The organism is Dyella sp. (assembly GCF_035685805.1).
In the GTDB taxonomy this organism is placed as follows: domain Bacteria; phylum Pseudomonadota; class Gammaproteobacteria; order Xanthomonadales; family Rhodanobacteraceae; genus Dyella_A.
In genome coordinates this window covers 1-56,626 of sequence record NZ_DASSAB010000010.1, presented here as the reverse complement: position 1 = coordinate 56,626, position 56,626 = coordinate 1, and the positions used below count along the sequence as shown (strand labels likewise).

Below are 56,626 nucleotides of genomic sequence, written 5' to 3'. Positions count from 1 at the left end.
TCGCGGCGTGGGACAAGGTCATGAACCTGGATCGCTACGACCTGCGCTGAGGCGCGAGCCGGCACGGCCGGTCGATGAAGGCACGAGGGGCACGGGTGGCGACACCCGTGCCCCTCGTGCTGTACGCCCGTCGACTCAGTGCTTGCGGGGTACGTCTTCCGCCGGCGCGATCTCCTCGTGCGGCTCCACCAGCGGACCGGTGATCACCGGCGCGACCATGTGCGGGTCGTCCGCATCGGGCAGCGCCACATCGGGGATGGCATCGTGCGATGCCGCCGACTCGGCCGGCAGGTCCTGCGGCGGATCGAGCAGCGGATCACGCGCTGCCAGCCGCCCCGCTTCCACCAGTTGCTGGATGCGCATGAACACCTCGGCGCGACCGAACGGCTTCTTCATGAAGTCGTCCGCGCCGAAGCGCTGCACGTAGAACTGCTCGGTCGCCTGCAGGTTGCCGCTGATCATCACGATCGGGATGCCGCGCGTCTCCGGCTCGCGGCGCAGCGTGCGCAACACCGCGAAGCCGTTCATGCCCGGCATCACGATATCCAGAAAGATCAGGTCCGGCTTCTGGCTGCGGGCGATCGCCAGCGCCGTCTCGCCGTCGCCGGCCTTGGATACCTCGTAGCCATCCTGGGCCAGCATTTTCCCCAGCACCGCGCGAATCGTGGGCGAGTCATCCACCACCAGCATGCGCGCGCCGCGCACGGCCTGCACGCGCGCGTTCTGCTGCCTGCGCTCGCCGGCGTTCAGCAGCCGCTTGAACAAATCGAAACCCGACATTGCGTCACTCCCCGTCATGCCCCCGCGCGTAGTCTCACGGCAGCTGCCCCCGTGCGCAATCGGCGGGGGCTGGCCGCGTGCGCGCCGACGCACTAATCGCCGGCGTCGGGGATGCCCTTGAGTCGCCGCAACGCGGCGCGGTCGTGCTTGCCGGGCCGGCCCTGCGGATGCAGCGCCGAGGCGCCGATCAGCCGACGCTGTTCGCGCGCCGCCTCGCGCGCCAGCCGGCTCGCCTCGGTCTCGCGATAGAGCGTCTGCGCCACGGTCGCCGGGCCACGCTGGTCCGCAAGGCCCAGTACCTCCACCTGCATCCGTTCCTCGCCGCGACGCACGTCGAGCCGGTCGCCGGCCCGCACCGCCCGCGAGGGCTTGCAGCCGGCACCGTTAAGTTCGACCCGGCCGCCCACCACGGCCTGCTTGGCCAGGCTGCGCGTCTTGAAGAAACGCGCGGCCCACAGCCACACGTCGATGCGGATTTCGGCTGCGGGAGAAAAAGTCGCTTCGCTCATCGCGGCATTATCGTGCCGTCGCGGGTCCGCTGGCACGCACGCAAACGCCCTGCATGCGTCATCCGCCCATCAGCATGTTGGCCAGCGGCACGGTCGCGAGCGAGAGCACGATGCCCGCTCCCAGCACGGTATTGGCCAGGCGCGGCTCCAGCTCGTACTGATCGGCCAGAATCGCTGCCGAGATCATCGGCGCCATCGCCGCCTGCAGCACGCCTACCGACAGGGTCAGCCCGTCCACCCCGAGCGCGCGACCGAGCGCCCATCCGGCCAGCGGCGCCGCGGCGAGCTTCCAGGCCAACCCGCTCGACAGCGCGCCGAGCTGTCCGCGCTCCAGGTGCAGCTTGAACTGCAACCCGACCGAAAACAGCGCCAGCGGAGTCAGTGTCTGCCCCAGCGGCATCAGCAGCTGGTCCAGCGTCGCGGGCCAGCCACCGCACAAGCCGGCGACGACCCCGATCAGCAGTGCGATGAATGCCGGGAACGTGACGATGCGCCGCACCACCAGCGCCGCGCTGGGCGTGCGCCCGGAATACAGCGACGCCACCACGATGCCGCCGGCAGCGAGCAGCGGAAAGCAGCCCAGCTGGTCGGCCACGACAGCCAGCGCCAGCCCGGGCTTGCCGTGCATCGCCTCCACCATCGGGTAACCCATGAACGAGGTATTGCCCAGGCCGCACACCAGGGTCAGCGCACCGATGCGCCCGCGCGGCCAGTGCAGCATGCGCCCCAGCACCGCGAACAGCAGCCACGCACCGAAGAAAGTGATCCACATGGTGGCGATCGGAAACCAGGTGTGCCGGTCGAAGTGCACGCGCGGGATCATTGCCAGCACCAGCGCCGGCAGCGCGATATTGAGCACCCACCAGTTCAGCCCCTGCACGATGCCGGCGGGCGGGCGGGCGAACCGCGCGACCAGCGCCCCCAGCGCCAGGCACACGAACAACAACAGCAACGCACTCATCGACAACGGCACACGGTGGCTGGCGGAACGCCCATTAGACGCGATGCGACACGAAGCCGGAAGGCCGCGCCGGGCCACCGCGTGCACGCTGGGCGATAATCGCGCGCTTGTGTGCTGGCCCGGACTGCCGATGACCGACTCCTCCCACCGCGTGCACGGCCTGGCCGGCGACGAGATCGCCCCGGACTGGCCCGCCCTCACCGTCGCCGAGGTCGACACCGTGCTGGACGCGATCCCGCAGCTGGCGTCGCCGTGGCGGATCATCTGGCACAGCCCGCGTCCGCTGTCGGCCGCCTGCCTGGTGCAGACCGGGGGCGGCACGGTGTTCGTGAAGCGCCACCACCACAGCGTGCGGAACGCCGCCGCGCTGCGTGAGGAGCACGGCTTCATCGCCTGCCTGCGAGGCGGTGGCATGCCGCTCGCCCGCCTGTTTGCCGACGCGCATGGCGAGACGGCCATCGAGCGCGGCGACTGGGTGTACGAAGTGCACGAACAGGCCCGCGGCATCGACCTGTACCGCGAGACGATCTCCTGGTCGCCGCCCGCGCGGTCGGCGCACGCCTTCACCGCGGGCCGGATGCTGGCGCAACTGCATCGGGCGGCGGAGGGCCGCGCCGCCGCGCAACGCAGTACGCACGTGCTGGTGGCGCGCAGCGAGCTGGTCACCGCAGTCGATCCCGTGCAGGCGCTCGACGCGCAACTCGGCGAACGCCCCGGGCTTGCGCAGTTCCTGCGCGGTCGCAACTGGCGCGACGACCTGGCCGCGGTCTTTGCGCCGTGGCAACGGGCGCAGCCTGCGCTGGCCCGGCAGCCGCGGCTGTGGACCCATGGCGACTGGCACGTCTCCAACCTGTGCTGGAGTGGCGCGGACGACGGCGCGGAGATCACCGCGGTGCTCGACTTCGGGCTGGCCGCCGCCACCTTCGCGCTGTTCGACCTGGCGACCGCGATCGAGCGCAACGCGATCGCCTGGCTGGAGCTCGACACCGGCGACGCCGTGCACGTCGACATCGCGCTCGCGCTGATCGCCGGCTATCGGCAGGTGCGGCCGCTGGATCGTTCGGACGTCCATCTGCTGGCCGAGCTGTTGCCCGTGGTGCATGTGGATTTCGCGTTGTCTGAAGTGGAGTACTTCCACGCGGTGACCCAGGACAGCCACGCTGCCGCTGTCGCCTACGACACCTTCCTGCGCGGCCACGCCGCCTGGTTTTCCACGCCGCCCGGACAGGCCCTGCTGGGGGCCATTCGCGCCGCCGCCTGACGCAGCGCCTGCGTTTCGTGTTTCAATGCGCGCCTTGAAGCGGGGGTGCCCGGCATGACGCCGGGCTGAGAGAGTCCCTTGGAACCTGATCCGGCTAGCACCGGCGTAGGGAGCTTGCAGCACCATCGCGCACGTCCGTGCGTCGGTGGTGCGCCGTCGCTTCGTCCTGCCCTTTCGAGACGACGACGACCATGAATTCCCTGCACCGCCATCCCCTCGCTGCCGCTCTGATTTCCGCGATCGCCCTGGCCGCGGTCGCCCCGTCGCATGCCGCCGACGACGCCGGCCACGACCCCGCCCAGGCCAGGCGTCTCGGTGCAGTGCAGGTCACCGCCAACGCGGACAAGGGTTACCGCGCCGAGAGCGCGCAGGTGGATACCTTCGGCAGCTTCGGCAACGCGCCGCTGCACGACACGCCCGCGTCGGTGACGGTGATCACCCGCGACCAGATCGACGACCGCCAGCCGCGCACGCTCAGCGAGCTGGCCCGCGCCGATGCCGCGGTGGGCGACAACTACGCGCCGGTGGGCTACTACCAGGATCTGGCCATCCGCGGTTTCGTGCTCGACCTGGCTACCGCCTATCGCCTCAACGACATGACCATCAACGGCGAGCAGCTCACGCCGCTGGAAGACAAGCAGCGGGTGGAGATCCTCAAGGGCCTGGGCGGACTGGAAGCCGGCATCGTGGCGCCGGGCGGCCTGGTCAACTACGTCAGCAAGCGCCCGGCCGACGTGCGTACCGCCACGCTGGGCACCGACTCGCACGGCTCGCGCTACGCCGCGGTGGACATGGGCGGCTGGCTGAGCCCCACGTTCGGCGTGCGCGTGAACGCCGCACACGAAGACACCCACTCCTACGTCCGGCACACGCCCGGCCGGCGCAGCTTCCTCTCGCTGGCGGCGGACTGGAAAATCAGCGAGCGCGCCACGCTGGAGCTGGACAGCAACTACCAGACCAGCGGCCAGCGCTCCGTCTCCGGTTACCAGCTGCTCGGCGGCACCACCATCCCGGCGCACCCGAGCAACACGCGCCTGCTCGGCTACCAGCCGTGGCAGCAGCCGGTGGGCATCCATTCCAGCAACACCACCGCGCGCTTCAACTACCGCTTCAGCGAGCAATGGAGCGCGCAGCTCTCGGCCGGCCACAGCCACACGGTGATCGACGACAACGTGGCCTTCGCCTACGGCTGCTTCTACGCGCCGCAGTGCGCCACCGGTGAGTACCCCGGCCAGTTCTTCGCCCCCAATGGCGACTACGACATCTACGATTTCCGCAGCCCCGACGACACCCGCCAGAACGACGAAGTGCGCGCCGTGATCAAGGGTGGCTTCGACACCGGCAGCCTCAGCCACGAAGTGAGCCTGGGCGCCAGCGCCTTCCGCCGCACGCTGGACCAGCGGCCCTACGTGTACGACTACGTCGGCACCGGCAACATCGACCAGATCGACCCGCCCTATTTCGCACCCTCGCCGAACCAGCCCGGCCCCTCGGCGCGCACCTTCACCAGCTGGCAGCGGGCCCTGTTCGCGCTGGATCGCGTGCACTTCGGCACGCAGTGGCAGCTGCTGGCGGGCGCCCGCTTCGTGCGGCTGGACGAGCGCGCCTGGGATGACACCGGCCTCGTGCTCGAGCGCCACACGCGCCTGAGCAAGACCCTGCCTCAGGCCGCGCTGCTGTGGCAGCCGAGCGCCCCGCTCACCGTGTACGCCAGCTACAGCGAGAACCTGTCGCTGGGCGCCGAGGCGCCGTACTGGACCACCAACGGCGGCGCGATCCTGGCCCCGGTGCACTCGCGCCAGCTCGAAGCGGGCGTGAAGTACGAGTGGAGCGATACGCTCAGCCTGCAGGGCGCGCTGTACCGCATCCGCCAGCCGTATCAGTACGCGCAGCCGGACAACTCGGCCTACGGCTTCACGTTCGTGCAGCACGGCCAGCAGGTGCATACCGGACTGGAGCTCCAGGCCGCCGGACGGGTGAACGACAGCCTGCGCCTCACCGCCAGCGTCAACCTGATCCAGGCCCGCGCGCGGGACACCGGCACGCCGGCGTACGAAGGCCACCAGATCGTCAACGTGCCGCGCCTGCGTTCGGCCGTCTATCTGGACTACCGCCTGCCGGTCGCGGCCAACATCGGCCTGCTCGGCGGCTGGCGCTATGCCAGCGCCAACCCGGCCACGCCGGACGGTCGCGCCCGCGTGCCTGCGTACAACGTATTCGATGCCGGCCTGCGCTACACCACCGACTGGAGCGGCCACCCGATGACCTGGCACCTGAGCGTGGACAATGTGTTCAACACCTTCTACTGGCGCGACACCGGCGGTGCCTTCGGTGATACCTACCTGTTCACCGGCGCGCCGCGGCTGGCACGGCTGTCGGTCACGGTCGGGTTCTGAGCATGAACTGGGTCGAGCTGGTGGGCGCGTTGATCAGCGCGTGGGCGGTCTGGCTCACCGCCCGGCGCCGCCCCTGGTGCTGGCCGGTGGGACTGGCCTCGGTGCTGGTCTACGGCGGCATCTTCGTCGATGCCAGGCTCTACTCCGACGCCCTGCTCCAGCTCGCCTTCGCCGGGCTCATCGTCTACGGCTGGCGGCGCTGGCTGCGTCACCTGGGCGACGACGGGCGGGTGCAGGTGGCGCCGTTGCCGTTCGCCCAGGCGGCGTGGCACGTCGCCGTCGGCATGGCCGGCGCGCTGGTTCTCGGCTACGCCATGCATCGCTGGACCGACGCCGCCCTGCCCTGGCTGGACGCCGCGCTGACCAGCTTCAGCCTGGTCGCGCAGTGGTGGCAGGGGCGTCGCCACGTGGCGGCATGGTGGCTGTGGATTGCGGTGGACGTGATCTACGTGGGCGAATACGTCTACAAGCACCTGCTGATCACCGCCGTGCTCTACGCCGGCTTCATCGCGCTGGCCGCGATGGGACTGCGCCAATGGCGGCAGGCGGAACCGGCCGCCGCGCCATCGGCGGCATGAGCGCAGCGCGCCGCCGCGGCGTGCAAAGATACCGCCTCCCCAGCAGCAGCGTTCTTCATGTCCTCAAGCTCTTATGATTTTCGTCAGTTCCAGGCCGAACTGGCTGCACTGGACGCCGCCAAGGCCAGGGAGCAGGCCACCGTCACACCACCCGCCACCGCACCGGCCAGCACGACCGTCGCACCGGCGCCACTGAAGAAAAAGCGCGGCCGGCCCAGCACCAAGGCGGCCGAAGCCGAACGGATCGCCCGGGCGCGGGACGAGTTCCTGGCGCTGCGCACGCGCCATCAGCTGACCGTTGCCGACGTGGTGGCCTTTTTCCCCGAGGAAGAAGGCGTGGCCTATCTGCAGGCTCTGCTGGCCCAGCCCCAGCCGCGCCGGCGCCGCCGCAAGACCGATCCGGCAACGCCGGCAGAGTGAGCCATCAGCGGGCGTCGCCGTCGCTTTCCAGAAACCGGTAACCCACGCCCGGCTCGGTCTTGAGCCACTGCGGCGCGGCCGGGTCATCGCCAAGTTTCTGGCGCAGGCGACCGATCACGATGCGCAGGTAATGCGTGTCCTGCACGTGGCTGGCGCCCCACACGTCGCGCAGCAACTGCTGCTGGCTGACCACCCGCCCGGCATGGCGCAACAGCAGCGCGAGCACGGCGTATTCCTTGCGCGTGAGCGCCACCGGCTCGCCATCCAGCGAGACCTCCCGCCGCAGCTGGTCCACCACCAGATGACCGTCGTCGTACCGGGCGGGCGTGTCGTCGGCACCGGCCACCACGCGGGTGCGCAGCAGCGCACGCAGGCGGGCCATCAGCTCCTGGATGCCGAACGGCTTGGTCACGTAGTCATTCGCACCGTGGTCCAGCGCCCGGACCTTCTCTTTCTCGGCGTCGCGTACCGACAGCATCAGCACCGGCACGTTGCTCCACTGGCGCAGCTCGGCCAGCACCTCGTGGCCCTCGCGATCGGGCAGCCCCAGGTCGAGCACGACCAGATCCGGCGACTGCGTGGCCGCCAGCGCAAGCCCTTCGGCGGCAGTCGCCGCAAGCAGCACGTGATAGCCCTCCGCGCGCAGGCCGATGTCGAGGAAGCGCCGGATCTGCGCCTCGTCGTCGATCACCAGCACGCGGGGCGCGGCGGCGCTCACGGGCCCGGCTCCGGCGCGGGCGGCAGCGGCAGCGTCACGCGCAAGGTGGTGCCGCCGCCGGTGCCCGGCAGCGCCTCCACGCTGCCGCCGTGCGCACCGATCATGCCGCGGCAGATCGACAGCCCCAGCCCGGTGCCCTTGTGGCCGCGATCGCCGCGCGAGACGGAATAGAACAGATCGAAAATGCGTGCCCGCTCCTCCTCGGGTATGCCCGGGCCCCGATCGCTGACGGTGATCTGCAACTGTTCGCCGGCCACCTGCAGCGTCACGCGCACGGGCTCCTCCGGCGGCGAGAAATGAGCGGCGTTCTCCAGGATGTTGAACAGCGCCTGCTCGATCAGCGCCGGATGCACGTACAGCAGCACCGTGGCGCTCGGCAGCGTGGTCTCCACCCGCAACGCGGGATGGAACCGGCGCAACCGACCGACCGCGGTGAGCACGATCTCGCTGGCGTCGACCCAGTCCCGGTTGAGCTTGAGCGTGCCGTGGCCGAGCCGGGTCATGTCGAGCAGGTTCTGGATGTAGCGGTCCAGCCGCTGGCCCTCCTCCAGGATCGATTCCATCAGCTCGCGGCGTTCCTGCGGCGGCAACTGCGCGTCGTAGCTCGACAGCGTACCGGCGGCGCCGATCATCGCCGCCAGCGGCGAGCGCAGGTCGTGCGACACCGACGACAGCAGCGCGCTGCGCAGCCGCTCGGTCTCGCCCTGCACGCGCGCCTGCTCCAGCGCCTCGGCCAGCTCCGCACGCTCCAGCGCCAGCTGCATGTCGCGCAGCATCGCCCGCGCCAGTCCACGGCGCGCGTCGTTAGGTTCCATTTCTTCCCCGCGCAGGGCCAGCGCGACCACCGCGCGCGCCGGCGGCACGTCGGTGAGCGGCAGGAACCAGTACGCCGATACGGGTGTGCCCGGCACGTGCGCTCCGGCCGGCTGTGCCTGTTGCCGGCTCCACAGCGCCGCCGCCAGGTCGGCACCGCTCCATTCCGGCGGCGAGGGCACCGCAACCGCCGTCTCGAGCGGCCCACCCGCGTCAGCCACCAGCAATATCGCTGCGCGTGCCTCCAGGGCCTGCGCCAGGGCGGCCGTACCAGCCGCACGAATGCCTGCGATGTTCGCCGTGCGCGCCAGTTGCTGACCCAGGTCCAGCAGCGTGCGCGCCTGCCACTGTGCGGCCCGCAGCGTGGCGACCTGGCGGGCGAGCCGGGTGGCCAGGTGGCTGCACACCAGCGCCACCAGCAGGAACAGCCCCACCGCCAGCACGTCGTCCGCACTGGCGATCGCCAGCGTGAAGCGGGGCGCGGTAAAGAAGAAGTTGTAGCCGACAAAGCACAGCATGGCGGTATACACGGCCACCGCCATGCGCGTGCGCACCGCCACCACCAGTACCGCGGTGAGGAACACCGGCGAAAGGTTGGCCACCGACAGGTAACGCTGCGCCGCGAAAGCCAGCGCAAACGCCAGCCCCGCCACCGCGGAGGCGAACAGGTAGTCGCCAAGCGTGCGCCAGCGGGGCGAGGGCGGCGCCCTGGTGAAGTCGAACATGCGGCCGGACCCGAGGGAGGTGGCCCACGTTAGTGCATCCGCTGCACCGGCGCGAAGTCTTGTCGACGCCGCCCACCGATGCCCTGCATGCGCCGGCATCGGCGTCAGATCTCCACCTGCGCGCCCAGCTCGATCAGCCGGTTGCCGGGAATGCCGAAGAAGGCCGTGGCCGGCATCGCGTTGCGCGCCATCAGCACGAACAGCCGATCACGCCACGACGCCATGCCGGCGCGGCGGGCGTCGGGCACGATCGACTCACGCGAGGCGAAGAAGGTGGTATCCATCAGGTCGAAGGCGACCCCCTCGCGCACGCACTGGGCCATGCGCGCGGGGATGTCGGCGTCCTCGTCGAAACCGAACCGCACGACCAGCCGCGAAAAGCTGGCATCCAGCGGCTGCCACTGGAATTGTTCGTCCGGCTCCGCGCGGGGCGTGTCCAGCGTTTCGGCCGTGAGCAGCACGTTGCGCTCGTGCAGCACCTTGTTGTGCTTGAGGTTGTGCAGCAACGAGTGCGGCACCACCGTGCTGCTGGCGGTGAGGAACACGGCGGTGCCATGCACCCGCACCGGTGGGTGCTCTTGCAGGGTGGTCAGGAACGGCGCCAGCGCCACGCCGCCGCGCTGCACCTCGCGCAGCACCAGCTCGCGGCCGCGGCGCCAGGTGGTCAGCAGCACGAACACGCCCAAGCCCAGCGCCAGCGGAAACCAGCCGCCGGAGGCGACCTTGATGATGTTCGCGCTGAAGAACGCCAGGTCCACGGTGAGCAGCGCCAGCCCCGTGCCCAGCAGCGCGGGCAGTCGCCAGCCCCACTGGAACCGCGCCACCACCAGCGCCAGCAGCGTGGTGATCACCATCGTGCCGGTCACCGCGATGCCGTAGGCCGAGCCGAGGTTGTCGGAGGAGCGGAAACCCAGCACCGCCAGCACGATCAACACCAGCAGCGCGCGGTTGATAAATGGCACGTAGACCTGCCCCGACATCTCGTGCGAGGTGTGCACCACCCGCATGCGCGGCACGTAGCCGAGCTGCATCGCCTCGCGGGTCATCGAGAACGCACCGGAGATCACCGCCTGCGAGGCGATCACGGTGGCCACCGTGGCCAGCGCGATCATCGGGTACAGCAGCGCCCGCGGCACCAGGTGATAGAACGGGTTCGCAACTGCCGCCGGATCCTCCAGCACCAGCGCCCCCTGGCCGTAGTAGTTCAGCACCAGCGACGGCAGCACCAGGTTGAACCAGGCCAGCCGGATCGGCCCCTTGCCGAAATGGCCCATGTCGGCGTAGAGCGCCTCGGTGCCGGTAACGGCCAGCACCACCGCACCCAGCGCGAAGAACGCCTGCGCGTGGTTGTGCATGAAGAACCCCACCGCGTAGGTCGGGGACAGTGCCTGCAGCACCGCCGGGTGCCGGACGATACCGATGACGCCAAGCGTCGCGATGCTCGCGAACCACACCACGCAGACCGGTCCAAACACGGCGCCGATCCGCGCGGTGCCGTGCTTCTGCAGCCAGCACAGCGCCACGATCACGCCGATCGTGATCGGCACCACGTAGCGCTCCAGGTGCGGCGCGGCCACCTTCAACCCCTCCACCGCGGACAGCACCGAGATGGCGGGCGTGATCACGCCATCGCCGTAGAACAGTGCCGCACCGAAAATGCCCAGCACGGCGATCACCAGGCGCAGGCGCGGCACCTCGCGCGCGCTGCGCTGGGCCAGCGCCATCAGCGCCATGATGCCGCCCTCGCCCTTGTTGTCCGCGCGCATGATGAACAGCAGGTACTTCAGCGAGACCACGATGATCAGCGACCAGAACACCAGGCTCAGCGCACCGAGCACGTTGTCCGGCGACGGCGCTACGCCATGCGGGCCGAACACCTCCTTGAGCGTGTAAAGCGGGCTGGTGCCGATGTCGCCGTAGACCACGCCGACCGCACCCAGCGCGAGCGCCGCCACGCGGCGGTTCGAGGACGTTTGCATTGCCAACACTCCCAGCTGACGGCAACGCTGCCGTCGCGCACGGATCGCCGGCAGCGGCGGAGGCTGCACGGCGACATCAAGACCCTTGCCGGCCCATCCGCGAAGGCGGGGCCGACCCATCTGCAAGGCGCACACGATAGGAACCGGCGCATAAGAAAGGGGTAGCGCACCGGCGCGGTGGCATAAAAACCGCGTAAAAAGAGCGCTCCCCTCGCCTGTGCCCGGAGACCCGTCATGCCGATGACCCTCGCCACCGTCAGCGTTGCCCTTCCTGCACCGGTCGCGCACGACGGGGGCACCGTCGCCACGGGCATCTTCAAGCGGCCGGTCGATGGCCCGGTGGCGGTGCGCTGGCTCAACCTGGCCGGCGACGGACAGGCGGACCTCGTGCACCACGGCGGCGCCGACAAGGCGGTCTACGCCTACTCGCTCGACCACTATCCGTGGTGGTGCGGGGAGCTCGACCGCGAGACCCTGCCGCACGGCCAGTTCGGCGAGAACCTCACCATCGCCGGGCTGGACGAGGCGAAGGTGTGCGTGGGCGACCAGTTGCAGATCGGCGGTGCCCGGTTCGAGGTGACGCAACCGCGGGTGCCGTGCTTCAAGCTGGGCATCCGGCTGGGCGACCGGGACATGCCCCGGCGCTTCGCCGAATCATTGCGCAGCGGCGTCTACCTGCGCGTGCTGCGCGAGGGCAGCATCGAGGCCGGACAGCCGGTGGAAGTGATCGCGGAGGATGGCGAGCGGATCGCCATCCGCGCCCTGTTCGAGGCGTATTTCCGACCCAACGATTGCCGCGCCCTGGCCGTGCTCGAACAGGCGCTGGCGGTGCCGGCCCTGTCGGACGAGTGGCGGCGGCAGATTACCCGGCGGCTGCAGCGCCGCCGCGAGTGACTCGCGTGCAGCGTGTGCCGGCCGTCAGCCGGCGCGCTTTTTCGCTGCGGGCTTGCGCTTGTCCGCGGCCTTGGCCGGCTGCGTCGCGCGATAGGCGTTCATGATCGCGGGCAGCAAACCGGGAAAGCGCTGGTTGATCTCGCTGCAACGCGTGGTGTTGAGCATCTCCACGCCCTGCCGCTCGCTGCGCACCAGGCCTGCCTCGCGCAGCGTGCGGAAATGCTGCGACAGGGTCGACTTGGGGATCGCCCTGTCCACCACCTGCAGGAACGTGGAGCAGGTCTGTGCGCCTTCGGCAGCGGCCATGTCGGCATAGATCGCCGCGCGCACGGGGTCGGAGAGCGCATGCAGGATGCCCTCCACGGTGATGTCGTCGATCGATGGATGGACCAGCGGTTTCATGCCGCGATGCTAACAGCGCTTGACTCTTTGTTCCATTGTTCGTATTTTACGAACGACGGGACTACAGGACTCTGCATGAACCTCCTGCAGCCCGCTACCCCCGCTCTCTAAGCCATCTCGCTTCATCTTCCCCAAGGACACATCGTCATGAGCAAGCTCACTGGAAAGGTCGCCCTGGTCACCGGCGCATCGAAAGGCATCGGCGCGGCCATCGCCCGTTCGCTGGGCGCCGAAGGCGCGTCCGTCATCGTCAACTACGCGTCCAGCAAGGCCGGCGCCGATGCCGTGGTCGCCGACATCACCGCAGCGGGCGGCAAGGCGGTGGCGGTCAAGGGCGACGTGTCCCAGGCCGCGGATGCCGCGGCCCTGGTGGAGGCGGCCATCGCCCGGTTCGGCCGGCTCGACGTGCTGGTGAACAACTCCGGCGTGTACGAGTTCGCGCCGCTGGAGGCGATCACCGAAGAGCACTTCCATCGCCAGTTCAACGTCAACGTGCTGGGCCTGCTGCTGGTGACGCAGGCTGCCGCGGCGCGGATGAACGACGGCGGCAGCATCGTCAACATCGGCTCGGTCGTCTCGCGCATCGTGCCGCCGGCCAGCGCCGTCTACACCGCGACCAAGAGCGCGGTGAACGGCATCACCGGCGTGCTCTCGCGCGAGCTCGGTCCGCGCAGGATCCGCGTGAACGCGGTGAACCCCGGCATCGTGGAGACCGAGGGTACCCACACCGCGGGTTTCATCGGCTCGGACTTCGAGGCCAGCGCGATCACGCAGACGCCGCTGGGTCGCACCGGCCAGCCGCAGGACATCGCCGGCATCGTCACCTTCCTGGCCTCGGACGACTCCTACTGGCTCACCGGCGAGGAGCTGTACGCCGGCGGCGGCATGCGCTGACCGCAACGTCCGACCTTGGGCGCGGCGGGGACGCAGCCGGTGAGATCCCCGCCGCCGCACGCTGCAACAGGCACGGCGGCACGCCATGCGGCGAAAGCGCCGCAGTCAGCCGGCGGGCTTGCTGCCGCGCGGCCGCCTGGCGGCACCGCCCTTGCCGGCGGCCGGCTTGCCAGGCGATCGCGCCCCGGCGCCCTTGGCGGGCGTGGGTGCCTCCACATAACCGACGAACTTCTGCCGCAACTGGGTGATATCGCCAATGCGCTCGAACATCTCGCCCTGGGCCTTGATCACGCTGCCGGTCAGCAGGCTGAGCAGGCTGGTGACCGGCCCGAAATTGTGCCAGGCAAGCGCCGGATCGATCGGCAGCATCAGCACGTTGTCGGTGAGCTGGCGCGCCCAGTAGCACTGGGTATCGGTGATGATCGCCAGCGGGATGCGGCGCGCCACCGCCTCCTCGGCCAGGATGCGGAAGTGCCGCGAGTAGCGGCGGAAATCGATCAGCACCAGACAGCTGTTGGCGGTGGAGTCCAGCAGCACGTCGGCATAGGCACCATCCAGCCCGTCGGCGAAGCTGGTGCGCGGCTTGACGTGTTGCAGCAGGCTGGCAAACCCCAGCCCGAAGAAGCGGCCGTGGTGGAAGCTGGCGACCGACACGCGGTCGGCCGCCACCAGCATGTTCACGATCGCCTCCCACTGCGGCGTGCGCACCAGCGCATGTGCCGCGGTCAGGGCACGGATGTCCGCCTGCAGGCTCTCCGACAGCGCATCGGCACCGCCGGCCCGCGCCGGGTTGTTGTACAGCTGCAGCCAGGGCGAGTCCTCGCGCAACTCCGCCTTGAGTTCATTCAATCCGGCATAGCCCAGATTGCGCAGGAACCGGCCCACCGTCATCGGGCTCACGCCGACGCGCTCGCCCAGCGACGCCGCCGTCTCGAACGGAATGGCGCTGAGGTCGTGCAGCAGGTAGGTGGCGATCTTCTGCTCCGACGTGGTGAACGTGTCCCAGCGGCTTTTCAGTTTTTTCTGCAGGTCCTTGATCATGGATCCTCGACTCGGGGTGCTGCGGCCAGGCGAACGCGGGGCGGATTCAGCGCGACAGCACGGCCGGCTCCGCACCTGCGTGGCGCTCCACGTCGCCCAGGCGACGGCCGAGCATATACAGAAGCAGCGCCGACACGCCGGCGACCGCGCCGATCAGCATGAAGAAACCGCCGTGGCCGAAGCGGCTCCACAGCGTACCCAGCGCACCGGCCAGCAGGTTGCCGAAGAAGCCGGCGAAGAACCAGGTGGCGATGCTGGTGGCGCGAAAACCCTCCGGCGCCATGCGACCGAACAGCGCCAGCCCGGTCGGCAGGATGTACAGCTCACCGATGGTGAACACCACGAACCACACGAACAGCCACAGCCAGCTGGCGCGCGTGCCGTGCGCCTCGCTCCAGCCGGCCACCGCGCCGAGCGCGACGTAGGAGAGCGCCACGATCAGGGCACCGAACGCCATGCGGCCCAGCAACGGGGTTTCCACGCCGCGCCTGGCCAGCCGCGCCCACCGCGCCACCAGCACCGGCGTGAGGGCGAACACCGCCAACGAGTTGATCGACTGGAACCACGTCATCGGGATGGTCCAGCCGCCCGCCAGTTGCCGATCGATGCCGGTGTCGGCCCAAAGCGCGATGGTGTTGCCGTTCTGCTCATAGGCGCCGCGGAACACCACCACGATCGCGGCGATGCCGATCAGCAGCGCGAAACGGTCCCGGGCCGCGCGGTCCATCGGCGGACGCGCCGCGCGCGCCTCGGCGCCGCGCGCGGGCTCCGGCGGCAGGTAGCGGCGCCCGGCGAGGTAGATCACCAGCGACGCGAGCATGCCGATGCCCGCCGCGCCGAAGCCCCAGTGCCAGCCGTAGGCCTCGCCCAGCGTGCCGCAGACCAGCGGCGCCAGGAATCCGCCCAGATTGATGCCCACGTAATAGATGTTGTACGCGCTCTTGCTGCGCGGATCGCCGTGGCGGTACAGCCCTTCGATCTGGCTGGCGAGGCTGGGCAGGAACAAGCCGTTGCCCAGCGCGATCATGCACAGTGCGGGATAGAACAGCGCCTCGGAGGACATCATGAAGTGCCCCAGTGCCATCGCCGCACCACCGATCACCACGGCACGCGCCTTGCCCAGCCAGCGGTCGGCGACCACGCCACCGAACACCGGGGTGAAGTAGACGAACGCGGCGTAGGCGCCATACACCAGCGAGGCGTATTCCTGGTCCATGTCCAGGTGCTTGGTCATGTAATAGACCAGGATCGCGCGCATGCCGAAGAAGGAGAACATCTCCCACATTTCGGTGAGGAACAGCACGGTCAGGCCGCGCGGATGGCCGAACCAGGTCTTCTCGCCCAACGGCACGGGGGTGGCAGAGATCACGCGTGGAACCCTCCTCGCAGGCCGGTCATGGATCAGGCCGGCACCGCCAGCGGACCGCCCCAGAGCGCGTCGGGGCACCAGATGTTACCGCCCTCGTAGATCACCGACGGGGTGTAGTCGGTGATGATGCTGAGCGGCCCGTCCAGGTCGACCACGTCGCACAGCTGGCCCACCACGAATGCCGGCGCCATCGCCAGCGACGAGCCGCCCATGTTGCCGACCATCAGCTCGAAGCCGCGCCGGCGCGCCTCACGGGCGATGTCGAGCGCCTCGGTGAGGCCACCGCACTTGTCCAGCTTGATGTTGATGACGTCGACGCGGCCATCCACCCGATCCAGGTCCGCGCGATCCTGCACGCTCTCGTCCGCGGCGATGCGGATGGGGCGCTCCAGGCCGTCCAGCCACGCCTCGTTGCCCACCGGGAACGGCTGCTCGATCACATCCACACGCGCCTGCACCAGGGTCGGCAGCAGCCGGGCGAACGATTCCCGGGTGAAGCCCTGGTTGGCGTCCACCATCAGCCACACGTCCGGCCGTGCCTCGCGCACGGCCAGCACGCGGCGCGCGCTGAGGTCGTCGTCGGTGAGCTTGAGCTTGATCGCGCGCGCCGCGCCGTATGCGCGGGCACGGGCGGCCATCAACTCGGGCCGGTCCGCGCCCAGCGTGTAGGTGGTGAGCAGCGGCGCCGGCGGCGCGAGCCCCGCCAGCTGCCACACCGGCTGCCGGGCCTGCTTCGCTTCCAGGTCCCACAAGGCGCAGTCGAGCACGTTGCGGGCGCCGCCGGCCGGCAGCAGGGACTGCAGCCCGGTGCGCGTGAGGCCCGCCTCGATCTGCCCGCGCAGCGCCTCGATCTGCGCCAGCATGGTCGTGGGGGTGTCCTTCAGGTAGTACACGCCCTGCGCTTCGCCGCGTCCGGTGCGGCCGTCGGCGTCGGTCAGCTCCACGATCAGTGCATCGAAGGTGGTGAAGGTGTAGCCGGTGATGTGGAACGGTTCGTTGATCGCCCAGCTCATGAGCGTGGCGCGCAGGCGCAGTCGCCCGCCATCGTGGATGTTCATGCATGCCTTCCTGCAGGGAGCGAGCGCGCGGCCGCGCGGTGGCGCAGCCGCGCGAAGGGTCAGTAACGGACGTTGAAGCTGATCATCCCGAACGCGACGATGAACCAGCCCAGGTAGATCGCCGCCAGCGCCAGCAGGGTTTCGCCCGCCAGTACCCAGCGGCCGCGGCGCGGCCCCATCCAGCAGCGCACGGCATGCACCACCACCGCCAGCGCGCCGAGCAGGGCGAGCACGCCCAGCACGTAGAGCAGATACAGCCACGGCGTCATCGTGCCCTGCAGCAGCATGTCCTCGCTGACCGACGACGCGATCAGCAGCGTGCTCCACCCGGCCACGTCGACGAACAGTGCCAGCACGCCCAGCCGCGACAGCAGGCGGGTACGGCGGCGGGTCGCATCCAGGACCAGCGGGTGGCGGTAGTGGCGCCGCACCCAGCCGCCCACGCCCCAGCTCAGCAGGGCGATCACCAGCGCCAGCAGCGCCAGGCCGCCCAGCACGCCCACGCTTCCCAGCGAGCGCGCCGCCGGAACCCGTTGGAACACGAACACCGGCGCCTCCACGTCGGTGGCCCAGTAGGCAATGTCGCCGTCCTTGCCGGTGATGAACTTCAGCTGCGCATCGCCGTGCACCTGCCGATAGATCAGCGGCCCGACCTCGCGCCAGTGCAGCGGCTTGCCGGCGTAGTCGGTCCAGTCCGACACCACGATGGTGTGATCGGGCAGCGCCTGCACGCTGCTCTGGCCGAGCAGGTACAGCGGACGCAGTGCGCTGTCGTTGCGACGGCTCGACTGGTACCAGCCGGCCACGCGCGCGGCGTCGGCGGCGGCGCTGGCCACCGTGGGCTGCTCCGGCGACTGGTAGGGAAAATAGCGATCGAGGAAGGCATCGAACACCGCCCGCCGGATCACGTGCGCGCCGCCGCCGCTGCCGAGGCTGTTGAACGACATGAACACACCCACGTTGGCGTCCAGCATCAGGTGCAGGTCGCTGTGGAACACCACCGTATCGCCGCCGTGCCCGATGATGCGCTGGCCGTGGCTGTCCTCCTGGTAGAAGCCCAGGTCGAAGCCGTTGAGCCCGGGCGCAGCCGTGTGCTGGGGGCTGTGCATCAGCTGGGCGGTGGCGGGCTCCAGGATGCGCGCATCGCCGAAGCGGCCGTCCTGCAGCTGGGCGATCATGAAGCGCGCCATGTCGGTGGCGGTACTGCTGAGCGCACCGGCGGGCGCCGGATCGACCGGCTCGAACGGCTGCGGCTTGCCGTCGGACGCGCTCTGGTAGCCCTTGGACATCAGCGGCGCCAGCGCCGGCGGCAACGGCTGCGCGAAGCTGGAGTGGGCCATGCCCAGCGGGTCGAAGATGTGGTGCTTGATGTAGTCGGCGAACGGCTCGCCGGACACGCGCTGCACGATGTAGCCGGCCACGCCGCAGCCATAGTTGGAATACGCCACGATGCCGCCCGGCGCATAGATGCGCGCCGGCACGTGCGTCTTGAGGTACTTCTCCAGGTTCACCTCGTCGGTGGTCTTGGGCAGCAGCCCGCGCGCGGTGTCCTCGAAACCCGGCGTGTGGGTCATGATGTTGCGCAGCGTGATCGGCTTGCCATCGCGCGGCGGAATGGTGAAATCCAGGTACGCGTTGACGTCCTTGTCCAGATCCAGCTTGCCCTGCTCCACCTGCTGCATCACGGCCGTCCAGGTGAACAGCTTGGACGTCGAGCCGGGGCGGAACAGCGTGGTCTGCGGCGACGGCGGCGTGCGGGTCTCGAGGTCGGCATAGCCGTAGCCGCGGGCGAAGATCAGCTTGCCGTCCTTGACCACGCTGATCACGCCGCCGGCCACGTCGCCGCTTTTCAGGGCGAACGGCACCAGCCCGTCGAAGAAGCTCGACAGGTCGGCGGCGTCGAGCCGGTGCTGGCGATCATCGACCGGTGCCGCGTCGGCAACGCCGGCGGCGGGCGACGCGCTCGCTGCAGGCAATGAGGTGGAACCGGCCGGCGCGGGGCTGGCCGGCGGCGGTGACACCTGCGCCGCGACCAGGCCGACGGCACAGGTGAGAGCGAACGCCGCGGCGATCTTCGCATAGCGATTCATGGACACACTCCGGATAGGGCGGGATGGCGAAACAGGCTCAGAAGCTCACGCTGGCGGACAGCCCGACGGTGCGCGGGGTGACGTAGTTCGCGCTGAACGGGCTGCCGGTCGGGTCGGTGGTTTCCGAACTCATCGCGCTGATGCCGCGGTCGTTGGTGAGGTTCTTGACGTACGCCTTGAAGGTCCAGCGCGCGACATTGACGCCCGCGCGCAGGTCGACGCCGTCGTAGCTGGGCACGTCGAAGCGCGGGCCGGGCACCACCTGGAAATCGGTCACCCGCTTGCCCACATAGCGATAGCTGCCGCCGACGAACGCGGACCAGCCGTTGCCCAGCGGAAAGTCGTAGTCGATGCCCAGATTGGCGCTCCAGCGGGGCACCCACGGCAGCGGGTCGCCCTTGGCGCCGTAGAGGCCTTCGGGCGTGTCCGCCGCCAGTTGCGCGTCGGTCCAGGTGGCATTGGCCGACAGCATCAGCCCCGGCGCGGCGGCATACTGCCAGCTCGCCTCCACGCCCTTGCTGGTGGCCTTGCCGCCGTTGCCGAGAAAGCTGAAGCCGCCGGCAAACGAGGTCAGCTGGATCTTGTCCCAGTCGATGTAGAAACCGGCCACGTCCAGCGTCATGTGTCGATCGAGCAGCGTGGACTTCACACCCAGCTCGTAGCTCACCAGTTTGTCCGGCGCGAAGGTTTCCGGCGCCCCCAGACCCGGCGGTACGCCCACGTTGGGGCCGCCCGGACGGTAGCCCGACGCCACGCGCGCGTAGGCCATCACATCATCGCTGAAGGTGAAGCTGGGGCTGATCAGGAAGGTGGTGGGCGAGTCCGAGCCCTTGATGGTGAAATCGCTGTCGCCCACCAGGATGCCGGTGCCGGTCTGCGCGTAGGTGGTCTGGTCGTGGGTGTAGCGCGCGCCCAGCAGCACGCTGAAGCGCTCGCTGGCGTGCCAGGTGATGTCGCCATAGCCGGCCCACTCGGTGAACGTCGCCGGCCCCACCGCGATGTGCCCCAGCGTGAACGGCAGGGCGATCGGCTCGCCGGTGCTGGCGTCGAAGGTGAGGATGTCCTGCACGTTGCTGGTGTGCTCGCGCGTGTAGAACACGCCCACGCGCCATTCCAGCGTCTGGTCGGCCGGCGACTGCAGCCGCAGCTCCTGGGTGAACTTGCCGAGGGTGATCGGATTTCGGATCGAGTAGCCGCCGTTGTCCAGCCCGAGCGCCGGATTGATGATCGGACCGTAGGCCACCGTCGCGTCCGTGTTCACGTCCCGGTCCAGCGTGCTGTAGCTGGTGGAGGACACCAGCTGGCTCCAGCCCAGGTTGGCGTCGATGCCGGCGTCGTAGAGGCGGTAGCGCACCGCGAATGCTCCGGCGCCGGGCGTGCGGTTCTGCTTGAGATCGCCGTAGATCGGCCGGAGCGTCAGCGGATCGACGTCGGTGCCGGTGTTGGCCAGCGCATCGCCGCTGAGGTTCTGCGCCAGCGCGGACAGCCGCAGCGACACGTCGGCGTTCGGCGTCCACAGCAACTGGGCGCGGCCGCCATGCACCCGGGCGTCGTCCACGTCTTTCTTGCCGGTGGCGACATTGTCGGTATAGCCGGGGTCGTGCCGGGTGTAGGCGTTCACCCGCAGCGCCAGCGTGTCGCGCACCAGCGGCAGGTTGACCATCGCGTGCGCGTCGAAACCGTCGCCTCCGTCGGAGACGCTGCTGGCGCCGGCCTGCACGCGCCCGGCAAACGCGCTGGCGTCGGGCTTGACGGTGACGAACTTGACCAGCCCGCCGAGCGTGTTCGATCCGTACAGGGTGCCCTGCGGCCCGCGCAGCACCTCGATGCGTTCGACGTCATCCGGATCGATGTCCGGCGTGAGCACGCTGCCGGCGGAGTAGACCGTGCTGGAGCCGTAAGGGGTGTCGTCGATGTAGGTGCCCACCGTGGCGTTGGCGGTGTTGGCACCGGAAGTAATTCCGCGCAGCGTGAGCTGGGTCTGGCCCGGCCCTTGCGACACCGTACTGAGCCCCGGCACGCGCGTGGCGTAGTCGGCGAAGTTCAGTGCGCTCTGCCGTTCCAGATCGCTGCCTGAGAGCGCGGACACCGCCATCGGTACGGCCTGCAGGCGTTCGCTGCGCTTGTTGGCGGTAACCACGACCGTGCCCAGATCGGTGGGCGCGTCCTGCGTTCCGGGCGAGGTGTCCTGCGTCTGCGCGGTGGACGCCGGTGCCTGCGTCGGGGCAACCCCGGTCGATGCGGGCGACGGGCGGGCACCTGCGCTCAAAGGCCCCAGCAGGGCGAGGGCGACGGCAAGGTAGATGGCGCGGCGAGCGTGGAGCTGACGGCTTGAATCCATGACGTTCTCCCCCGAGACGGTCGTGTGTGGGTCGGGGCGAGTGTTATTCAATTAACAAACAAGTGTCAATGATATTTACATATCATTCCTGGCAGCGCGCCTGTGCGCCGGTGCAGACGGCGCACAGGCCTATCCGGAGCGAGAAGGGTTTGCAGTGCCGGCTCGGGCAAGCTGACTTACGTGGAAAGGTCCGGCCGTAAAGCCGTCCATACCCGGGCGCGCCGGTGCGCAGCGTGCGCCCGGCGCGGCAGGAGCGCTGTTCCGGCCGGACCTTCTCGCCATGCTGCGCATGCTGCCTCGGCCATTCGCCCGCGCGCCCTGCCCTTGGCGACCGTCAGGCCGCGCCGATCGCGTCCAGCTGCGCCATCGACGGCGCATCGAGGATGATCCGCGTCGACGCGAGGTTCTCGTGCAAGTGGGCCACCGACGCCGTGCCCGGGATCAGCAGCACGTTCGGCGACCGCGCCAGCAGCCAGGCCAGCGCCACCTGCATGGGCGTCGCGCCGAGCCCGGTCGCCACATCCAACAGTGTTTGCGACTGCAGCGGGCTGAAGCCCCCGAGCGGGAAGAACGGCACGTAGGCAGTGCCCTGCCCGGCGAGCGTGTCGATCAACGCGTCGTCGCTGCGGTGAGCGAGGTTGTACTGGTTCTGCACGCAGACCACGGGCGCGATGGACTGCGCCTCGGCCACCTGCGCCGCGGTGACATTGCTGACACCCAGGTGACGGACGAGGCCGCGCTGCTGCAGTTCGGCCAGTGCGCTGAACTGCGGCGCGATGCTGCCCTCGGCGGGGCCATGCACACTGAGCATCGAGCGCAGGTTCACCACGTCGAACACGTCCAGCCCCAGATTGCGCAGGTTGTCCTCCACCGCCTGGGTGATCTCGGCAGGGCTTTGCGCGGCGTTCCAGGAGGCATCCTCGCCGCGCCGGGCACCGACCTTGGTCACGATCACCAGATCATCCGCGTAGGGATGCAGCGCCTCACGAATGAGCCGGTTGGTGACGTGCGGCCCGTAGAAGTCACTGGTGTCGATGTGATTGACGCCCGCCTCGACCGCAGCCCGCAGCACGGCAAGGGCGGCGGCGTGGTCGCGGGGCGGGCCGAACACGCCCGGCCCCGCGAGCTGCATGGCGCCGTAGCCCAGGCGGTTGACGGTGCGGTCGCCGAGCAACCAGGTGCCAGCCGATACGGACGTTTTCATGAAGTTCTCCGGAAGACAGTGAAGGGATGCGCTGCACTATGGCCGACCGGTAGCGGCCTGATAATCCGGCACAATCAGTACGGGCTGTACGGAGATCCGGACAATGGCGTATGAGCTGCAGGATCTGCAGGCGTTCCTGCGGGTGCTTCGCGCGGGCGGTTTCCGGGAAGCCGCACGCAGCGGCGGTGACTCCGCCTCGCGGCTGAGCGAGGCGGTGCGCCGGCTCGAAGCGCGCCTGGGCATGCGCCTGCTCCATCGCACCACCCGCAGCGTTTCGCCCACCGAGGCAGGCGCGCGACTGGCCGAGCGGCTGGCGCCGGCGCTGGCCGAAGTGCAGGCCTCGCTGGACGTGGTCAACCATTTTCGCGACCGGCCGGCGGGCACGCTGCGGCTCAACGTGCCGGCGAACGTGGCGCGCACGGTGCTGCCGAACATCATCACGCCGTTCCTCAAACGCTACCCGGAGATCCGGCTGGAGGTGGTCGTGGAGGACAGCCTGGTCGATCTGATGGCCAGCGGCTGCGACGCCGGCATCCGCTACGACGAGCGGCTGGAGCAGGACATGATCGCGCTGCCGATCGGCCCGAAGACGCAGCGCCTGGTCACCGCCGCCGCGCCCGCCTACCTGGCCGAACGTGGCAGCCCGCGCCACCCGCGTGACCTGCTGCAGCACGCTTGCCTGCGCGGCCAGTTCTCCGGCGGCGCGGTGCCGGCGTGGGAGTTCGAGCGGGCCGGCGAGGTGGTGCGGGTGGATCCCCCGGGTCCGCTGCAGGTAAGGCTGGGCGCGGCGCTCGACCTTGCGGTGCAGGCCGCGGTCGACGGCCTGGGGATCATCCATCTGTTCGAGGACTGGCTGCAGCCCCACCTGGACAGCGGCGCGCTGGTGCCGGTGCTGAAGCCGTGGTGGCAGAGCTTCCCCGGACCGTATCTGTACTACGCCGGCCGCCGCCACCTGCCCTCGCCGCTGCGCGCGTTCGTGGAGTTCGTTCGGGAGGGATGAGCATTGCTTCGCCACGCCCGCCCTGCGCGCGGGACCCATGCCACTGACCATGGCCTGGCATGCGTGCATGCGCGCGGCGGCGGCGCGGATCGTCCGGCTCCGGAAGAATCGCGCTTTCAGACGTTCGCGGGGCTACGAGCCTTGGCCTCGGCTCCCTCGGCCGCTCCCTCTTTGGCGCATGACGCTGGCGACCCCGCGGTGTTAGATCCGCGCCCGCGGGTAGAGGTCGCGCGCATGGGTGCGGGTGAGCAACTCCGGCACGCCGGAGGTCTCGTTCCACAGCGCGCCGCACTGCCTGCAGCGCATCAGGAAACTGGGCACCTTCGGATTGGCCGCCATGCGCTCGAAGCGGTCGTACGGCGCGTGGTAGCCGGATTGGCAATCGGTACAGAGCATGCGTTGGAATCGTCTGGTGGCGGCTCCGGAATGGGAGGCTCAGCCGTTTGAAAAGTGTGCGGCTGACGGCGGCGGGACAGTCCCGGCAGCGCACGGCATGAAAGCCGCAAGCGAGCGCCTCGCCCCGCCGCAACAGCGAACGTCAACGAAGCGCAGGCGTTTTGCCCGGTGTCGTTCTGCTGCGCGACCAGCTGGTTGCTTGCGCGCTTTGCGGGCCTGGCCGCGCCCTCTCCGCGACGGTCGAGGCGGCCCGGGAGCGGGCCGCCTCGGTCTTCAGAACAACGAGCGACTAGCCCAGCAGCACCCGGTTCATGCGCTGCACGAACGCGGCCGGGTCCGGCAGCTGCGCGCCGGCGGAAATTTCCGCCTGCTCCAGCAGCAGGGTGGCCAGGTCGCGTGCCTTGCTCTCGTCCGTCTCGCTCTCCACCCGCTTCACCAGCGCGTGCGCCGGGTTGATCTCCAGCGTGGGCTTGCTCTCGGGCATGTCCTGCCCCGCCTCGCGCAGCAGTCGGGCCAGATGCGGCGCCATCTCGTAATCGCTCAGCGCCAGGCACGACGGGCTGTCGGTGAGACGGGCGGAAACCTTCACCTCGCCCACGCGATCGCCGAGCAGCTCCTTGAGCTTCTTCAGCAGCGGCTCGGCCGCCTTGGTGGCTTCTTCCTGCTTCTGCTTGTCGGCCTCGTCCAGCGGCACGTCGCCCTTGGCCACGCTCTTGAGCTTCTTGCCCTCGTACTCGGAGAGCGAGCCGATCATCCACTCGTCGATGCGGTCGGACATCAGCAGCACTTCGATGCCCTTGGCCTTGAACGCTTCCAGCTGCGGGCTGCCGGCGGCGGCGGCGTAGCTGTCGGCGGTGATGTACCAGATCGTGTCCTGGCCCACCGCCATGCGGCCGATGTAGTCGTCCAGCGAAACGTTCTGCGCGGTGCCTTCACCCTTGGTGCTGGCGAAGCGCAGCAGCTTGGCAATGCGCTCGCGGTTGTTGGCGTCCTCGGCGATGCCCTCCTTGAGCGTGTTGCCGAAGGCCTTGTAGAAGGTGGCGAATTTCTCCGGCTCGTCGCGCGCCAGCTTTTCGATCAGGTCGAGCACGCGCTTGACGCAGGCGGACTTGATCCGGTCGAGGTTGCGGTTCTGCTGCAGCAGCTCGCGGCTGACGTTGAGCGGCAGGTCATCGGCATCGACCACGCCGCGCACGAAGCGCAGGTAGTTCGGCAGCAGCTCCTCGGCGGCGTCCATGATGAAGACGCGCTTGATGTAGAGCTTCAGCCCCTTGCGCTCGTCGCGCCCGCCCATCATCAGGTCGAACGGCGGCTGCGAGGGCAGGTACAGCAAGGTGGTGAAGCTCTGGCTGCCCTCGACCCGGTTGTGGCTCCAGGCCAGCGCGTCGTTGAAATCGTGGCCGAGCGACTTGTAGAACCCCTGGTAATCCTCGTCGGAGATCTCGCTCTTGGGCTTGGTCCACAGCGCCGAGGCGGCGTTGGTGCTTTCGAACTCGTCGGTCGGCTTGCCGTCTTGTTCCTTCGGCATGCGGATGGGGAAGGCCACGTGGTCGGAGTACTTGCGGATCAGCGACTTGAGCTGCCAGCCCTTGAGGAACTCGTCCTCATCGGCCTTCAGGTGCAGGATCACCGCAGTGCCGCGCTGCGGCGCGTCGACCTGCTCGAGCGAATACTCGCCCTTGCCGTCGCTTTCCCACTTCACGCCCTCGCCCTCCGGCGCGTCGGCGCGGCGAGTGATCACGGTGACCCGGTCGGCCACCACGAAGGCGGAATAGAAGCCCACGCCGAACTGGCCGATCAGCCGCGCATCAGCCTTCTGCTCGCCGCTCATCGCCTCCAGAAAGCGGCGGGTGCCGGAGCTGGCGATGGTGCCGATGTTGGCGACCACTTCATCGCGCGTCATGCCGATGCCGTTGTCGCGCACGGTGACGGTGCGGGCGGTTTCGTCCCAGCTCACGTCGATGTGCAGCTCGCCGTCGCCGCTGAGCAGGTCGGGCTGGGCGATGGACTCGAACCGCAGCTTGTCGCAGGCATCGGAGGCGTTGGAGATCAGCTCGCGCAGGAAGATTTCCTTGTGCGAGTAGAGCGAGTGCGTGACCAGGTGCAGCACCTGGGCGACTTCGGCTTCGAATTTGCGGGTTTCGGCGGGTGCGTTCATGCGTGGTGGTTCCGTTTGTTGCGGTTGCTTGGATGGGGACTCGATGGTTCTGCCGGCACCCCGGCGAACGCCGGAATGACGGTGGGGGAGCGAAGGCTTCCGGCCGGCACCCTCACCCTGCCTCTCCCCGGCGGGGCGAGGGTTCGATTCAGCGCGCCGCGCCGCTCTGCAGCGCCGCGATGCGCTCGTCCAGCGGCGGGTGACTCATGAAAAGGCGCTGGATGCCGGCAGCCAGCGGCCCGGAGATGCCGAACGCCGCCATGATGGTCGGCAACGTGCTTTCGCCGTGGTTGACCTTGAGCCGCTGCAGCGCCGAGATCATTGCGCCGCGGCCGGCGAAGGTGGCACCGGCGGCATCGGCACGGTACTCGCGCCAGCGCGAAAACGCCGCGACGATCATCGAGGCGAACAGGCCGAACACCACCTGCAGCACCATCACCGAGACGAAATAGCCGATCCCGCCGCCGCGGTTGTCGCGCCCGCCGGACAGCCAGCTGTCGACCACCCGGCCGACGATGCGCGAGGCCAGGATCACCAGCGTGTTGAGCACGCCCTGGATCAGCGTCAGCGTGACCATGTCGCCATTGGCGACGTGGCCGATCTCGTGACCGAGCACGGCGCCGACCTGCTCGCGGTCCATCTGCTGCAGCAGGCCGGAGCTGACCGCCACCAGCGCCTTGTCGCGGCTCATGCCGGTGGCGAAGGCGTTCATCTCCGGCGCGTCGTAGATCGCCACCTCGGGCATGCCGATGCCGGCGGCTTGCGCGTGGCGTCGAACCGTATCGACCAGCCAGCGTTCGGTTTCGTTGGCGGGCTGCTCGATCACCCGCGCGCCGGTGCTGCGCTTGGCGATCCACTTGGACATGGCCAGCGACACGAAAGCGCCGCCCATGCCGAAGACCGCGGCAAATACCAGCAGCCCGGTCATGCCGCCGTAGCCGCGCTCGGCGGCCATGGCGTCGATGCCCAGCAGGTGGCAGACGATGCTCAGCAGCAGCAGGACCGCAATATTGGTGGCTATGAACAGGGCGATGCGACGCATGGCTGTCTCTCTGGTCTTGACCGTGGGGAACCGCGGCAGCGCCGTGGCTGCCGTGTGCAGCTATTCGGGGCGCACGCACCGGGTTTCAAGGGTTCACGGCGCCCGCGCGAGGCGGTAGACGGCGCGCGGGCGCCGCTTAGAATGGCGTGATGACCTACCGCGGCCGCTTTGCCCCCTCGCCCACCGGGCTGCTGCATTTCGGCTCGCTGGTGGCGGCCGTGGGCAGCTGGTTGTGCGCCCGGGCCGGTGGCGGACAGTGGCTGGTGCGCATGGAAGACATCGACCCGCCGCGCGCCGTGGCCGGCTCGGCCCAGGCGATCCTGGCGGCGCTGCCGGCGTTCGGGCTGCTACCGGACGGACCGGTGCTGTTCCAGTCCGAGCGCCGGGGCGCCTATGACGTCGCGTTCGAGCAGCTGCGCGCGGCCAACCAGGTTTTTCCCTGCTGGTGCAGCCGCAGCGACCTGGCCATCCATGGCGGCCTGCATCGCGACGGCGCGTGCGTGGCCCCGCCGGACCTCGAGCGCGCGCCGGCCTGGCGGCTGCGCGTGCCCGATATCGAGATCGACTTCGACGATGCCCTGCAGGGCCCGCAGCGGCAGAACCTGCGCGAGGTGGCGGGTGATTTCGTGATCCGTCGGGTCGAGGGGTTCTACGCCTACCAGCTCGCCTGCGTGGTGGACGATGCGGTGCAGGGCATCACCGAGGTGGTGCGCGGCGCCGACCTGCTCGACACCACGCCGCGCCAGATCTACCTGCAGCGCTGCCTGGGCCTGCTGACGCCGCGCTACCTGCACCTGCCGCTGGTGCTGGACGGGCAAGGCCGCAAGCTCTCCAAGTCGACCCGCGCCAACGCGGTGGACCCGTCCGACCCGCTGCCGGCGCTGCGTCGGGCGCTGGCGTTCCTCGGCCTGCCGCACGCGGAGCCTGCCGCCGGCGCGCAGGAACTGCTGGCGCAGGCGGCGGCGCAATTCGACCGGGCGCAATTGCGGCAATGCAGCGGTCGTCTGGACATCTGAAACGCTATAAAGGCGTGGTATCCCTGATTCCCCACGCTCGCCCGTCACCCGCGCCATCGGCCCCGGCGCGACATCCGTCTACTGCAAGGAGATCGAAGACATGACCCAGCGCACCGCACTCGTCACCGGGGGCACCGGCGGCATCGGCACCGCCATCGTCCGCTACCTGGCCGGCCAGGGCCATCGGGTGGCATCCAACTACCGCGATGCGGAGCGTGCCGAGCAGTGGCGCAAGGCGATGGCTGCCGAGGGCATCGAGGTGTGCATGGTGCAGGGCGACGTGGCGGACCCCGCCTCGTGCGAGACCATGATCAAGGGGATCGAGGAGAAGTGTGGCCCGGTGGAGATCCTGGTCAACAACGCCGGCATCACCCGCGACACCACCTTCCACAAGATGAACTACCAGCAGTGGACGGAGGTGATCAACACCAACTTGAACGCCTGCTTCAACGTCACCCGCCTGGTGATCGAGGGCATGCGTGGGCGCAAGTGGGGCCGCATCGTGCAGATCAGCTCGATCAACGGCCAGAAGGGCCAGTACGGTCAGGCCAACTACGCCGCCGCCAAGGCCGGCATGCACGGCTTCACCATCTCGCTGGCGCAGGAAAACGCGAAGTTCGGCATCACCGTCAACACCGTCTCGCCCGGCTACGTGGGCACCGACATGGTGATGGCGGTGCCGGAGGACGTGCGCGAGAAGATCGTGGCGCAGATCCCGGTCGGCCGCCTCGGCAAGCCGGAGGAAATCGCCCATGCCGTGGCGTTCTTCACCGGCGACATGGCCAGCTGGATCACCGGCGCCAACCTCGCCATCAACGGCGGGCATTACATGGGCTGGTGAACAACCCATGGTGGGCAGCCGGCAGGGAACCGCCGGACGTGCCGCGCAGAACCAAGCCGGGCCACGCGCCCGGCTTCTTCATGTTCGTGTCACTCCCCGGCAGGGGAGTCGCGCTTCTCGAGCAGCTTCTCCATCACCTTGCCCACGGCCGCGAAAGCGAAGGCACCGGTGACATGGGTCGCCGCCCCGAGGCCGCCGCCGCAGGCGAGGTTCAGGGTGTCGCCGCCCGGCGGCCGGGTGCCGCAGACGGTGCCGTCCGGCTGCGGGTATTGCACGTTCTGCAGCGAGTACACCGCGGACACGCCGAAGTAGCGCGACGGGCTGCGGGGGAAATTGAAGTCCTGCCGGAGCTTCTTGCGGATCAGGCTGAACATCGCGTCGTGCTCGGTGCGCGACAGGTCGCGCACGCGGATCTGGGTCGGATCGGTGCGCCCGCCGGCCGAGCCCACGGTAACCATCGGCAGCTTGCGGCGGCGGCACCAGGCGATCGCCTCGAGCTTGACCCGGAACGCATCGCAGGCATCCAGCACCACGTCGTAGCCGCGATCGAGCAGCTCGTCCAGCGTGGACGGGGTGAGGAAGCGCTCGATCGCCTCCAGCCGCAGCTGCGGGTTGATCGCATGCAGGCGCGTGGCCATCACGCCCACCTTGGGCTTGCCGTATTCGCCGTCCAGCGCATGCATCTGCCGATTGGTGTTGGACACGCAGACCTCGTCGGCATCGATCAGGGTGAGCCGACCCACCCCGCTGCGCACCAGCGCCTCGGCCGCCCACGAGCCGACGCCGCCCACGCCGATAACGCACACGTGCCGGGCCGACAGCAGCGACAGGCTGCCCGCGCCGTACAGCCGCTCGATGCCGGCGAAGCGCTCGCGCAGGGTGGTCTCGCCGTGGCTCACGGGCATACCGGCCGGCGGGGTGGAAGCAACGACATGGCGAACTCCGGTGGGAACGGCCGGCAATTGTAAGCGCGAGCGCGTCGTGCAGCCGCGTGCGGATGGCAAGGCACCGCCGCTCGGCTATGCTCCGCCAGTCTTTTTCCACGGGAATCCCCTGCCATGCGAGCTGCTCTACTGATTGCCCTGGGGCTGGTCATCGGCATCCTCGGCACTACCTTCACCATCAGCGCGCTGCACCAGCGCACGCCCCTGCCCAAGGCGGTGATGACGGTGATGGCGTACCACGTGAGCCAGCTGGAGCACGCGGTGAAGGCCAAGCAGTGCGATGCCGCCGCCACGGGTGCACAGCTCGATCGCCTGCGTTCGGTCGCGTTCGACATCCCGGCCGCCTTCAAGGGCGCCGAGCAGCCGTTCCTCGACGCCTCGGACAAGCTGCAGGGCACGCTGCGCAACGCGACCGCGGCAGCGCCGACCACCTGCGCGGCCCTGGCTGACGCGATCAAGCCGGTGGAAGAAGCCTGCGACAGCTGCCACAAGCAGTACCGCTGACGCCGCCGCGCCCACGCCATGCCATCGTCACGCCCCCTGTTCCGGCAGCGCCTGCGGCAGAAGCTGCAGCGGCTGGACGATGCCATGTTCAAGCACGCCAGCCCGTCGCAGCCCACCTTGGTGGCGATGAGCGCGATCGGCGCCGCGTGCATGCTGCTGTATTACCCGGTGTGGAAGTACGCGCTGCCGCAGCCTTACGAGAGCCTCGCGCTGCGGCTGGCCGGATGCGCGGTACTGCTGCCGCTGGCGCTGCTGCACTGGTGGCCGCGGCGCCTGCGCGCGCTGCTGCCGGCGTACTGGTATGGCGTGGTGACCTTCGTGCTGCCGTTTTTCGCCGGCTACATGCTGCTGCGCAACGGCGGCAGCACGCCGTGGCTGCTGATCCACCTGGCCTCGATCTACCTCACGATGATGATGTTCGACCTGACCAGCTTCCTGGGCATCTTCGCGCTGGGCTCGGTACTGGCGTGGATCGCCTGGCTGGTGGGGCCGCACGCGGCCATGCCGGTGGCGCCGCTGCTGCTGTACCTGCCGCTGCTGGCGATGGCGCTGGCGCTGGGGCCGCTGGCCAGCCTGTCGCAGAAGCACGCCGATCTGGCGCGGATCCAGGCACTCACGCGCGCGTCCAACAACATCGCCCATGAGCTGCGCACGCCGCTGGGCTCGCTGCAGATCGCCGGGCAGGCGTTCCGCCGCTACCTGCCGGACCTGGTCGCCGGGCACCGGCTCGCGCAGGACGCCGGGCTGCCGGTGGTGGCGCTGCGCGGCGCCCACCTGGAGGCGCTGGAGCGCGGCATGGACACCATCGAGCACGAGGTGGCGCATGCGCACACGGTGATCGACATGCTGCTGATGGCGGCCCGCCCGCTGGACCCCCAGCAGCTCGACCGGTTGCAGGCGCGCGCGCTGGTGCGCACGGCGCTGGAGCGGTACCCCTACGCCTCGCGCGCCGAGCAGGAGCGGGTGCACCTGCGCGGCGAGGACGACTTTCCGCTGCTCGGCAGCGAGACGCTGCTGATGCACGTGATCTTCAACCTGCTGCGAAACGCGCTGTTCCACACCGGGCGCGCCGGCAAGGGCGAGATCGACGTGCAGGTGGAGCGCGGCCAGGGCAGCGGGCGGATCGTCGTGCGCGACACCGGACCCGGGATTCCCCCGGACGTGCTGCCGCGCATCTTCAATCGGTTCTATTCCTATAGCGAGGACGGCGCGGGCGTGGCCGGACTCGGCATCGGCCTGGCGTTCTCGCGCGAGGCGGTCGAGCGGATGGGCGGCGACATCCAGTGCCGCTCCCGCTGGGGCGCGTTCACCGAGTTCGTGATCTCCTTCCCCTCCCGCGAAACGGATGCGCGCGCATGAGGCTGTCCTTCGACTACGGCGTACCCGCCTTCCAGTTCCCCACGACCACGGTGATGGTGGACGACCACGAGAGCTACCTCGGCGTGGTGCCGCTGATGCTCGACCCGCTGCAGCGGCTGAAGAGCTACAGCTCGCCGCGGCAGGCGCTGGCGGACCTGCGCCACAACGACAGCCGCGACGTGCCTGGCGGCGGCTGGCTGTACCGCTGGCACGAGCATCCGTCGCCCAACCGCGAGCTGGTGGCGCTGGACATCGATTCGATCGTGCGCACCATGCACGACCCCGCGCGCTTCGCCGAAGTGTCGGTGGTGGTGGTGGACCAGGCGATGCCGGAAATGGACGGGCTGGAGTTCTGCCGGCAGATCGCAAACCCGCACATCGGCAAGGTGCTGCTCACCGGCCGGGCGGACGACGAGACGGCGATCGAGGCGTTCAACTCCGGCCTGATCGACCGCTTCATCCGCAAGAACGATCCCAAGGCGATGGAAAAACTGCAGCAGGCGATCGTCACGCTGCAGCAGCGCTATTTCGAGCGGGCAGGCCGGTTCGTCTCCGAGGCAATGGCACTGGGCGACGTGCGCTTCCTGCGCGACCCGGTGTTCGTGCCGATCATGCGCCGCATCGTGGCCGACTTCGCCGCCATCGAGTGCTACCTGCACGTCAACCCCACCGGTCTGCTGCTGCTCGACGCCGATGGCGACGGCCGCTTCGTGCTGATCCAGACCGACGACGATCTGCGCACGCACTACGAGATCGCCAGCGACCTGGGCGCCTCGATCGAGGTGCTGAACGCCTTGCGCGACGGCACCGCCCTGCCCTGGTTCGCCAGTCGCGACGGTTTCTACAGCGGCGAACCGGACGCGCCGCCGGTGCGCATGGTGCCGGCCACCACGGTGCGCGGCGAGCACTGGTACCACTACGCGGTCATCGACGACGTCAACAGCCGCTTCGAGCTCGACCGGATCGTCTGCTACCGCCGGTGGCTGCGCGAGCAGGACGGCTCGGCGCCCGCCGGCTGAGACGTTCGCCGTATTGGGCCGCGCTTGCGATATGGGTAGGATCGGAGGGTCTCCCCCAACGCAGGTGCCTCCATCGTGAAACGACTGCTTGCCTGTTCGATCCTTGCCGCGCTCGCCACCGCGGCGTCCGCCACCGACGCCACCAAGGCGCCCACGTTCGACCCGCACTACCTTTCCGAGCAGGTGAAGACGCTCGCCTCCGACGCGTTCGAAGGCCGCGGCCCCGCCACCGCCGGCGAGAAGCGCACCGTCGCCTATGTCATCAGCCAGATGAAGGCCGCCGGCCTGCAGCCGGCCGGCGCGCTCGAGAACGGCAAGCGCACGTGGACGCAGCCGGTGCCGCTGGGCCGCTTCGAGATCACCGGCACGCCGAACTTTGCGCTCACCGTCGACGGCAACCGGAAGCCGCTGACCCAGGGCGACCAGATCGCCGTGCGTGCCGCGCAGGACGGCTCGACCAGCGTGGACATTGCCAACGCCCCGCTGGTGTTCGTCGGCTACGGCGTGAAGGCACCGGAGCGCAACTGGGACGACTTCAAGGGCGTGGACCTGCACGGCAAGATCGCGGTGGCGCTGATCAACGATCCGGACTTCGAGACCGGCCAGGGCGACTTCGGCGGCAAGGCCATGACCTATTACGGCCGCTGGACCTACAAGTACGAGGAGATCGCCCGCCAGGGCGCGCTCGGCCTGTTGATCATCCACGAGACGGCGCCGGCATCCTACGGCTGGCCCACGGTGAAGAACTCCAACACCAACACCCAGTTCGACATCGTGCGCGAGCATCCGGCCGAGGTGCACTCCAAGGTCGAGGGCTGGATCCAGCGCGACCTCGCGGTGCAGATGTTCAAGGACGCCGGGCTGGATTTCGACGCGCTGAAGAAACAGGCCCAGACCCGCGACTTCAAGCCGGTGACGTTGAAGGGTGAAACCTTCTCGGCCAAGTTCAACGTCGACGCCTCGGTGATCACCTCGCAGAACATCCTGGGCATGGTCAAGGGCACCAAGCGTCCGGATGAAACCGTGTTCTACAGCGCGCACTGGGATCACCTGGGCGTGGGCGAGCCCGATGCCACCGGTGATCGCATCTACAACGGCGCGGTGGACAACGCCACCGGCACCGCGGCCCTGCTCGCACTGGGCAAGGCCTTCGCGCACGGGCCGAAGCCGGAGCGTTCGGTGGTGTTCCTCAACGTCACCGCCGAGGAGAAGGGGCTGCTCGGCTCGGAGTACTACGCCACCCATCCGCTCTATCCGGAAGCCAAGACGGTAGGCGTGATCAACATGGACGCGCTCGATCCGCACGGGCCGGCCCGCAACTTCACCATCTCCGGCAGCGCCAAGCTCGGTCTGCTCGACGACCTCGTCGCGGTGGCCAAGGCAGACGGCATGAGCTATGCCCCCGACCCGCATCCGGAGGCGGGCTACTTCTTCCGCTCCGATCACTTCTCCTTCGCCAAGCGCGGCGTGCCGGCGATTTCGTTCGGGTCGGGCGACGACTGGTCCGACGGCGGCGTGGCAGCCGGCGAAGCGGCTGAAAAGGCCTACACCAAGGACCACTACCACCAGCCGTCCGACCAGTGGCAGGCCGACTGGAGCTTCACCGGCATGGCGCACGACCTGGGCGTGCTCTACACGCTCGGATCCAGGCTTGCCAACTCGGACGAATGGCCGAACTGGAGCACCGACTCCGAGTTCCGCGCCGCCCGCGACGCCACCGCCGACCAGCGCAAGTAAGCCGGCTCGGCAAGCAAGAAGGGCAGCCGTCACGGCTGCCCTTTTTCATGGCCAGGAGGAAAACGTCAGAGCCGCACGCGGCCACGCAGCACGTCGAAGAACATCACCCAGTCGCCGGCCAGGCTGTACAGCGGATGGCGGAAGGTGGCCGGGCGGTTCTTCTCGAACACGAAGTGTCCGATCCAGGCAAAACCGTAGCCCGCCACCGGCGCCAGCCACAGCCACACCAGGTGCCCACTGGCGAGGGCGCCGAGGACGATCGCCAGCACGCACGCGCTGCCGGCAAAGTGCAGGCGCCGGCACGCGCGGTTGCGGTGCTCGCCCAGGTAATACGGGTAGAACTCGCGAAAGCTGGAAAAGCCGGCCATGTCCGTCTCCGAGGCACCCTGCCGAGGGTACGCGCGGCGCGGTGCCTTTGCACCAGCGAACCGTGCTACTTCGCCGGCAGCGGGATGAACTCCTCGTCGTCACCCGGCACGCGGTCGAAGCGGCCGCCCACCCAATCGGCCTTGGCCTGCTCGATGCGTTCGCGACGGGTCGACACGAAGTTCCACCACAGATGGCGCTCGCCATCCAGCGGCGCACCGCCGAACAGCATCACCCGGCTTGCTTCATGCGCGCGCAACGGCGGCGCGGACTCGCCGGCCTGCACCGCCATCAGTCCGGCCGGCACGGCCAGGCCATCCCACTCCAGCGCGCCCTCGATCACGTGCACGCCGCGCTCGGCGTGCTCGCCGGGCCACTCCAGTACGGCACCGGCCGCGAGCGTGGCCTCGATGAAGAACATCGGCGCGAAAACCTTCACCGGCGACGCTTCGCCATAGGCGGTGCCGGCGATCAGCCGGAGCGAGGCACCCTCGCGCTCGATCCGGGGCAGCTCGTCGGCGCCGTGGTGGTGGAACTCGGGCGCCACCTCCTCGTCCGGCTGCGGCAAGGCCACCCATACCTGCACGCCGTGCAGCGTGTGGCCGGCTTCGCGCTCGGCTGGCGGAGTGCGCTCGGAGTGGGTGATGCCGCGGCCGGAAGTCATCCAGTTGACCGCGCCGGGCCGGATGTCCACCGCACTGCCCAGGCTGTCGCGATGCCGGATCGCACCGTCGAACAGCCAGGTCACGGTGGCCAGCCCGATGTGCGGATGCGGGCGCACGTCCATGCCCTTGCCTGCGGGCATGCCGGCCGGACCGATGTGATCGAAGAACACGAACGGCCCGACGTGGCGCGCATCCAGCACCGGCAGCAACCGGCGCACGCGGAAGCCGTCGCCAAGGTCGTGCACGCGTCCTTCGATGAGGCGGGGCGAAGCGTTCATGGGGTGCCTCCACGGCAACGGGGAAAGGGCATCACCAGGATCGCTGGTACTGCACCGGGACGTCGATAGTCGCGCCGAGCGCCTTGGCCGCGCGGCGCGGGAAGTAAGGATCGCGCAGGCTCTCGCGTGCCTGCAGCACCACGTCCGCTTCGCCATCGCGCACGATCGCGTCGGCCTGCTGCGGCTCGGTGATCATACCCACCGCGCCCGTGGCGATCTCCGCCTCGCGGCGGATCCGGGCGGCAAACGGCACCTGATACCCCGGCCCCACGGGAATCTTCACGTGCGGCACGAGTCCGCCGCTGGACACGTCCACGAGGTCCACGCCCAGCGGCTTGACCATCCGCGCCAGCGCCACGCTCTGCTCGGCGTCCCAGCCACCGTCAGCCCAGTCGGTGGCCGAAACACGCAGCCACAGCGGCAGGTGCGCGGGCCATACTTCGCGCACTGCCTGCACCACCTCGCGTACCAGCCGCATGCGGTGCTCGAGGCTGCCGCCGTAGGCGTCGTCCCGCCGGTTGCTCAACGGCGACAGGAACTGGTGCAGCAGATAGCCGTGCGCGGCATGCAGCTCGATCAGCTCGAAGCCGGCCGCCAGCGCGCGTTGCGCCGCCGCGCGAAAATCGGCCACCACCCGCGCGATGCCTGCGGCGTCGAGCGCCTGCGGCACGTGCCAGTCGCGGTCAAACGGCAGCGCCGAAGGCGCCACCGTGAGCCAGGCGCCGTCCGCGGCAGCCAGCGGGCCGCCGCCGTCCCACGGGCGCTGGGTGCTGGCCTTGCGGCCGGCATGCGCCAGCTGGACGCCCGCGACGGCGCCCTGTGCCTTGATGAATGCAGTGATCGGCGCCCACGCGTGCTGCTGCGCCTCGTTCCACAGGCCGGCATCGCCGGCGGAGATGCGTCCTTCGGGCGAGACGGCCGCCGCCTCGGTCATCACCACGGCCGCACCACCCACTGCCCGGCTGCCCAGATGCACCAGATGCCACGCATCCGGCAAACCGTCGGTGGCCGAGTACTGGCACATCGGTGAGACCACCAGCCGGTTGCGCAGCGTGAGCGAGCGTTGCTGCAGCGGATCGAAAAGAGACATGGGCGACCTTTGGGAGTGATGCGAAAGAGCAAACGTGCCGGCGCGCGGGCGCCGCTTCAAGGTGTGCTCTGGTTTTCCTGGGCGAACGGGCTGTTTCTGCCGCCGTCCCAGCGGGCGATCGCGTCGGCGATTGCCGCGGGCGCACGCATCCATGCGAAGTGGCCCGCCGGCTCCCCCGCCAGCGCCTCGCGGCCGAACTCCAGCCGGCAGGCGGGCGACGCGGGAAGTTTGTCCAGCAGCCACGCCTGCGACGACGCCGGTGCCAGCCAGTCGTCGCGCAGGCGCATCGCCAGCACCGGCTTGCGCAGCCGCGCCAGCGCGGCGTCGAGATCGCCGATGCCGCGCGCGGCGTAACGGCCGGTGCGGCCGGTGCGGCTCCAATCGGTGATCACGCCACGGGCCTCGTTGCCCGCGAAGCCCAGTCGACGACCGGGCAGGTGCCCGCGCAAGCGCGCCAGCAGCGGCGCCAGTGTGTACGCCTGACGGATCAGCCAGCCGTGTCGGAAACGCCGCCAGTAGGGCGAACCACTGGCGACCAGCAACAGTGCATCGACCTGATCCGGATGCAGGGCGGCATAGAGAAACGCCAATTGGCCGCCGAGGCTGTGCCCGCCCATCTCGTGTCTGGCCTCCCCCACCCGCGCGCGCAACGCCGCCACCGAGGCCGGCAGATCGCACTCGAGCAGTTCCCGGTAGCCCCAGTCCGTGCGGCGACCGGCACGACGATCGCTGGAGCCGATACCCCGCCACTCGTGGATCGCCATCGCCACGCCCTGCCCGGCCAGCGCTTGGGCCAGCGGCAGGTAATGCCGCGCCGGCACGCCCATGGCCGGCAACCAGTGCACCACCCGCTGCGCGCCCGCAGGCGGCTGCACGAGCATCATCTCGAAGCGAGCGCCATCGGCAGCGACCACCGGCACGATCTCCGGCGCCTGGTCGCTCGGCGCCTCCCTGGTTACACCCACGTGCTGACATCCTGCGCAACGGCCAGCGCCCAGCGTAGTGGCTGGTGCCGACCCGCGCGACCGCGCCCGATCGGCCCGCGCGGCCGCGCACGCAAAGGCGGCCAGCAGCTGCCGGCCGCCTTGCGCGCTGCATAGAGGCGTCGCGACGGCCGTCGGGATGACCGCCGTCGCACGGCGCCGATCAGGCCGGCGCCACTTCCTCGGCCTGCAGGCCCTTCTGCCCCTGCACCACCTTGAAGCTCACCTTCTGGCCTTCCTTCAGGCTCTTGAAGCCGGTGCCCGTGATGGCGCGGAAATGCACGAACACGTCCGGTCCGCTTTCACGGCTGATGAAGCCGAAGCCCTTGGCGTCGTTGAACCATTTGACGGTACCAATCTCTCGATCCGACATGACCCACTCCGATTACGCTCGACGTGATGCGACCGTACGCCCGCCCGGGCGGCGATCGACTGGGTCATGCACGGGACCGGCGGTGCGCGCAGAGCGAAGGGCAGACACGGGCCCTTGCCGGCACGAGGCTGACACAGTGAAAAAAATCATAGCGGATTTTCCCGGCCGTCCAGCGGCGCCGCCCGATGCAAAAAAGCCGGGCGAGACGCCCGGCTTTTCCGTTGGTGCGCTGGTCCAGCCGCGATGCTCAGGCCGGGGTGACTTCCTCGGCCTGCAGGCCCTTCTGCCCCTGCACCACCTTGAAACTCACCTGCTGGCCTTCCTGCAGGCTCTTGAAGCCGTTGCCGGTGATCGCGCGGAAATGCACGAACACGTCCGGGCCGTTGTCGCGGCTGATGAAGCCAAAGCCCTTGGCATCGTTGAACCACTTGACGGTACCGATCTGACGATCAGACATGGGGAATCACTCCGTAGGTTTTCTGGTCGAAACTGGCGCCCGCGAGCGCCGTTGCACTGGTATGCGCGGAAATCCTCGGGGTGAAGCGATGAGGCGGATGAGCATCGGCAGCATCGGGTCAGCAGCTCTGGTGACCCCGGCAAACACAGCGAAAAAATTATAACCACGCGCGCCGGCGCCGAAACAGTCCGCGATGGCCTGCCGGGTTGCGCTGAATCGCCGCGTGTTCAGGTTTTCTTGACCTGCACCGTAGTCTAGTCAGCGCGCTATCGGTATCTCAGGGGACTCAAGCATGCGCACGTACCACACCGTAACCTTCGCCGGCCTGGTCGGCGCCCTCCTGCTCGCTGGCTGTGCCGATCACCGCACCCGGCGCGACGAGCCGGCGCCCTCGCCCGCACCCTCCGCTACTCGCGCAACGCCGAAGAGCTCGGCCGGCGCCACCGCGGCCCGACCGGCGGCCGCGCCAGATGAAGGCGCAGCCGCCGCCGATGCCGACGCGTCCAGCGATGCCCCGATCGGCATCCCGGCCTGCGACGATTACCTGTCCAGCTACCGCGGTTGCCACCGGACTGCCGCGATCTACGCACCGGACGAGATCGAGCACCGCTACGAGATGATGCACCAGAGCCTGCTGCGCGACTCCCGCAATCCGCAGATCCGGCCGCAGCTGGCCGCCCGTTGCAACTCGCTGGCTTCCACGCTGCGCCAGGCGCTACATGGCAAGGCCTGCCAGATGACGCCGGCCGAGGCTGCCAGCAGCGGCAGCGACTGATCGCCAGCTCAGGCCGCCAGCGCGCCCTGCAGTGCGCGCGCCCAGCTGGCAGGGCGGCTGGGACCCACCCGCACCACCGGCGTTCCGTGCCACTGCGCCAGCCGCTGCAGGGCCAGCGCCAATTCGCGCCAGAGGCGATCATCCGGCTGTACCGCTGGCTCCAGGAACAGGGCCTTCACCTCGAACTGGCCGCCCGCCCGATGCGCCTTTGCATCCAGTCGCCCCACCAGCTCGCCGCGATGCAGGATCGGCAGCACGAAGTAGCCGAACTGCCGCTTCGGTGCAGGCGTGTAGCACTCCAGCGCATAGTCGAAGCCGAACATGCCCAACGCGCGTGCGCGGTCCCATACCAGCGGATCGAACGGCGACAGCAGCGCGGTGTGGGTGGCACGCAGGCGCCCGGCGCGAGTGGCTGCCAGCGCGGGCAGCTCGTCGACATGCACGTAACCGGGCGCGTTCCAGCCGTCCACCGCGACCGCTTGCAACACCCCTTCTCGCAGCAACGGCGCCAGCTCCGCATCGGTCACCTGCGGCTTGAGCCGGTAGTAGTCGGCGATCCAGCGCGCGGGCGTTACGCCAAGCGCCCGCACGGTGTCGACGATGAAACGCCGGCGCAGCGCGGCAGCGCTCAGGTCGCCGGCGACGGCAGTTGCGGGATCGAGCCTTTCGCGCACGCGCGCGGCCAATTCGTAGACACGCTGGAACTTGTCACGCCGCAGCACCATCAGCTCGCCCAATGCAAACCACGCCTCCAGCCAGCGCTTCTCCGGCTTCCACTCCCACCAGCCGCTGACACCGCGGTCCTCGCGGGCGAAATCTGCTGCGCGCACCGGACCGTGCTGCGCCACGCGCTCAAGCAACGCCTCCATCTCGGCACGATGTTCCCGGTGCATGCGCGCGGCCGAACGATGCGCCCAGTGGTGGCCGCGCTGCCGCCGCCACGCGTCGTGCAGCGGGAAATCCGCCGCCGGCACGAAACACGCCTCGTGCGCCCAGCATTCGGCGATGCGGCCCGCCGCCAGGGCCTCGTCGAGCCAGTGCATCGGGTAGTCACCCAGCCGCGCATGCAGCACCAGGTAAGGGCTGCGAGCGACCACGTGGATGGTGTCGATCTGCAGCATGCGCATGCGCGCGATCGCCGCGACGAGGTCCGGCGGGCGAGCTCGGCGGCGCAGCGGCTGCAGCAGCCCCTGTGCGTGCAGCTGCAGCCGTCGTGCCTGCGGCAGGGTCAGGGCGGCGCCAGGTGCGTCGTCCGCGGCGGGAGGGGATTGAGCTGGCATTTACAAACTCTCTGCTAGCGTGCGCCGGCGTCGTATCCGGCCGGAGCAGGCGCCGACGCGCCAATCCGCGGATTCTTGCATGGAGTGACGATCATGGATCTGGCACGGACGCCTTCGCCGATTCGTCGGGTATACGCCGCGCGGCATGTCCGGTCGAAAAGCGGCGCAGCGCGACTTCCACGCGACATGCAGCGGCTGCAGGTAAGGTTCGTGCCAGCACGGCGCAGGCTGCGCGCGCGCAGGTCCGGTGCTTTCGCCACGGGGCTGCGCCCGCGGCCGCAAGCTCACGCACCACGGCGTGCCGTCCGGGTTACGCGGCCGTCCCGATCCTGCCACGCCGCGCCGATCCGCCCTGAACTGCTCCATCCCCAAACCACTCCTCTCTCAGCCAGGTTTCCAGGTCATGAAGACGCTCCGCCCCGTTCGCCCGCTCGCCCTGCCATTCGCACTGGCCGCCGCCCTGCTGCCCGCCATGAAGGCGCACGCACAGAATCCCGATCCGATGGATATCCGCGGGTGCACCGCCATCGAGAGTGATTCGCAGCGGCTGGCCTGCTACGACAGGGCCACCGGCCGGGTGAACCTGCCGATCGCGCAGAAGCGCAGCGACAGCAGCGACACCACCATTTTCGGTCGCGACGCCGGGCGCCGCTCGGAGCCGAACGATGCGGTGAGCGCGCCGCTGTCGCTGCTCGACTCGCGCTGGGAACTGGCGCCGGAAAGCAAGCTCGGCACGTTCAACATCCGCGGCTACAAGCCGGTGTTCGTGATGCCGGTGTTCGCCACCAGCGATCAGAACAACCGCCCTACCAGCCCCAACCCCGACAACACCGTGCCGACCAGCCAGGCGCTGCAGAATGTGGAGGCGAAGTTCCAGCTCAGCCTCAAGACCAAGGTGGCGCAGGACGTGTTCGGTGACGTCGGCGGCGACCTCTGGGTCGGCTATACCCAGTCCTCGCGCTGGCAGGTCTACAACAAGCGGCTGTCGCGGCCGTTCCGCGAGACGGACTACGAGCCGGAGGCCATGCTCGTGTTCAACACGCACTACGACGTGTTCGGCTGGCAGGGCCGGCTGCTGGGCATCGGTGTGGACCACCAGTCCAACGGGCGATCCAATCCGCTCTCGCGCAGCTGGAACCGGGTGATCGCCGACGTCGGCTTCGAACGCGCCGGCTGGACCGTGATGCTGCGCCCGTGGTGGCGCATCCCCGAGGACGCGGCCGACGACAACAACCCGGACATCAGCGACTACATGGGCCGCGGCGAGGTGCAGATCGTGCGCGAGCTGGACAACCAGGAGTTCGGGCTGATGCTGCGCCACTCGTTCCGCGGCGGCAGCCGCAGTCACGGCGCGGCGCAGTTCACCTGGAGCTTTCCCGTGGCCGGCAACCTGCGCGGCTACATGGAAGTGTTCAAGGGCTACGGCGAGAGCCTGATCGACTACAACCACAACGCCACCTACGTGGGCGTGGGCGTGTCGCTGCTCGACTGGTACTGATCAGCCCGGCCCGATCGGACCTGACCAACTGACGCGACAACGCCGCCCGAGGGCGGCGTTGTTTTTTCCCTTCCGGCGCAGTGGCCGGCGGTCGACGTATCAGTGCTGGTGGCCGCCGGCGCCGTGCACGTGACCGTGTTCCTTCTCTTCGGCACTGGCCTCGCGCACGTCGGTCACCTGCACGTCGAAGTGCAGGTTCTGGCCGGCCAGCGGGTGGTTGCCGTCGATGAACACCACGTCGTTCTCGACCTTGGTCACGGTGACGTTGATCACGCCCTGGGGACCACGGCCCTGGAACTGCATGCCCGGCTCGATGCTCTCCACGCCCTGGAACGCATCACGAGGCACCTGCTGCTCGAGCTCCGCATGACGCACGCCGTAGCCTTCTTCCGGACTCACGTCGACCTTGAACTGGTCGCCCGCCTGGTGGCCGGCCATCACCTTCTCCAGGCCCGGCACGATCTGCCCGGTGCCGTGCATGTAGGTAAGCGGCTCACGCTCGGCGGAACTGTCGATCACCGTGCCCTGGTCATCGGTCAGCGTGTAGTGGAAGGAGACGACACTGTGTTCGGCAATCTGCATGGATACTCTCGCGATGGGGGACAAATCCGCCGGCTGCACGCCAGCACGAAGCGCGAAGACTAACAGATCGACCCTCCACGCCCTGCGCAGGGGCCGTGCAGGGCTCATACTGAAACGCATGCACCGAACTCTTACCCGCCTTGCGGCGCTGCTGTCCCTGGCGCTGTGCAGCGCCGTCCACGCCCAGGCACCCGTCGCTGCTTCGGCGCTGCGCCCGGTGGACAAGCCGAACGCGCTGACCGCGTCGATCGATGCGCTGATTGCGCAGCCGCGCTTCGCCGGCGCGCAGTGGGGCGTTGCGGTGGTGTCGCTCGACGACGGCCGCACCGTCTATGCGCACCGTGCCGAGCACCTGCTGCAACCGGCCTCCACCGCGAAGCTCTTCACCGCGGCGTTGACTCTGGACGCGCTCGGCGCCGACCAGCACGCCACCACCCGGCTACTCGCCAAAGGGCCGGTGCATCGCCGGCGGCTCGATGGCCCCCTGGTGCTCTACGGCATGGGTGACCCCGCGCTGGGTACCGATGGCACCAGCGCGGACTGGGCCGACCAGCTCGCCGCGCAGCTGGCCGCAAACGGCATCACGCGCATCCACGGCGACCTGATTGCCGACGACAGCTACTTCGCCGGGCCGTTGATCGGCTCAGGCTGGGAGGTAGGCGACCTGCTGAGCGCGTTCGCCGTGCCGGCCTCCGCGCTGAGCGTGCGCGAGAACGCAGGCTGGCTCACCGTGTCGCCGGCGGCGCATGCCGGTGGCGCGGCCGACCTGGCGCTGGATCCACCGCTGGCGATCCCCGGCCTTACCAGTCGGATCGTCACCACCGCGGCTGGCAGCCGCAGCGACATCAACCTCTACCGGGCGCCTGGCGGTGACACGCTGTACGCCTTCGGCAGCGTCGCCGCGGACACGTCGCCGCGCCGGTTCCACCTGGCGATGGCCGATCCGGCACGCGTGGCCGCCGAAGCGCTGCGCGAGGCGTTCGCCCGGCACGACGTGCTGCTCGACGGGCGCGTGCGCACGCTGCATTGGCCCGACGACGACAGTACGCTGATCGCTGGTGCCACCCTGGTCGGCGAGATCGACTCGCCGCCGCTGGGCGAGATCCTGCGACGGGGCCTGAAGCGATCGCAGAATCTGTATCTGCAGAACCTGCTGCTGATGGCGGGCGTGCAGGCGCAGACCATCGCCATGCAGGGCGCCTCGCCGCCACAGGGGTTCATCACCACCGAGGCGTGGGGCCTTCGCGCCCTGCGCAAGCTGCTCGATCGCATCGGCATCGCGCCGACGCAGGCGCGACTGGAGGAAGGCAGCGGACTGTCGCGGCAGAACCTGGTGACGCCGGCGGCGATGGTGCGCCTGCTGCAATACCTCGCCGTGCAGCCCTACGCGTCGCTGCTGCGTGACGCGTTGCCGCTGGCGGGCGTCGATGGCTCACTGGCCAGCCGCTTCCGCGGCACCCCGCTGGCCGGCCGGCTGCAGGCAAAAACCGGCTCGATGACCTTCGTCAACTGCCTCGCGGGCTACCTCACCACCGACAGCGGCGAGCACCTTGCCTTCGCCATCATGCTCAACAACTACGAGCCGCAAGCGGGTGCTCCGTCGGCCAGCCGGGACGTGGACGCCATCGCCGCGCTGCTAGCCGGCACGCCGCCCGCGCCCTGAGCAGGACAGGCGGAGAGAACTACACCAGCTGCGCGGCGAGCTCGCGGGCGATCTTCTCGGGCGTGTCGGTAGATGCGTAGCGCTTGACCACCCGCCCCTGCGCATCGACCAGGAACTTGGTGAAATTCCACTTGATCGCCTCGCTGCCGAAGATTCCCCGGCCTTCGCTCTTCAGCCACTGGTAGAGCGGATCGGCGTCGGGGCCATTGACGTCGATCTTGGCGAACATCGGAAAGCTGACGTCATAAGTGGTGCTGCAGAAGTCGCGGATCTGTGCCTCGTCGCCGGGTTCCTGGTGACCGAACTGGTCGCACGGAAAACCCAGCACCACCACGCCCTTGTCGCGCATCTCGCGCCAGAGCTTTTCCAGCCCCTGGTACTGGGGAGTGAAGCCGCACTTGGAGGCCACGTTGACGATCAGCAACGTCTTGCCGCGAAACTCGCCCATCGAGCGCTCGTTGCCATCGATGTCGCGAACGGAGAAGTCCTGGATGCCGGTCATGGAATGCGCCTTTGCTGGAGGTTGCCAGCCTGCGCTGCCGACCCGCGCCGCGCAAGCGCGGGCTGAAGCAGGCGGCATAAGAATATGAAAAATGGCCGTATGGCCGCCGGGCCGGTAGCGATTTAAGGTGCAGGGCGTCGCCGCTTCGTCTGGCTGGTTCCGCCCATGCGCCTGCTGCTCAGTGCCCTCGTCGCCCTCGTCTCGCTGCTGTTGCTGGCGTGGCCGTCCCTTCGCGCGGGCCCACGCCGCCGGCGACGTTGAGGGCCGGCGCTATCCGCCCGCAGCCGGTGCGATCTCGAACACCTGCCGCAGGTACGCCACGTAGGCGGCGTCATCGCACATGTTCTTGCCTGGCGAGTCGCTCAGCTTCGCCACCGGCTGGCCGTTGCAGCGGACCATCTTGATCACGATCTGCAGCGGCGTCGGTCCCACATCGTTGGTGAGGTTGGTGCCCACGCCGAAGGCCAGCAGGCAGCGCCCCTGGAAGTGGGCGTAGAGCTTCATCACCGCCGGAATGTCCAGCCCGTCGCTGAATACCAGGATCTTGCCGCGCGGGTCGACCCGGTTGGCGCGGTAGTGCGCCAACACGCGCTCGCCCCACGCAAACGGATCGCCCGAATCGTGCCGCGTGCCGTCGAAAAGCTTGCAGAAGTACATGTCGAAATCGCGCAGGAACGCGTTGAGCCCGTACACATCGGACAGCGCGATGCCGAGGTCGCCCCGGTATTCGCGCGCCCACGCCTCCAGCGCGGCGACCTGGGAATCGCGCAGGCGCGGCCCCAGCGCCTGGTGCGCCTGCAGATACTCGTGCGCCAGCGTGCCCAGCGGCGTGAGTCCGAGCTGGCGGGCCAGCCACACATTGCTGGTGCCGGCCAGCTGCTCGCCCAGCGTGTCGCGCAACGTGGTCACCACCTCTTCCTGCCAGTGCCGTGCAAAGCGTCGCCGGGTGCCGTAGTCGGCGATCCGGCAGCCGCCATAGCCGGGGGTGTCGCGCAGCAGGGCGATCTTGGCGCGCAGGCGCTCGCGGCCCTCGGCAAGATCCAGCTCCGGCTGGGTGTTGCGGAAGTACACCTCGTTGACGATCGCCAGCAGCGGCACCTCGAACAGGATCGTGTGCAGCCATGGCCCGCGAATGCGGATCTCGATCTCGCCGCTGCCCTGCGCGGCCGGCTCGATCGACACGTACTTGGCGTTGAGCTGGAACAAACCCAGGAAGTCGACGAAGTCGCTCTTGATGTAGCGCCAGCCGCGCAGGTAGTCCAGCTCACTCGGGGTGAAGCGCAAACTGCACAGGTGATCGAGCTCGGCCCGGATCTCCTCGATGTACGGCACCAGGTTCACCCCGGGGGTGCGGCACTTGAAGCGGTACTCGACCTCCGCACCGGGATACTGGTGCAGCACCACCTGCATCATCGAGAACTTGTACAGGTCGGTGTCGAGCAGCGATTGGATGATCATCGGGCAGCCGGTAGCCGGGGCAAGCGCCCATTATCGGCGCGATCGCGGCCACGACGAAACGGCCGGGCAGCCGCACCACCGGGCAAGTGGCAAGTACACCGGCCCGCCCGGTGGCGGTGCAGACGCCGGGCAAAAAAAACCCCGGCTGCCAGGGGAGGGGCATGCCGGGGTTTGTCAGGTCGCCTATCCGGGGGAGGAAAGGGGCAACCCCTCAGTGGCCCGATTTTCCGGCCCACTTCCTGTCGCCATCACGGCGATACGAGTCCTTTGTGCGGCTTGGGCGACATAAGTTCAAGGGGGCACGTCGCAACGATTCAGCTGGCGTCGACCACTGTCGCCGCCGCTGGCCGGCAGTGCTCACCGCGGCTTTACGAAAAGGCAACAAGGCCGCGCAAAAGCCGCGCCCACAGCGACGCTCTCGTGCTGCAGGGCCGGTTCGCGATATCGAAGGATTTTGTGCTCCGTCATCCCGTCCCGCACCACTCAGGAGCTGCACGACAGCATCGAGCAGCCTGCCTTCTGTTTTGCCCATGCCGGACGCTTGGCGGCAAACCGTTCGCGCCCCGGCTGGTCGTCATAGGGATGGCGCATCACCTCCTGCAGCGCCTGCACGCCGGAGAGGTCACCGGAGGTCGCCAGGTCGATCGCCTCCTGCGCCAGGTAATTGCGCAGCACGTAACGCGGATTCACTAGCCGCATCCGCTCCCGGCGCTGCGCCACGGGCGATTCGTCGCTGGCCAGCCGCTGCGCGTAGTGCATCAGCCAGTCACGCAGCTCAAGGTCGAACTGTTCGCGCAGGGCAGGCTCGTAGAACGCCTCCTCCATGGCCGCGGTCGGCGCCGGCTGCGCCGGATCGAAATCCATCAGCGCGCGGTAGAACAACGTCATGTCCACTTGGGCACGCTCCATCAGCGAGCGCAGCTGGGCGTGCAGCGTGTCGTCTTCCGCACGCAGCTCGGTCAGTCCCAGCTTGTCGGCGGCCTGGCGTTGCTCCAGCGCCACGTAGCTGCGCGCAAAGCCGTCGAGCGCGGCCTGCAGCGGCTCCACGCTCGCGAACAGCGGCGAGAGCGCCGAGGCCAGCCGCGACAGGTTCCACCAGGCCACCTGCATCTGCTGGCCGAAACGGTAGCGGCGGTGGGCGGCATCGGTGGTGTTGGGCGTCCACTGCGGGTCGTAGTTGTCGATCCAGCCATACGGGCCGTAGTCGATGGTCAGCCCCAGGATCGAGAGGTTGTCGGTGTTCATCACGCCATGCACGAAACCCACGCGCATCCAGTGCGCCACCATCCGGGCGGTGCGCTCGCATACCTCCTCGAACCAGCGGGCGAGCAGCGGCTCGCCCTCACCGTCCAGGTGCGGAAAATCGCGGCGAATGGTGAAAGCCACCAGCTGGCGCAGCAGGGCCAGGTCGCCACGCGCGTAGGGAAGTTCGAAATGCCCGAACCGGATGAACGACGGCGCCACGCGACACACCACCGCGCCGGGCTCAGGCGCCGGGTGGCCGTCGTAGAACATGTCGCGCAGCACCGGTTCGCCGGTGCCGACCAGGCTGAGCGCGCGGGTGGTCGGCACGCCCAGGTGATGCATCGCCTCGCTGCACAGAAACTCGCGCACCGACGAGCGCAGCACCGCGCGTCCGTCCGCACTGCGCGAATACGGCGTGGGCCCTGCACCCTTGAGCTGCAACTCCCAGCGCGCGCCCTGCGGATCGATCAGCTCGCCCAGTGAAATCGCGCGTCCGTCCCCCAACTGGCCCGCCCAGTGGCCGAACTGGTGACCGCCGTAGTTGCTGGCCCACGGCTGCATGCCCGGCAGCAGGCGGTTGCCGCCGAACACCTCGGCAAACGCCGGGCTCGCCACGTCTGCCGGCTCAAAGCCCAGCCGGGAGGCGAGCTCCGGCGAATGTGCCAGCAGCTGCGGCCGGGCCACCGCCGTGGGCTCCACACGCGAGTACAGCGCGCCCTCCACCTGGCGCAGCCGCGCGCCGGTTTCAGGGTCGGCGGGAAGCTCGCGCACGAAGGCATTGTCGAAGTGCAGATCAGGCATGGCTTCGATGGTTGAGGCGTGTTGGACAACATGCAAGCCAGGCCCCTGCCCGGCTTGTCATCAGGCTCGGTCCCGCCGGGCTGCAGTTGGGCTAGCATCGGGCCACCCACGAACGCTGGGCCGGCCCGTCGCAGGGACAGGGGCCAAAGGCAGCGAAGCGGCGGCGCCACCTTCATCGATCAGGAACGCGTTTAGATGCCAGCCCGCCAAAACAAGACCCGCTGGGGCAGCGCAGGCTGGGCTGTACTGGCCCTGGGATTGTTCCTGCTGGGCGCCGCTGTCGTGGGCCGTTACCAGCACCAGCACAATCAGCAGATCATCGCCGAGCGGCTGGCGGAGCTCAGCAGGAAGGCCTCGACCAGCCTGCAACGCCGTTTCGAGCTGTACCAGTACGGCCTGCGCGGGGCGCGCGGCGCCGTCATCGGTGCCAGCGGCCGCGGCATCACGGCGCAGGAATTTGCCCGCTACGCCGAGTCGCGCGATATCGCCGCCGAGTTTCCCGGCGCGCGCGGCTTCGGCTTCATCGCGCGGGTGCCGCAGGACGGCGAGGCGGCTTTCGTTGCGCGCGCGCGGGCCGACGGCCTGCCTGGCTTCGCCATCCACCAGCTCGCCCCGCACAAGGGCGAGCGCTTCGTGATCAAGTTCATCGAGCCGCTGGCGACGAACGAGGCCGCACTGGGGCTGGACATCGCCTCGCAAGCCAGCCGCCGCAGCGCGGCGGTGGCCGCCATGGCCAGCGGCAACGTGGCACTGACGGCGCCGATCACGCTGGTGCAGGCCACAGGGGTGACCAACCGCAGCATGCTGATCCTGATGCCCGTGTACCGCGGCTCGCAGCATCCGCCGGCGGCCCGCCGCATCCAGGACTGCATCGGCTGGGTCTACGCGCCGCTGGTCACCGACGACATCCTCACCAGCCTGGACGAGACCAACAGCGACTACGGCTTTCGCCTCAGCGACGTCACCGACCCGCTGAAGCCGACCCTGTTCTTCGCTTCGCACCAGCAGGACGTGCAGGGCCAGCCGTCGCACCTGCGTCGGTTCGTGGTGTACGGGCGGGTGTGGCAGGTGGAGATCCAGGCACGACCGGCCTTCATCGCCGCGCTGGGGCTGAGTTCTTCGCTGTGGGTGAGCGGCGTGGTGGCCGCAATCGGTGCGCTGCTGGCCACGCTGTTGCTGGTGCTGCTCAACCTGCAGCTGCGCAAGCAGCGCTCCTACGCCCAGCAGGCGCGGCTGGCCGCCATCGTGGAGAGCTCCTACGACGCGGTGATCGGCACCACCCTGGACGGTCGCATCACCGAGTGGAACCGCGCCGCCACGCAGATCTTCGGCTATGCCGCCGAGGCCGTGCTGGGCACCCACCTGGCCGACATGATCGTGCCGGCGCGTCACCTGGCCGGGCACAAGGCGATGGTGGAAACCGTCTGCGGCGGCGGCAACGTGGCGGCCTTCGAAACCATCCGGCGGCACGAGTCCGGACGCCCGCTGGAGGTAGAGGTATCGGCCGCGCCCATCCGCGACGGTCGCGGCCGTGTCAGCGGCATCGCGCTCACCGTACGCGACATCCACGAGCGCAAGGACGCCGAGCGCCGCGTGCTCGAGGCCAACAGCACGCTGGAGCAGCAAGTGCAGGAGCGCACCGCGGAGCTGCAGGCGTTCTCGTCGCTGCAGCGGGCGATCCTGGCCAACGCCGGCTACGCCATCATCGCCACCGATCCGGACGGCATCATCACGCTGTTCAACCCCGCCGCCGAGAGCATGCTCGGCTACCGCTCCGAGGAGCTGGTGGGGCTGGCCACGCCCGAACGCTTCCACGATCGCGAGGAAGTCGCCGCCCGCGCCGCCTGGCTGCGCGAGGAGCTGGGACGGCCGGTGCGGCCCGGCTTCGAGGTGTTTGTTGCCAAGGCGCGCGACAAGCCCGACGTGCACGAGTGGACCTACATCACCCGCGATGGCCAGCGCGTGCCGGTGCTGATCAACGTCAGCTCGCTGTACCGCAGCGACGGCGAGGTGCTCGGCTACCTCGGGATCGCGGTGGACCTGCGCGAACGCAAGAAGCGCGAGGCCGCACTGGCGGTCAACGAGCGCAAGCTGCGCGGGCTGTTCGAATTGTCCCCGCTGGGCATCGCGCTCACCGACGAGCGCGGTCAGTTCGTCGAGTTCAACGAGGCGTTCTGCCAGCTCACCGGCTACAGCGACGCCGAACTGCGCAGCATCGACTACTGGAAGCTGACCCCGCCGGAGTACGAGCCGAAGGAACGCGCCGTGCTCAGCATCATCGAGCAGACCGGACGCTACGGCCCCTACGAGAAGGAATACGTGCGCGCCAACGGCGAGCGCACGCCGGTGCGGTTGAACGGCGTGCGGCTGGAGATGGACGGTCGCCCCTACCTGTGGTCGATCGCGGAAGACATCACGCTGCAGCGCATGACCGAGTCGGCCATGGTCGATGCGGTGGCCGCGGCCGAGGCCGCCAGCGCGGCCAAGAGCAACTTCCTGGCCAACATGAGCCACGAAATCCGCACGCCGATGAACGCCATCCTCGGCATGCTGCAATTGCTGCAACGCACCGCGCTGGACGAGCGCCAGCACGACTACTGCAGCAAGACCGAGAATGCCGCCCGCACGCTGCTGGCGATCCTCAACGACATCCTCGACTTCTCCAAGATCGAGGCGGGTCGACAGACGCTGGAGTCGACCACCTTCGACGTGGAAAGCGTGTTCCGCGACATCGGCGTGATCCTCGGCGGCAATGTCGGCGACAAGAACATCGAAGTGGTCTTCGACATCGACCACCGCATGCCGGCGCTGCTGGTGGGCGATTCGTTGCGCCTGCGGCAGGTGCTGATCAACCTGGCCGGCAACGCGGTGAAGTTCACCCACGTCGGCGAGGTGGTGCTGAGCGCGCGCCTGGCGGCCCAGCTCGATCGCAGCATCCGGGTGTACTTCGAGGTGCGCGACACCGGCATCGGCATCGATGCGGACAAGCTCGAGAGCATCTTCGAGGGTTTCTCCCAGGCCGAGGCATCCACCACCCGCCGCTTCGGCGGCACCGGCCTGGGCCTGGCCATCAGCCGCCGGCTGGTCGCGCTGATGGGGGGAGAACTGCGGGTGGAGAGCGAGCCGGGCCGCGGCAGCCGTTTCCATTTCAGCGTGGAGCTGGGCGTGCCAGCGGATACATGGAGCGTGCCTGACGGGCTGTCGCCAGCCACGGCTGCGCCGCTGCGCGTGCTTGCGGTGGACGACAACGCCAGTGCCCGTGAGGTGCTGGCGACCATGGGCGAAGCGCTCGGCTGGCAGGTCGATGTCGCCGAGAGCGGCGAGCAGGCACTGCAGCAACTTACCCGCAGCCTGGCGCTTCGCCAGCCGTACGACGTGATCCTGGTGGACTGGCACATGCCAGGCATCGATGGCTGGGAAACCAGCCAGCGCATTCGCGACATGTCGCCGGACGCGGCGCCGCTGATCGTCATGGTCACCGCGCACGGGCGCGATGCGCTGGCCGAGCGCACCGCTCGCGAAGGCGCCCTGCTCGACGGCTTCCTGACCAAGCCGGTTACCGCCTCGATGCTGCTGGACGCGGTGGCCGACGCCCGCGCGCACCGGCCTCCCGCCGCCGGGCCCGCCGCCCGTCGCGCCGCGCCCGAAGCCTTGGCGTCGGTGCGCCGGCTGGAAAAAATGCGCGTGCTGGTGGTCGAGGACAATCCGACCAACCAGCAGGTGGTCACCGAGCTGCTGCAGGGCGAGGGCGCCCTCGTCGAGGTGGTCGGCGGGGGCCACGCTGCGCTGGAGCGGCTCAGCGGCGACGGCAAGATCTGCGATGCCGTGCTGATGGACATCCAGATGCCGGACATGGACGGCTACACCGCCACCCGCCGCATCCGCGCCCTGCCGGACCGCGCGCGCCTGCCGATCATCGCGATGACCGCCAACGTCATGCCCTCGGACCGCCAGGCCTGCCTGGACGCCGGCATGAACGACCATATCGGCAAGCCGTTCGACCTGGACGACCTGGTGGCGCGACTTCGCCACTGGACCGGCCGCAGCGCCGCGCTGGCCCAGTCCATCCCGCGCCTGGACGGAAGCGCCCGGCCCGGTGCCGACGCCCGACCCGCCGGCGCACTCGACCGGGACGGCGCGCTGAGCCGCATGGGCGGCAACGAGCGACTCTACGCATCCACCCTGGCCGCATTTCCCGAGTCGGCCACTGCCCTGCTGGACGGGCTCGACCGCGCGCGCGCCGATGCCAGCAAGAGTGATGCGCTGCGCCAGTTGCACACCCTCAAGGGGCTCGCTGGCTCCGTCGGCGCGCAGGGCCTGGCCCATGCGGCGGCGGCGCAGGAGCGCGCGGTCCACGTGGTGCCGGTGGACTGGCAGTCCGCGATCAACCTGGACGCGCTGCGCGACATGCTGGCCGAGGTCGTGGCGCAGATCGCGCCGGCAGCGGCGCCGGCAGCAGACCCGGCAGCGGCCACCGACCACCCCGCGACCGCCACCACCAGCGGCCACGCACCTGTGACGCGCGCACAGATGAAGTCGCTGATGGCGCTGCTGCAGGCATCCAACCTGCAATCGCTGGACGTATATCTGGCGATGTCGCCGGCAATGGCCGCGCGCCATCCCGGCACCCATCAGCGTATCGAGGCCGCTTTGGCCGCCATGGACTTTCCCGCCGCCCTCGCCGCCTGCCAGCGGCTCATGCGTCACCAGCAGGCCTGACATGAACGACAAGTTGCCCGCCCCGCCACCTGCCGCCGTGCCCGCCGAGACGCCGCCGCGCCGCGCGCAGCTGCTGGTGGTGGACGACCAGCCGATCAATATCCGGCTGATCCACCAGATCTTCTCGGGCGACCACGACGTGTTCATGGCCACCTCCGGCGAGCAGGCGCTGGCGTTCTGCCGCAAGTCGCCGCCGGACCTGGTGCTGCTGGACGTACTCATGCCCGATCTCAGCGGGCTGGAGGTGTGCCGCGCGCTCAAGCAATCGCCGGAGACGGCAGCCATCCCGGTGATCTTCGTCACTGCGCTGGACAACCCCGACGAAGAAGCCGCGTGCTGGGACGCCGGCGCGGTCGACTTCATCACCAAGCCAATCAACGCGCAGACCACCCGCAACCGCGTGCGCGCCCACCTCACGCTCAAGTACCAATCCGACATCCTGCGCCGGCTGGCCTGGATCGACGGCCTCACCGGCGTGCCCAACCGCCGCCAGTTCGACGAGCGCCTCGCCCATGAATGGCGGCGCTGCCGCCGCGAGCAGGTACCGCTTTCGGCTGCAGTGATCGATATCGACCACTTCAAGGCCTTCAACGACAACTACGGCCATCTCGCTGGCGACGATTGCCTGCGACGGGTGGCGCTGGCGATCCAGTCGGCGCTGTCGCGTCCCGGCGACTTTGTCGCCCGCACCGGTGGCGAGGAGTTCACCTGCGTGCTGCCGGACGCGGACGCTGCCGGTGCGTGGGGCATCGGCCAACGTATCCTGCAGGCGGTGGCGGCGCTGGGCATCGAGCACGCGCGGGGCGATCGGCCGCACGTCAGCGTTTCCGTCGGCGTGGCCACGGCCGACGCGGCCCCGGGACCGGACGTCGATGCGCTGCTGGCCCGTGCCGATGCCGCGCTGTATGCCGCCAAGCACCGCGGGCGCGGCCAGGTCGTCGCCGACGGCAGCTGAGCGCCACGGCGCGGGTATAGTCGACGGCCGTTCCGCCTCTGCCGCCGCCATGACCGAACCCAACCCCGCCATCACCGCCGGCGTCACGCCGCCGGACCTCCCGTACATCGGCGCCACCCGCCGCTGGGTGGAGCGCGCCGTGGTCGGCCTCAACCTCTGCCCGTTTGCGCGCGCCCCGTTCATCCAGGGCCGCATCCGCTACGCGGTCAGCCACGCCCGCGACACCGACACCCTGCTGGATGACCTTTGCAACGAGCTGCAAAGCCTGGCCGCGGCCGACGCGGCAGACTGCGAAACAACGCTATTGATCCATCCCCACGTACTGGCCGACTTCCTCGACTACAACGACTTCCTCGACGTGGCCGACGCGGCGGTGGAAACGCTCAAGCTCGACGGCGTGCTGCAGGTTGCCAGCTTCCACCCGCACTACCAGTTCGCCGACACCGCCCCCGACGACGTCGAGAACGCCACCAACCGCTCGCCCTGGCCCACCCTGCACCTGCTGCGCGAAGCCAGCGTCGAACGCGCCGCCGAAGCCATGACCGACCCGGATGAAATCTACCGGCGCAACATCGACACGTTGCGCAAGTTAGGTAGCGAGGGGTGGGAGAAGCTGGGCGTAAGGGAAGCATCAGACAACTAAGTCGCTCTGCGAGCGAAGGAGGGTCTACGCTGTCCTGCACTTTTACGCTTGAATTACGCCGCGCCGCGAAGTGGCGTCAGCTTGAATGAATCCTTAGGCCTATCTGCCGTGCTTGCCAGCAACCAGGCCATCCCACGTCCACTCAAACTTAGCACCCGGGAAGGCCGTACAGAACTTTGCTTCGACTGATGGCATATCGACGTCGGGTGTACGATCGTCAGCTAGACGAACGAGCCGTACGTTGTTGAACACTGATAATCGGTTGAGCAACACTGGGAGTGTTATGGCGCCGTACAGGTGCGCCCCAATGTGAAGAGCCTTAACGTCCATACGATTAACGGTTGTTTCCGCCCTCTCAAGGCTCGACAGATCCCAAAGAGATAGATGGCCATCAGTTAGTAAGTTACTGGTGTTCATCGGCCTGACGCTGGAATGAAGCGGCGGCGGAGCCTTCCGCTTGGATGACTGTTTAGGGCGCGAAACCGCCCAGCTTGGTACGAGCAACGCTTGTGATGTGCTCCAAAAGCGCCAACGATAAATTTTGCGAAAACTGATTGACTGTGTACTCGAGCTTGGAGTCGTTGCGAAATACTTCAAGCACCAGCTCCTCGCCAGCCGAGGACTGACGATAGCACTCAAGGCCAAGACCATCTCGCTGCAGGTCACTGGCAACTTGGAACCTATAATGGATGCCCTCAATCTCCATGAGCCATAACGCTGGAGTTAAGCGGCGCCGGAGGCGTCCGCCTTGAACGAGATGTTAGGCAGCACTACCACGTTGCGCCACGTGCAGCCTCTATGCGTGCCCAGATATCGGGTGTACTGCTTGCCCAGACGCCACCGAGTAGATGACGAAAAGCAGGATCTTTACGTGCCTGAAGCTCTATGCGATCTATGAACCCGGGCCCGGCATGGTGGATGAGGTCTTCAAGCGGGCCCGCTGCAAGCAAGCCGAGAACATCCTTGGGTGGGGCACGGGCGAGAATTGCCAAGATCGTTGCCCAACAATCCTCGGCGTCTGCCGTATGCACTGGAAACATGAAGCGCTCTGCAGCCCAAAACAAATGATGCCCGTCTAGCGGCCGAGAGCCATCTTGTTGCAAGGCAATGTATGCGTTTGCCCAATCCTCAATTGCCTGCGAGTCCATGCTGTGCGGCCTAACGCTTGAGTTAAGCGGCGGCGTAGCCGTCGCCTTGAACGAGTAGTTAGGCGACACCTAGCAACTCTCGTGCATGCTGGATAAGGCTTGGATTGGGGTGACCTGTAAGGGCGCCTTTCAGTGCTTCTCGATCTTCCCTGCTCAGAGGCGAACCTGCGCCGAGGAGGGACTCTACTGTCTTGAAGTCGTTGAACCAAGCTTCGCACGTTGTCGTGCAGTACTGACTGATGTTTGCGACACAGTCGTCTAGCGAATCTGGAGTAGCGCTGAACTCTATTGCGAGCCGTGGGCGCTGCTCATCTGAGTGAAGCCCGTTGAGTGCAACTGCCTGAAAGTCACTGTTGAGAACGCGTACTCCGCAATGAACTCGGAATGTGGGCGCAAAGCTGTAGAGGTGAAGGTGAATGAACTCAACGACATACTTGTTAGGGCGTGACCAAAAGGTGGGCTTGCCTCTGGTATAGCCGTATGACGCCAACTCCTTTGTGAGAAGGCGGTGGACCTTGGCTGCAAGGTTTCGTTTTACGCGCGGTTCCATGTGGTGCCTAACGCTGGAGTTAAGCGGCGGCGAAGCCGTCCGCCTTGAATGACTGGTTAGGCCCGATGGTAAGGCGTTGCAAGTGCCGCGACCACATTGGGGGTGAGCTGGGACTTCTTGGCGATGAAGTCTCGTACATAGCCAGC

The 56,626-nt window shown here is 68.7% G+C and carries 49 protein-coding genes and 1 riboswitch (1 of these 50 cut by a window edge); of the genes, 20 read left to right on the top strand and 29 right to left on the bottom strand.

Annotated features, from left to right (window positions below):
• Positions 1-50: the 3' end of a catalase/peroxidase HPI gene (gene katG / locus VFG40_RS02070; RefSeq protein ID WP_324894381.1), read on the top strand. Its footprint begins 2,200 nt before the window's first position; 50 of the gene's 2,250 nt are visible here — the last part of the coding sequence; the start codon falls outside the window, past its left edge; it ends in the stop codon at positions 48-50.
• A gap of 85 nt (positions 51-135) precedes the next feature.
• Here katG and VFG40_RS02065 read toward each other — a convergent pair whose 3' ends face one another.
• The 3 genes from VFG40_RS02065 to VFG40_RS02055 form a co-directional block, all read right to left on the bottom strand.
• Positions 136-780: a response regulator gene (locus VFG40_RS02065; RefSeq protein ID WP_324894379.1), complete on the bottom strand. Its 645-nt coding sequence runs from the start codon at positions 778-780 to the stop codon at positions 136-138.
• A gap of 92 nt (positions 781-872) precedes the next feature.
• On the bottom strand, positions 873-1,289 hold the full coding sequence (gene hslR / locus VFG40_RS02060) for an Hsp15 family ribosome-associated heat shock protein (RefSeq protein WP_324894377.1): 417 nt from the start codon (positions 1,287-1,289) through the stop codon (positions 873-875).
• Positions 1,290-1,347: 58 nt separating this feature from the next.
• Entirely contained in the window at positions 1,348-2,250 is a 903-nt protein-coding gene (locus VFG40_RS02055) for an AEC family transporter (RefSeq protein ID WP_324894375.1), read from the bottom strand.
• Positions 2,251-2,380: 130 nt separating this feature from the next.
• On the opposite strand from VFG40_RS02055, the gene VFG40_RS02050 reads away from it, so the two are divergent.
• The 4 genes from VFG40_RS02050 to VFG40_RS02035 all read left to right on the top strand — a co-directional run bounded on the left by VFG40_RS02050 (position 2,381) and on the right by VFG40_RS02035 (position 6,905).
• Positions 2,381-3,511 (top strand): phosphotransferase enzyme family protein, encoded by a 1,131-nt coding sequence (locus tag VFG40_RS02050; RefSeq protein WP_324894373.1) that lies wholly within the window; start codon positions 2,381-2,383, stop codon positions 3,509-3,511.
• A gap of 31 nt (positions 3,512-3,542) precedes the next feature.
• A riboswitch (TPP riboswitch) is annotated at positions 3,543-3,640 on the top strand.
• 62 nt (positions 3,641-3,702) lie between these two features.
• A complete protein-coding gene (locus VFG40_RS02045; protein ID WP_324894371.1) occupies positions 3,703-5,907 on the top strand; it encodes a TonB-dependent siderophore receptor in 2,205 nt (734 codons plus the stop codon).
• Positions 5,908-5,909: 2 nt separating this feature from the next.
• The gene (gene pnuC / locus VFG40_RS02040; protein WP_324894369.1) at positions 5,910-6,485 is read left to right on the top strand and encodes a nicotinamide riboside transporter PnuC; all 576 of its coding nucleotides are present in this window, start codon (positions 5,910-5,912) and stop codon (positions 6,483-6,485) included.
• Positions 6,486-6,542: 57 nt separating this feature from the next.
• Positions 6,543-6,905 (top strand): 2-hydroxyacyl-CoA dehydratase, encoded by a 363-nt coding sequence (locus VFG40_RS02035; protein ID WP_324894367.1) that lies wholly within the window; start codon positions 6,543-6,545, stop codon positions 6,903-6,905.
• Positions 6,906-6,909: 4 nt separating this feature from the next.
• Here VFG40_RS02035 and VFG40_RS02030 read toward each other — a convergent pair whose 3' ends face one another.
• The 3 genes from VFG40_RS02030 to VFG40_RS02020 all read right to left on the bottom strand — a co-directional run bounded on the left by VFG40_RS02030 (position 6,910) and on the right by VFG40_RS02020 (position 11,140).
• Positions 6,910-7,623: a response regulator gene (locus tag VFG40_RS02030; protein WP_324894365.1), complete on the bottom strand. Its 714-nt coding sequence runs from the start codon at positions 7,621-7,623 to the stop codon at positions 6,910-6,912.
• Positions 7,620-9,161, bottom strand: a complete 1,542-nt coding sequence (locus VFG40_RS02025; RefSeq protein WP_324894363.1) for a sensor histidine kinase — start codon at positions 9,159-9,161, stop codon at positions 7,620-7,622. The genes VFG40_RS02030 and VFG40_RS02025 overlap by 4 nt, the downstream gene beginning before the upstream one ends.
• Positions 9,162-9,265: 104 nt before the next feature.
• Complete coding sequence (locus VFG40_RS02020; RefSeq protein ID WP_324894361.1) at positions 9,266-11,140, bottom strand: potassium transporter Kup; 1,875 nt, start codon at positions 11,138-11,140, stop codon at positions 9,266-9,268.
• 234 nt (positions 11,141-11,374) lie between these two features.
• On the opposite strand from VFG40_RS02020, the gene VFG40_RS02015 reads away from it, so the two are divergent.
• Complete coding sequence (locus VFG40_RS02015) at positions 11,375-12,034, top strand: MOSC domain-containing protein (protein ID WP_324894359.1); 660 nt, start codon at positions 11,375-11,377, stop codon at positions 12,032-12,034.
• A gap of 24 nt (positions 12,035-12,058) precedes the next feature.
• On the opposite strand, the gene VFG40_RS02010 is transcribed toward VFG40_RS02015, so the two are convergent.
• On the bottom strand, positions 12,059-12,436 hold the full coding sequence (locus VFG40_RS02010) for a helix-turn-helix domain-containing protein (RefSeq protein WP_324894357.1): 378 nt from the start codon (positions 12,434-12,436) through the stop codon (positions 12,059-12,061).
• 147 nt (positions 12,437-12,583) lie between these two features.
• Between VFG40_RS02010 and VFG40_RS02005 the strand changes: the two genes are divergently transcribed.
• Positions 12,584-13,330, top strand: a complete 747-nt coding sequence (locus tag VFG40_RS02005; protein ID WP_324894355.1) for a glucose 1-dehydrogenase — start codon at positions 12,584-12,586, stop codon at positions 13,328-13,330.
• A 105-nt stretch (positions 13,331-13,435) separates the two neighbouring features.
• On the opposite strand, the gene VFG40_RS02000 is transcribed toward VFG40_RS02005, so the two are convergent.
• The 6 genes from VFG40_RS02000 to VFG40_RS01975 form a co-directional block, all read right to left on the bottom strand.
• A complete protein-coding gene (locus VFG40_RS02000; protein WP_324894353.1) occupies positions 13,436-14,371 on the bottom strand; it encodes a MurR/RpiR family transcriptional regulator in 936 nt (311 codons plus the stop codon).
• Positions 14,372-14,417: 46 nt separating this feature from the next.
• Positions 14,418-15,740 carry a peptide MFS transporter gene (locus VFG40_RS01995; protein ID WP_324894351.1) on the bottom strand — a complete coding sequence of 441 codons (1,323 nt, stop codon included), beginning with the start codon at positions 15,738-15,740 and terminating at the stop codon, positions 14,418-14,420.
• 32 nt (positions 15,741-15,772) lie between these two features.
• Complete coding sequence (locus tag VFG40_RS01990) at positions 15,773-16,798, bottom strand: dipeptide epimerase (RefSeq protein WP_324894349.1); 1,026 nt, start codon at positions 16,796-16,798, stop codon at positions 15,773-15,775.
• Between the two features lie 59 nt (positions 16,799-16,857).
• A complete protein-coding gene (locus VFG40_RS01985) occupies positions 16,858-18,888 on the bottom strand; it encodes a serine hydrolase domain-containing protein (RefSeq protein ID WP_324894348.1) in 2,031 nt (676 codons plus the stop codon).
• A 37-nt stretch (positions 18,889-18,925) separates the two neighbouring features.
• Positions 18,926-21,229: a TonB-dependent receptor gene (locus tag VFG40_RS01980; RefSeq protein ID WP_324894346.1), complete on the bottom strand. Its 2,304-nt coding sequence runs from the start codon at positions 21,227-21,229 to the stop codon at positions 18,926-18,928.
• A gap of 334 nt (positions 21,230-21,563) precedes the next feature.
• A complete protein-coding gene (locus tag VFG40_RS01975) occupies positions 21,564-22,433 on the bottom strand; it encodes an aldo/keto reductase family oxidoreductase (protein ID WP_324894344.1) in 870 nt (289 codons plus the stop codon).
• 124 nt (positions 22,434-22,557) lie between these two features.
• Here VFG40_RS01975 and VFG40_RS01970 point away from each other — a divergent pair, with 124 nt between their 5' ends.
• Positions 22,558-23,433, top strand: a complete 876-nt coding sequence (locus tag VFG40_RS01970) for a LysR family transcriptional regulator (RefSeq protein ID WP_324894389.1) — start codon at positions 22,558-22,560, stop codon at positions 23,431-23,433.
• Between the two features lie 201 nt (positions 23,434-23,634).
• Here the strand turns inward: VFG40_RS01970 and VFG40_RS01965 are convergent, their stop codons facing one another.
• From VFG40_RS01965 to htpX, 3 genes are all read right to left on the bottom strand, one after another.
• The gene (locus VFG40_RS01965) at positions 23,635-23,829 is read right to left on the bottom strand and encodes a hypothetical protein (protein ID WP_324894342.1); all 195 of its coding nucleotides are present in this window, start codon (positions 23,827-23,829) and stop codon (positions 23,635-23,637) included.
• A 289-nt stretch (positions 23,830-24,118) separates the two neighbouring features.
• Complete coding sequence (gene htpG / locus VFG40_RS01960) at positions 24,119-25,987, bottom strand: molecular chaperone HtpG (protein WP_324894340.1); 1,869 nt, start codon at positions 25,985-25,987, stop codon at positions 24,119-24,121.
• A gap of 148 nt (positions 25,988-26,135) precedes the next feature.
• The gene (htpX, locus tag VFG40_RS01955) at positions 26,136-27,029 is read right to left on the bottom strand and encodes a protease HtpX (RefSeq protein WP_324894338.1); all 894 of its coding nucleotides are present in this window, start codon (positions 27,027-27,029) and stop codon (positions 26,136-26,138) included.
• A 149-nt stretch (positions 27,030-27,178) separates the two neighbouring features.
• On the opposite strand from htpX, the gene gluQRS reads away from it, so the two are divergent.
• Complete coding sequence (gene gluQRS / locus VFG40_RS01950; protein WP_324894336.1) at positions 27,179-28,045, top strand: tRNA glutamyl-Q(34) synthetase GluQRS; 867 nt, start codon at positions 27,179-27,181, stop codon at positions 28,043-28,045.
• Between the two features lie 100 nt (positions 28,046-28,145).
• Positions 28,146-28,886 (top strand): acetoacetyl-CoA reductase, encoded by a 741-nt coding sequence (gene phbB, locus VFG40_RS01945; RefSeq protein WP_324894334.1) that lies wholly within the window; start codon positions 28,146-28,148, stop codon positions 28,884-28,886.
• Between the two features lie 89 nt (positions 28,887-28,975).
• Here phbB and VFG40_RS01940 read toward each other — a convergent pair whose 3' ends face one another.
• Complete coding sequence (locus tag VFG40_RS01940; RefSeq protein WP_324894332.1) at positions 28,976-29,791, bottom strand: tRNA threonylcarbamoyladenosine dehydratase; 816 nt, start codon at positions 29,789-29,791, stop codon at positions 28,976-28,978.
• 153 nt (positions 29,792-29,944) lie between these two features.
• Between VFG40_RS01940 and VFG40_RS01935 the strand changes: the two genes are divergently transcribed.
• From VFG40_RS01935 to VFG40_RS01920, 4 genes are all read left to right on the top strand, one after another.
• The gene (locus tag VFG40_RS01935; protein WP_324894330.1) at positions 29,945-30,334 is read left to right on the top strand and encodes a cytochrome C; all 390 of its coding nucleotides are present in this window, start codon (positions 29,945-29,947) and stop codon (positions 30,332-30,334) included.
• Between the two features lie 18 nt (positions 30,335-30,352).
• Complete coding sequence (locus VFG40_RS01930) at positions 30,353-31,693, top strand: sensor histidine kinase (RefSeq protein WP_324894328.1); 1,341 nt, start codon at positions 30,353-30,355, stop codon at positions 31,691-31,693.
• Positions 31,690-32,712 (top strand): response regulator, encoded by a 1,023-nt coding sequence (locus tag VFG40_RS01925; RefSeq protein ID WP_324894326.1) that lies wholly within the window; start codon positions 31,690-31,692, stop codon positions 32,710-32,712. Before VFG40_RS01930 ends, VFG40_RS01925 begins: the two co-directional genes overlap by 4 nt.
• 75 nt (positions 32,713-32,787) lie before the next feature.
• Complete coding sequence (locus VFG40_RS01920) at positions 32,788-34,449, top strand: M28 family metallopeptidase (RefSeq protein ID WP_414649227.1); 1,662 nt, start codon at positions 32,788-32,790, stop codon at positions 34,447-34,449.
• Positions 34,450-34,514: 65 nt separating this feature from the next.
• Here the strand turns inward: VFG40_RS01920 and VFG40_RS01915 are convergent, their stop codons facing one another.
• From VFG40_RS01915 to VFG40_RS01890, 6 genes are all read right to left on the bottom strand, one after another.
• Positions 34,515-34,817 carry an Mpo1-like protein gene (locus VFG40_RS01915; RefSeq protein WP_324894324.1) on the bottom strand — a complete coding sequence of 101 codons (303 nt, stop codon included), beginning with the start codon at positions 34,815-34,817 and terminating at the stop codon, positions 34,515-34,517.
• Between the two features lie 65 nt (positions 34,818-34,882).
• Positions 34,883-35,758 carry a pirin family protein gene (locus tag VFG40_RS01910; protein ID WP_324894322.1) on the bottom strand — a complete coding sequence of 292 codons (876 nt, stop codon included), beginning with the start codon at positions 35,756-35,758 and terminating at the stop codon, positions 34,883-34,885.
• A 31-nt stretch (positions 35,759-35,789) separates the two neighbouring features.
• Entirely contained in the window at positions 35,790-36,848 is a 1,059-nt protein-coding gene (locus VFG40_RS01905; RefSeq protein WP_324894320.1) for an NADH:flavin oxidoreductase/NADH oxidase, read from the bottom strand.
• Between the two features lie 56 nt (positions 36,849-36,904).
• The gene (locus VFG40_RS01900; protein ID WP_414649226.1) at positions 36,905-37,813 is read right to left on the bottom strand and encodes an alpha/beta hydrolase family protein; all 909 of its coding nucleotides are present in this window, start codon (positions 37,811-37,813) and stop codon (positions 36,905-36,907) included.
• A gap of 181 nt (positions 37,814-37,994) precedes the next feature.
• Positions 37,995-38,204 (bottom strand): cold-shock protein, encoded by a 210-nt coding sequence (locus tag VFG40_RS01895; protein ID WP_324894318.1) that lies wholly within the window; start codon positions 38,202-38,204, stop codon positions 37,995-37,997.
• Between the two features lie 247 nt (positions 38,205-38,451).
• The gene (locus VFG40_RS01890; RefSeq protein WP_324894316.1) at positions 38,452-38,661 is read right to left on the bottom strand and encodes a cold-shock protein; all 210 of its coding nucleotides are present in this window, start codon (positions 38,659-38,661) and stop codon (positions 38,452-38,454) included.
• 292 nt (positions 38,662-38,953) lie between these two features.
• Between VFG40_RS01890 and VFG40_RS01885 the strand changes: the two genes are divergently transcribed.
• Positions 38,954-39,436, top strand: a complete 483-nt coding sequence (locus tag VFG40_RS01885) for a hypothetical protein (protein ID WP_324894314.1) — start codon at positions 38,954-38,956, stop codon at positions 39,434-39,436.
• Positions 39,437-39,444: 8 nt separating this feature from the next.
• Here VFG40_RS01885 and VFG40_RS01880 read toward each other — a convergent pair whose 3' ends face one another.
• A complete protein-coding gene (locus VFG40_RS01880; RefSeq protein ID WP_324894312.1) occupies positions 39,445-40,716 on the bottom strand; it encodes a winged helix-turn-helix domain-containing protein in 1,272 nt (423 codons plus the stop codon).
• 403 nt (positions 40,717-41,119) lie between these two features.
• Between VFG40_RS01880 and VFG40_RS01875 the strand changes: the two genes are divergently transcribed.
• Positions 41,120-42,214 carry a phospholipase A gene (locus tag VFG40_RS01875; RefSeq protein ID WP_324894310.1) on the top strand — a complete coding sequence of 365 codons (1,095 nt, stop codon included), beginning with the start codon at positions 41,120-41,122 and terminating at the stop codon, positions 42,212-42,214.
• Between the two features lie 99 nt (positions 42,215-42,313).
• Here VFG40_RS01875 and VFG40_RS01870 read toward each other — a convergent pair whose 3' ends face one another.
• On the bottom strand, positions 42,314-42,796 hold the full coding sequence (locus tag VFG40_RS01870) for an FKBP-type peptidyl-prolyl cis-trans isomerase (protein ID WP_324894308.1): 483 nt from the start codon (positions 42,794-42,796) through the stop codon (positions 42,314-42,316).
• Positions 42,797-42,914: 118 nt separating this feature from the next.
• On the opposite strand from VFG40_RS01870, the gene dacB reads away from it, so the two are divergent.
• Positions 42,915-44,459 carry a D-alanyl-D-alanine carboxypeptidase/D-alanyl-D-alanine endopeptidase gene (gene dacB / locus VFG40_RS01865; RefSeq protein ID WP_324894306.1) on the top strand — a complete coding sequence of 515 codons (1,545 nt, stop codon included), beginning with the start codon at positions 42,915-42,917 and terminating at the stop codon, positions 44,457-44,459.
• Positions 44,460-44,478: 19 nt separating this feature from the next.
• Here the strand turns inward: dacB and VFG40_RS01860 are convergent, their stop codons facing one another.
• From VFG40_RS01860 to VFG40_RS01850, 3 genes are all read right to left on the bottom strand, one after another.
• The gene (locus tag VFG40_RS01860) at positions 44,479-44,961 is read right to left on the bottom strand and encodes a glutathione peroxidase (RefSeq protein ID WP_324894304.1); all 483 of its coding nucleotides are present in this window, start codon (positions 44,959-44,961) and stop codon (positions 44,479-44,481) included.
• A gap of 270 nt (positions 44,962-45,231) precedes the next feature.
• Entirely contained in the window at positions 45,232-46,419 is a 1,188-nt protein-coding gene (gene pncB, locus VFG40_RS01855) for a nicotinate phosphoribosyltransferase (RefSeq protein ID WP_324894302.1), read from the bottom strand.
• A 483-nt stretch (positions 46,420-46,902) separates the two neighbouring features.
• Positions 46,903-48,465, bottom strand: a complete 1,563-nt coding sequence (locus VFG40_RS01850) for a protein adenylyltransferase SelO (protein ID WP_324894300.1) — start codon at positions 48,463-48,465, stop codon at positions 46,903-46,905.
• Positions 48,466-48,660: 195 nt separating this feature from the next.
• Here VFG40_RS01850 and VFG40_RS01845 point away from each other — a divergent pair, with 195 nt between their 5' ends.
• Genes VFG40_RS01845 through VFG40_RS01835 form a run of 3 tightly spaced genes read left to right on the top strand, consistent with a single transcriptional unit; the run spans position 48,661 to position 54,782 of the window.
• Complete coding sequence (locus VFG40_RS01845) at positions 48,661-53,184, top strand: PAS domain S-box protein (RefSeq protein WP_324894298.1); 4,524 nt, start codon at positions 48,661-48,663, stop codon at positions 53,182-53,184.
• Between the two features lies 1 nt (position 53,185).
• Positions 53,186-54,139: a diguanylate cyclase domain-containing protein gene (locus VFG40_RS01840; protein ID WP_324894296.1), complete on the top strand. Its 954-nt coding sequence runs from the start codon at positions 53,186-53,188 to the stop codon at positions 54,137-54,139.
• A gap of 49 nt (positions 54,140-54,188) precedes the next feature.
• On the top strand, positions 54,189-54,782 hold the full coding sequence (locus VFG40_RS01835) for a DUF1415 domain-containing protein (protein ID WP_324894294.1): 594 nt from the start codon (positions 54,189-54,191) through the stop codon (positions 54,780-54,782).
• Between the two features lie 770 nt (positions 54,783-55,552).
• On the opposite strand, the gene VFG40_RS01830 is transcribed toward VFG40_RS01835, so the two are convergent.
• A complete protein-coding gene (locus VFG40_RS01830) occupies positions 55,553-55,930 on the bottom strand; it encodes a DUF6869 domain-containing protein (RefSeq protein WP_324894292.1) in 378 nt (125 codons plus the stop codon).
• Between the last annotated feature and the right edge of the window lie 696 nt (positions 55,931-56,626).

What these genes read in the sequence shown, in the direction of transcription:
- VFG40_RS02065 (WP_324894379.1), bottom strand. Translation starts at nt 780, where the DNA reads ATGTCGGGTTTCGATTTGTTCAAGCGGCTGCTGAACGCCGGCGAGCGC.
- hslR (WP_324894377.1), bottom strand. Translation starts at nt 1,289, where the DNA reads ATGAGCGAAGCGACTTTTTCTCCCGCAGCCGAAATCCGCATCGACGTG.
- VFG40_RS02055 (WP_324894375.1), bottom strand. Translation starts at nt 2,250, where the DNA reads ATGAGTGCGTTGCTGTTGTTGTTCGTGTGCCTGGCGCTGGGGGCGCTG.
- VFG40_RS02050 (WP_324894373.1), top strand. Translation starts at nt 2,381, where the DNA reads ATGACCGACTCCTCCCACCGCGTGCACGGCCTGGCCGGCGACGAGATC.
- VFG40_RS02045 (WP_324894371.1), top strand. Translation starts at nt 3,703, where the DNA reads ATGAATTCCCTGCACCGCCATCCCCTCGCTGCCGCTCTGATTTCCGCG.
- pnuC (WP_324894369.1), top strand. Translation starts at nt 5,910, where the DNA reads ATGAACTGGGTCGAGCTGGTGGGCGCGTTGATCAGCGCGTGGGCGGTC.
- VFG40_RS02035 (WP_324894367.1), top strand. Translation starts at nt 6,543, where the DNA reads ATGTCCTCAAGCTCTTATGATTTTCGTCAGTTCCAGGCCGAACTGGCT.
- VFG40_RS02025 (WP_324894363.1), bottom strand. Translation starts at nt 9,161, where the DNA reads ATGTTCGACTTCACCAGGGCGCCGCCCTCGCCCCGCTGGCGCACGCTT.
- VFG40_RS02020 (WP_324894361.1), bottom strand. Translation starts at nt 11,140, where the DNA reads ATGCAAACGTCCTCGAACCGCCGCGTGGCGGCGCTCGCGCTGGGTGCG.
- VFG40_RS02015 (WP_324894359.1), top strand. Translation starts at nt 11,375, where the DNA reads ATGCCGATGACCCTCGCCACCGTCAGCGTTGCCCTTCCTGCACCGGTC.
- VFG40_RS02010 (WP_324894357.1), bottom strand. Translation starts at nt 12,436, where the DNA reads ATGAAACCGCTGGTCCATCCATCGATCGACGACATCACCGTGGAGGGC.
- VFG40_RS02005 (WP_324894355.1), top strand. Translation starts at nt 12,584, where the DNA reads ATGAGCAAGCTCACTGGAAAGGTCGCCCTGGTCACCGGCGCATCGAAA.
- VFG40_RS02000 (WP_324894353.1), bottom strand. Translation starts at nt 14,371, where the DNA reads ATGATCAAGGACCTGCAGAAAAAACTGAAAAGCCGCTGGGACACGTTC.
- VFG40_RS01990 (WP_324894349.1), bottom strand. Translation starts at nt 16,798, where the DNA reads ATGAACATCCACGATGGCGGGCGACTGCGCCTGCGCGCCACGCTCATG.
- VFG40_RS01985 (WP_324894348.1), bottom strand. Translation starts at nt 18,888, where the DNA reads ATGAATCGCTATGCGAAGATCGCCGCGGCGTTCGCTCTCACCTGTGCC.
- VFG40_RS01980 (WP_324894346.1), bottom strand. Translation starts at nt 21,229, where the DNA reads ATGGATTCAAGCCGTCAGCTCCACGCTCGCCGCGCCATCTACCTTGCC.
- VFG40_RS01975 (WP_324894344.1), bottom strand. Translation starts at nt 22,433, where the DNA reads ATGAAAACGTCCGTATCGGCTGGCACCTGGTTGCTCGGCGACCGCACC.
- VFG40_RS01965 (WP_324894342.1), bottom strand. Translation starts at nt 23,829, where the DNA reads ATGCTCTGTACCGATTGCCAATCCGGCTACCACGCGCCGTACGACCGC.
- htpG (WP_324894340.1), bottom strand. Translation starts at nt 25,987, where the DNA reads ATGAACGCACCCGCCGAAACCCGCAAATTCGAAGCCGAAGTCGCCCAG.
- htpX (WP_324894338.1), bottom strand. Translation starts at nt 27,029, where the DNA reads ATGCGTCGCATCGCCCTGTTCATAGCCACCAATATTGCGGTCCTGCTG.
- gluQRS (WP_324894336.1), top strand. Translation starts at nt 27,179, where the DNA reads ATGACCTACCGCGGCCGCTTTGCCCCCTCGCCCACCGGGCTGCTGCAT.
- phbB (WP_324894334.1), top strand. Translation starts at nt 28,146, where the DNA reads ATGACCCAGCGCACCGCACTCGTCACCGGGGGCACCGGCGGCATCGGC.
- VFG40_RS01940 (WP_324894332.1), bottom strand. Translation starts at nt 29,791, where the DNA reads ATGCCCGTGAGCCACGGCGAGACCACCCTGCGCGAGCGCTTCGCCGGC.
- VFG40_RS01935 (WP_324894330.1), top strand. Translation starts at nt 29,945, where the DNA reads ATGCGAGCTGCTCTACTGATTGCCCTGGGGCTGGTCATCGGCATCCTC.
- VFG40_RS01930 (WP_324894328.1), top strand. Translation starts at nt 30,353, where the DNA reads ATGCCATCGTCACGCCCCCTGTTCCGGCAGCGCCTGCGGCAGAAGCTG.
- VFG40_RS01925 (WP_324894326.1), top strand. Translation starts at nt 31,690, where the DNA reads ATGAGGCTGTCCTTCGACTACGGCGTACCCGCCTTCCAGTTCCCCACG.
- VFG40_RS01915 (WP_324894324.1), bottom strand. Translation starts at nt 34,817, where the DNA reads ATGGCCGGCTTTTCCAGCTTTCGCGAGTTCTACCCGTATTACCTGGGC.
- VFG40_RS01910 (WP_324894322.1), bottom strand. Translation starts at nt 35,758, where the DNA reads ATGAACGCTTCGCCCCGCCTCATCGAAGGACGCGTGCACGACCTTGGC.
- VFG40_RS01905 (WP_324894320.1), bottom strand. Translation starts at nt 36,848, where the DNA reads ATGTCTCTTTTCGATCCGCTGCAGCAACGCTCGCTCACGCTGCGCAAC.
- VFG40_RS01895 (WP_324894318.1), bottom strand. Translation starts at nt 38,204, where the DNA reads ATGTCGGATCGAGAGATTGGTACCGTCAAATGGTTCAACGACGCCAAG.
- VFG40_RS01890 (WP_324894316.1), bottom strand. Translation starts at nt 38,661, where the DNA reads ATGTCTGATCGTCAGATCGGTACCGTCAAGTGGTTCAACGATGCCAAG.
- VFG40_RS01885 (WP_324894314.1), top strand. Translation starts at nt 38,954, where the DNA reads ATGCGCACGTACCACACCGTAACCTTCGCCGGCCTGGTCGGCGCCCTC.
- VFG40_RS01880 (WP_324894312.1), bottom strand. Translation starts at nt 40,716, where the DNA reads ATGCCAGCTCAATCCCCTCCCGCCGCGGACGACGCACCTGGCGCCGCC.
- VFG40_RS01875 (WP_324894310.1), top strand. Translation starts at nt 41,120, where the DNA reads ATGAAGACGCTCCGCCCCGTTCGCCCGCTCGCCCTGCCATTCGCACTG.
- VFG40_RS01870 (WP_324894308.1), bottom strand. Translation starts at nt 42,796, where the DNA reads ATGCAGATTGCCGAACACAGTGTCGTCTCCTTCCACTACACGCTGACC.
- dacB (WP_324894306.1), top strand. Translation starts at nt 42,915, where the DNA reads ATGCACCGAACTCTTACCCGCCTTGCGGCGCTGCTGTCCCTGGCGCTG.
- VFG40_RS01860 (WP_324894304.1), bottom strand. Translation starts at nt 44,961, where the DNA reads ATGACCGGCATCCAGGACTTCTCCGTTCGCGACATCGATGGCAACGAG.
- pncB (WP_324894302.1), bottom strand. Translation starts at nt 46,419, where the DNA reads ATGATCATCCAATCGCTGCTCGACACCGACCTGTACAAGTTCTCGATG.
- VFG40_RS01850 (WP_324894300.1), bottom strand. Translation starts at nt 48,465, where the DNA reads ATGCCTGATCTGCACTTCGACAATGCCTTCGTGCGCGAGCTTCCCGCC.
- VFG40_RS01845 (WP_324894298.1), top strand. Translation starts at nt 48,661, where the DNA reads ATGCCAGCCCGCCAAAACAAGACCCGCTGGGGCAGCGCAGGCTGGGCT.
- VFG40_RS01840 (WP_324894296.1), top strand. Translation starts at nt 53,186, where the DNA reads ATGAACGACAAGTTGCCCGCCCCGCCACCTGCCGCCGTGCCCGCCGAG.
- VFG40_RS01835 (WP_324894294.1), top strand. Translation starts at nt 54,189, where the DNA reads ATGACCGAACCCAACCCCGCCATCACCGCCGGCGTCACGCCGCCGGAC.
- VFG40_RS01830 (WP_324894292.1), bottom strand. Translation starts at nt 55,930, where the DNA reads ATGGACTCGCAGGCAATTGAGGATTGGGCAAACGCATACATTGCCTTG.